Origin of the sequence: Rhizobium sp. NPDC090275 (assembly GCF_044772225.1) — a bacterium.
Lineage (GTDB): Bacteria > Pseudomonadota > Alphaproteobacteria > Rhizobiales > Rhizobiaceae > Rhizobium.
Genome location: NZ_JBIVYL010000003.1, coordinates 442,731 through 496,917, shown reverse-complemented (window position 1 = coordinate 496,917; position 54,187 = coordinate 442,731). Strand labels below are relative to the sequence as shown.

Genomic DNA, 54,187 nt, shown 5'->3' with positions numbered 1-54,187 from the left:
GCGCTCGTCGATGCAGCGCTGCGCGTGATCGGGGATCACGGCTCGCTCAGCGTCACCATGTCCGAAATCGCCAAGCAGGCCGGCGTTTCACCGGCGCTCGCGCACCACTATTTCGGCAGCAAGGAGCAGCTGCTGATCGAGACGATCCGCTCGCTTCTAAAGCAGTTGCGCGACGACGCGGTGACGGCGCTGAAGGCAGCCCCCACGCCGCGCGCGCGGCTTTCGGCGGTGATCAGCGTCAGTTTCCACGCCGACCAGTTCGCGCCGCAGACGATCGCCGCCTGGCTTGCCTTCTACGCCGAGGCGCAGCGCTCGGAAGAGACGCGCCGCTTCCTCGTCATCTATTCGAGGCGCCTGCGCTCCAACCTCGTCGCCAATCTGAAGCCGCTCTGCCCAGCCGATGTCGCGGAACATATCGCCGAAGGCGTGGCCGCGATGATCGACGGGCTCTACATCCGCCAGAGTCTCGGCTCGACGCGTGTTGGCGCCGAGGCGTCGATCGCGCTGACGGAGGATTATGTGACGATACAGCTAAGAGGGACGGCGCGATGACCGCATCGATGCCCTCCCCCACTTTGCCGCAGCCAACCGCTAAAAGGATAGACCCATGAGAGCCCAGCCTACAGCATCGCACTTCATCGATGGCGAGTATGTCGAGGACGATGCCGGCACCGTGATCGAAAGCCTTTATCCGGCAACCGGCGAGATCATCGCGCGGCTTTACGCCGCCACGCCCGCCATCGTCGAAAAGGCGATCGCCGCTGCCAAGCGCGCGCAGCCGGAATGGGCGGCGATGAGCCCGACGGCGCGCGGCCGTATCCTGAAGCGGGCCGCCGACATCATGCGCGAGCGCAACCGCGAACTCTCCGAGCTCGAAACGCTCGACACCGGCAAACCGATCCAGGAAACCATCGTCGCCGACCCGACCTCGGGCGCCGACAGCTTCGAGTTCTTCGGCGGCGTGATCGCGGCGGCCCTCAACGGCTCCTACATCCCGCTCGGCGGCGATTTCGCCTATACCAAGCGCGTGCCGCTCGGCGTTTGCGTCGGCATCGGGGCCTGGAACTATCCGCAGCAGATCGCCTGCTGGAAGGCAGCACCGGCGCTTGCCGCAGGTAACGCCATGATCTTCAAGCCCTCGGAAAACACGCCGCTCGGCGCACTGAAGATCGCCGAGATCCTGATCGAGGCGGGCCTGCCCAAGGGGCTCTTCAACGTCATCCAGGGCGACCGCGACACCGGCCCGCTACTGGTCAACCATCCCGATGTCGCCAAGGTCTCGCTGACCGGTTCGGTGCCGACGGGCCGCAAGGTGGCGGCGGCGGCTGCCGGCAATCTCAAGCATGTGACGATGGAGCTCGGCGGGAAATCGCCGCTGATCGTCTTCGACGACGCCGATATCGACAGCGCGGTGGGCGGCGCCATGCTCGGCAATTTCTATTCGACCGGCCAGGTCTGCTCCAACGGCACCCGCGTCTTCGTGCAGAAGGATATCAAGAGCGAGTTCCTGAAGCGGCTGAAGGCGCGCACCGAGGCGATGGTAATCGGCGACCCCATGAACGAGGCGACGCAGATCGGCCCGATGGTCTCCTGGGCGCAGCGCGAGAAGGTTCTCGAATACATCGAGAAGGGCAAGGCCGAGGGCGCGACGCTTGTGGTCGGCGGCGGCATTCCGAACAACGTCTCGGGTGAAGGCTACTACGTGCAGCCGACGGTGTTTTCGGACGTGACCGACGAGATGACGATCGCCCGCGAGGAGATCTTCGGCCCCGTCATGTGCGTGCTCGATTTCGAGGACGAGGCGGAAGTCATCGCGCGCGGCAACGCTACCGAATTCGGCCTGGCGGCGGGTGTTTTCACCTCAGACATGAGCCGCGCTCACCGGGTGGTCGACCTTCTCGAAGCGGGTACGCTGTGGATCAACACCTACAACCTCTGCCCGGTCGAAATCCCCTTCGGCGGCTCCAAGCAATCCGGCTTCGGCCGCGAGAACTCGATTGCCGCGCTGGAGCACTATTCCGAGCTGAAGACGGTTTATGTCGGCATGGGGCCGGTTCAGGCGCCTTATTGATATGAACTCAGCCGACAACGAGATCGTCGAGATCGACATTCAGGGCCGACGCGATGCGCTTCAGCACATCGACGGAGCCCGTCTTCTTGCCGGTCTCGATTTCGGAGAGATAAGGCTGCGAAATCCCGGCGGCGATAGCAAGCTCGGAAATCGTCATGCCACGGTAGTTGCGAAAACTGCGGATGCGGCTGTCGCTTTCCGTGAGTTCCTTGACGAATTCGTAGGGCCAGGTTTCCTCACCGGCGGCAACGCGCGCCATTATGGCGTCGGCCTGCAATCCATCGACCAAGTCCTCATAGTCTTCTTCAGTCAGAAGGACGTAGTTCTTCCCGTCGATCGTCAGCTTCTGGATATCGCCCATCGCGTCCTATTCCTTGTAGATACTGCCGCGCGGTCCGGCATTGACGACCATGACAACCCTGCCCTGATCGTCGATGATGACGCGGTCCCTACCAACGCGGATGCGATAGTAGTCCCTGCCCTGCAACTTCTTTATGTCGACAGGCTGGCCGAGGGCATAGGCGTCGAGCGTTGCATAGATCGCAGCTCGGCGCTTTGGTTGCATAAGGCTCAAACTCTTTTGAGCCTCGCGGGTGATGACAATCTGCTTCATCGCAATATAGCTCTCAGCGATAAATTCGACCAGCATAAAAATAGCATTCCGCAATACACCCATTAGTAGCAAAATTCCAGAGATATGGGAATGACCATGCAGGCAGATTTCGTCATCATCGGTTCCGGCTCGGCGGGCTCGGCGCTTGCCTATCGTCTGTCGGAAGACGGCAAGAACAGCGTTATCGTCATCGAGGCGGGCGGGTCGGATTTCGGGCCGTTTATCCAGATGCCGGCCGCTCTTGCCTGGCCGATGAGCATGAAGCGCTACAATTGGGGTTATCTCTCCGAACCCGAACCGAACCTCAACAACCGGCGCATCACCGCGCCGCGCGGCAAGGTGATCGGCGGGTCGTCGTCGATCAACGGCATGGTCTATGTGCGCGGGCATGCGGAAGATTACAACCGCTGGGAGGCACTCGGCGCCAATGGCTGGGCCTATGCCGACGTGCTCCCCTATTTCAAGCGAATGGAACACAGCCACGGCGGCGAAGAGGGATGGCGCGGCACCGACGGGCCGCTGCATGTGCAGCGCGGCGGCTTCCGCAATCCGCTGTTCCACGCCTTCATCGAGGCCGGCAAGCAGGCGGGCTTCGAGGCGACGGACGATTATAACGGTTCGAAGCAGGAAGGCTTTGGGCTGATGGAGCAGACGATCTTTCAGGGTCGCCGCTGGTCGGCCGCGTCGGCCTATCTGAAACCGGCGCTGAAGCGGGCGAATGTCGATCTCGTCTATGGCCTTGCGCGCAAGGTCGTGATCGAAAACGGCCGGGCTGTTGGCGTCGAGATCGAACGCGGCGGCAAGGTCGAGGTCGTCAAGGCCAACCGCGAGGTGGTCGTCTCGGCCTCGTCGTTTAACTCGCCGAAGCTGCTGATGCTCTCGGGTATCGGTCCGGCGGCGCATCTGAAGGAGATGGGGATCGAGGTGAAGGCGGACCGGCCGGGTGTCGGCGCCAACCTGCAGGACCACATGGAATTCTATTTCCAGCAGGTCTCGACCAAGCCGGTATCGCTTTATTCGTGGCTTCCCTGGTTCTGGCAGGGCGTTGCCGGAGCGCAGTGGATGTTCACCAAGTCGGGTCTCGGCACTTCCAACCAGTTCGAGGCCTGCGCCTTCCTGCGCTCGGCACCGGGTGTGAAGCAGCCGGATATCCAGTATCACTTCCTGCCTGTTGCGATCAGCTATGACGGCAAGGCGGCCGCCAAGAGCCACGGCTTCCAGGTGCATGTCGGCTATAACCTGTCGAAATCGCGGGGGAACGTGACGCTCGCCTCGCCCTACCCGAAGGCAGATCCCTTGATCCGCTTCAACTATATGAGCCACCCCGAGGATTGGGAGAAGTTCCGCCACTGCGTGCGGCTCACCCGCGAGATCTTCGGCCAGCAGGCTTTCGACCAATATCGCGGCTCCGAGATCCAGCCGGGCGAGAGCGTTCAGACCGACGACGAGATCGACGCCTTCCTGCGCGAGCACCTGGAAAGCGCCTATCACCCCTGCGGCACCTGCAAGATGGGCGCCAAGGATGATCCGATGGCGGTGGTCGATGCGGAAACGCGGGTGATTGGCGTCGATGGCTTGCGCGTCGCGGACTCATCGATCTTCCCGCATGTGACCTATGGCAACCTCAACGGCCCGTCGATCATGACTGGCGAGAAGGCCGCCGACCACATCCTCGGCAAGCAGCCGCTGCCGCGCTCCAACCAGGAGCCGTGGATCAATCCGCGCTGGGAAGTGAGTGACCGGTAGGGGTTAGATCACATAAGGCAGCCGCACCCCGGGTGCGTCTGCCGGAAAGTCCTTGCTGTTGCGCGTGATGAGCAGCATGGCATTCGTATCGGCGGTCGCCCATATTATCGCGTCGGGGAGCTTGATGCGGTATTTCTGCCTGATCGCGACAGCTCTTTCCGCGATGGATGTCTCAAGCGGGATCACTTGAAATCCGGCTAGGAAGCGTCGAGTGGCGTCGGCAACGTCATGACGGGCGCCGGCTAACACCTCCATCCAAGTGATAATGCTGATCGCTGCGCTGTCGTAGCGATCAATCTCTTGGGCAGCCTGCGGAACGGCGTTCAGGTGATCGATGAGGATATTGGTGTCGAACAGCGGCTTCACCATTCGCCCCTGATCTCCTCCTGATAGGCAAGACCATCGACCTGACGGTTACCCCATAGCCCAAAAGCCTCTTTCCGATCACGGGGCGCGTCTTGCTCAAGCAACCCGCTGACCGCTTTGCGAATGAGGGAGGCACGCGAGACGTTCTTGGCGGCGGCGATCGCATCAAGAGCTCGAAGGTCATCTTCACCAACATCGACAAGGATTCTCATTGGATCCACCAATAGCGATACTTTATAGATATCATCTATGTATATCATATATCTCCCAATTGCAATCTCCCGCATATTCGCCAGGGCTTGCAAACGCGGGCGACGGGGCAGATAAGACCGGTGCCCCCTATCCTGTCCCCACGCCCCAAGTGACCGACATGCCCCCTCTCTACCGCAAATCCAAGCTGCTCCGCCGTTCGCGCGTGTTTCGGGGCTCGTTCTCGCTCTGGCGTCCGCGTCTGGTGTTCTGGTGCGGCGCGCTGGCGATCGGGTTGATCAGCGTCGCCTTCGCGGAGCTCGCCGACATGGCGCAGAAGGCGTTTTCGGCGGTGACGACGTCGGGGCGCTGGTCCTTTCTCTTGCCGCTGATCAGCACGCCAGCCGGCTTTGTGCTGTCGGCCTATCTGGCGGCGAAGCTGTTTCCGAATTCGCAGGGGAGCGGGATTCCGCAGGCGATCGCGGCGCGCCACCTGCATGACGAGGCCGACCGCACGCGACTGCTGTCGCTCCGGATCGCCGGCGGCAAGATTCTGCTGACTGTCCTCGGCCTCTTCTCCGGCGCATCGATCGGCCGCGAGGGGCCGACGGTGCAGGTGGGCGCGTCGATCATGCTGGCCGTCGCCCGCTTCGGCGGCATGGCGCAGGCGCGCGGGCTGATCCTGGCGGGCTCGGCAGCCGGCATAGCTGCCGCCTTCAACACGCCGCTTGCCGGTATCGTCTTTGCCATCGAGGAAATGAGCCGCACCTACGAGTCGCGGTCGAACGGGCTGGTGCTGACCGCCGTCATCCTCTCCGGTCTCGCCGCGCTCGGGCTGTCGGGCAGCTACAACTATTTCGGCTCCACCTCGGTCGCGCCGATGCATATGGCCGATTGGGGCCTCGTCATCATCTGTGGCGTCGGTGGCGGGGCGCTTGGGGCCGGCTTCAGCGGCCTTGCGCTGCATGTCGGTCAACGCGTGCGCCGCTGGGCGCAGCCGCAGCCCTTGAAGCGCATGCTCTTTCTCGCCGGCGGCTGCGGGCTGGCGATCGCGGTCATCGGCATCGCGTCGGGCGGCAACACGTTCGGCACCGGCTACGAGCAGGCGCGCAGTGCGGTCGAGGGCCATGCGCTGCCGCTGTTCTTCTTCGTGGAGAAGCTGCTCGCCAGCTTCCTGTCGATGATTTCAGGGATCCCCGGCGGCATCTTCGCGCCGTCGCTTGCGGTCGGCGCGGGTTTCGGCAGCACGGTGGGATCGCTGATCGGCAGCAGCATTGCGCTGGCCGCGATCCTTGGGATGGCCGGCTATTTCGCCGGCGTCGTGCAGGCGCCGATGACCGCTTTCGTGATCATTCTGGAAATGACCGGCGACCATGAGGCGGTGATCCCGATCATGGCTGTGTCGATGATCGGCTATGTGACGTCGCGCTTCCTGTCGCGCGAGCCGCTCTATCATGGCCTGTCGCGCGTGTTCATCGCAGCCACGATCCGGGCGCGGCGCGCGGCGGAGAAGGCGTCACATCAGGAAGAGCCGGCCCACTAAGGCCGGCGTTGCGCGTTAGGCCAGCATCCGCGTCACTTCGGCCCCGCGCGGTGCCACTGCGTCGGCGATGGTGGTTGAGAACAGCACCTTGCGGGTAGCGTCGGCCACCTTGGCGAAGACGTGGCGGATTTCGCAGTTCTGCTCGCCGTCGCAATCGTCGCACTTGCGGTAGGCGGTGATCGACAGGCAGGGGAGCGGAGCGATCGGGCCGTCGATGATGCGCAGTACTTCACCGAAAGTGATCATGTCGGCCGGCTTCAGGAGCAGATAGCCGCCCTGCTTGCCGCGTCGACTGACGACGATGCCCTGGTGCTTGAGGTCGAGAAGGATCTGCTCGAGGAACTTCTTCGGGATCTTCTGCTGCGCCGCGATATCGGAGATCATCACAGGTTCGCCGTCATCGGCCTCGGCCAGTACCGTCAGCGCACGGAGCGCGTATTTCGCCTTCTGCGTAATCATCTCAAACCATCGATACACACGCGGCAGGGCGCCATCAGCACCCCGCAGCAATTTTCCATCTTGCCTTATGGCATAGCCGGGATGAACGGAGTTTGAACAACAGCGAGAAAACCCTTGCGTGGCAAGGCTTTCGAGCGCGCGCTTCCGGACCAATTCAGCACCGTCGAATGTACGTCAAAATGCACAATGGCGATCATCAAAACACATTTCTGGTTGACAAACGGCGTGTTAGACTACTAAATCAATAGACATTAAGGCTCACGGGCGCTGTTGCGCGCCTGCGCGGCGCCTTTTCTGCGTTGCAGCGGCCGGGGAGAGATATTTGCTCCTTTCCAGCCCGCTTTCGAAACGCCTGTTTCTGTCCTCTCCATCCCCAAGCTGCGATACTCCTGTCAACATCTAGGACAGGATTCCCATGACTGTTGCTCATACAATCGAAGAAGCGGAAACGCTGAACACGAAGCTTGCAAGCCTATCTCTGGCTGAACGCCTGTCGTTCGTCGCCGGCCTGGGTGGGCGAGTGGTGTTCACGACGTCGCTTGGTATCGAAGACCAAGTCATCACCGCCGAGATCGGCAATCATCGACTGCCGATCGACGTAGTGACGCTGCAGACCGGCCGCCTCTTTGCCGAGACGCTCAACCTGATCGACGAGACGGAAAAGCAGTACGACATCCACATCAGCCGCTACGAGCCCGAACAGGCCGATATCGACGCCTATGCGGCGCAATACGGCCTCAACGGCTTCTACGAGAGCGTCGAAGCCCGGCATGCCTGTTGTGGCGTGCGCAAGCTGAAGCCGCTTGCGCGCGCGCTCAATGGGGCAACCATCTGGATCACCGGCCTGCGCCGCGGCCAATCGGCCAATCGCTCCGAAACGCCGTTCGCCGAATATGACGCCGATCGCCATCTCCTGAAGGTCAATCCGCTGGCCGATTGGGACATCGACGTCATCAAGGCTTATGTCGCCGACAACAGCGTGCCGATCAACCCGCTGCATGCGCGCGGCTACCCGTCGATCGGCTGCGAGCCGTGTACCCGCGCCATCAAGCCCGGCGAGCCCGAGCGCGCCGGCCGCTGGTGGTGGGAACAGGACCAGACGCGCGAATGCGGCCTGCATGTGGCTGAAGAAGCGTCCGCCATTTCCATCCAACAGTAACCCCCCGGCATCGGGATCAGAGCGCGGCAGCCGCCGGCGCTCCCCGATGCATAGTCTCATTGCATTCCAGGTCATGTGCCTGCGAATGATCGAAGTCTGGAGTAAGACATGCCCGATAGCCGTCCGGATACGGAACTCAGCAATCCGCAGAGCACCAAGCCGCCGCTCGACCCTCATCTGAAGGCGCTCGAAAACGAATCCATCCATATCTTTCGCGAAGTGGCGGCCGAGTTCGAGCGTCCCGTGATGCTCTACTCGATCGGCAAGGATAGCTCGGTGCTGCTGCATCTGGCGCGCAAGGCCTTCTATCCCGGCCGCGTCCCCTTCCCGCTGCTGCACGTCAACACCGGCTGGAAGTTCGCGGAGATGATCACCTTCCGCGACAGAATAGTGAAGGAATATGATCTCGACCTGATCGAGCATATCAATCCGCGCGGCGCTGCCGAAAACATCACGCCGTTCACCTATGGATCGGCCCGCTACACCGACATCATGAAGACGGAAGCGCTGCGCAATGCGCTCGACGCCGGCAAGTTCGATGCGGCCTTCGGCGGCGCGCGGCGCGACGAGGAGGCCAGCCGCGCCAAGGAGCGCATCTACTCCTTCCGTACCCCCGACCACCGCTGGGACCCGCGCAACCAGCGCCCCGAACTCTGGAACATCTATAACGGCCAGATCCGCAGCGGCGAGAGCGTGCGCGCCTTCCCGCTGTCGAACTGGACCGAGGTCGATATCTGGCGCTACATCCAGGCCGAGAACATTCCGATCGTGCCGCTCTACTTCGCCGCCAAGCGCCCCTTCGTCGAACGCGACGGCATGATGATCGATGCGACCGATCCGCGCCTGGAACTGCTGCCCGGCGAGACGAAGCAGGAAGACTTCATCCGCTTCCGCACGCTCGGCTGCTTCCCGCTGACGGGTGCGATCAAGTCCACCGCAACGACGATGGACGACATTATCGCCGAACTTGAAATTGCCACTGTCTCCGAACGCCAGGGCCGCGCCATCGACCGCGACCAGTCCGGCTCCATGGAGAAAAAGAAGCGTGAAGGATATTTCTGAGATGACTGCAGCAGCAACAGCAAGCGCTATCGCCGCCCCCGCCGCCGAGCCCGCCCAGGCCGTGCGCGACACGCGACCGTTGCGCCTCATCACCTGCGGCAGCGTCGATGACGGAAAGTCCACGCTGATCGGCCGACTGCTCTGGGACACCAAGGCCGTCAAGGAAGACCAGGCAGCGACGCTGCGACGCGATTCCACCGGCAAGCAGAACGATCTCGGCCTGCCCGATTTCGCGCTGCTTCTCGACGGCCTGCAGGCCGAGCGCGAACAGGGCATCACCATCGATGTCGCCTATCGCTATTTCGCGACCGACAAGCGCTCCTTTATCGTTGCCGACACGCCCGGCCACGAGCAGTACACCCGCAACATGGCGACCGGCGCCTCCACCGCTGATCTCGCCATCCTCTTGGTCGATGCCCGCGCCGGCATTCTTGAGCAGACGCGCCGTCACGCGACGATCGCCTCGCTGCTCGGGATCAAGCAGTTCGTGCTCGCGGTCAACAAGATCGACCTCACCAACTACGACCGCGCCGGTTTCGAGAAGATCGTCCACGAGTTCCGCGAATTCGCGCTCTCGCTCGGCGTCAAGCAGATCACCGCGATCCCGATGTCGGCGCTGAAGGGCGAGAACGTCGTCTATTCCGGCGAGGCTTCGATGCCGTGGTATGCCGGCCCGACGCTGGTGGAAACGCTGGAGCTTGCCACCGTGCGCTCGTCGCAGACGGTCGGCTTCCGTCTCTCCGTGCAGCGCGTGTCGCGCCCGGGCGAAAGCTTCCGCGGCTATCAGGGCACGGTTGCGGGCGGCTCGGTGAAGCCGGGTGACAGCGTCATGATCCTGCCGTCGGGCATGGTCGCCAACGTCACCAAGATCGTCACCTTCGACCTGGTGCGCAATGCGGCGGTCGCGGGCGATGCGATCACGCTGGTACTCGACCGCCAGGTGGATGTGGCGCGTGGCGACATGATCGTTTCGATCGACAGCCAGCCGCAGGTGGGCCTGTCCTTCGACGCGCAGATCGTGGCCTTGCAGCCCGAGGGCATCGAGGCCGGCAAGCGCTACTGGCTGAAGAGCGGCAGCCGCCGCCAGCGCGTTCAGGTTCAGCCCGTCGCGCAGCTGCAGCTGAAGACCGGCACCTGGACCTCGGCCGAGACGCTCTACATGAACGCCATCGGCAAGGTGCATCTGACCTTCGACGAAGCGGCGATCTTCGACCCCTATGAGCAGAACCGCTCCTCGGGCGCCTTCATCCTGATCGATCCGGAGACCAACAATACGGTTGCCGGCGGCATGGTGACGGGCAAGCGCTCGGAGCTCAGCGGCCTTCACAGCGGCGACGGCCGCGTGATCCTTTCCCTGCCGGCCGACCTCGCCGACCAGATCATGGCCAGCGAGCTGTTTTCCAGCCGCCGCGACGAAGCGGAAGTGCGCCGGATGACGGCGGCGGAGGCCGCCAACCTCTGGACCAACGCCGGCGGCGACATCTGACACGACGACATGAGACGGGGCCGATCGGCCCCGTTTTCTTTTGGGGAGGCAAGGGCATGCGTGGCATCGCAACACCGGTAAGGCCTGTCTCGTCACACAGCATCGTCGTGCCTGTCACGGCGGGGCACGCCATGTCATCACGCGATTGGAGCCGGCTACTGGTCCTCGGCGCTCTATGGGGCGGTTCGTTCTTCATCGGGCGGATCGCCGTTTCCGAGATCTCGCCGCTGGCTCTCGTCTTCTACCGGGTATCGATCGCGGCCCTGGCGCTGCATCTCTGGCTGAAGCTTCGCGGCCTGTCCTTCGCACCGGTGCTGGCGCACCCGGCCGGCTTCCTCGGCCTGGCGCTGCTGAACAACGTGATCCCGTTTTCGCTTATATTCGCCGGGCAGACCGAAATCGGCGCCGGGCTCGCCTCGATCTTCTACGCAACGACGCCGCTTTGGACGATCTTCGTCGCCACGATGCTTGCGAAGGACGAGAGGCTGTCGGTCACGGCACTCGCGGGCATCACGCTCGGCATCGCAGGTGCTGCGGTGCTGATCGGCCCCGGCCTGATCTCCAATCTCGACGGCCCGCTATGGGCCAAGCTCGCCGTCATCGGCGCTTCCATCTCCTATGCGTTCGGCGTCGTGCTTGCGAGGCGCTTCCGCAGCATCGGCGCCGAGGTGATCGCCACCGGCCAGTTGACGGTCTCAAGCCTGCTGATGCTGCCCGTTGTCGCCATCTTCTGCGCGCCTGATAACATCATCCCCGTGAGCGGCTCGACATGGGTGGCAATCGCGATCCTCGGTCTCCTGTGCACGGCGCTTGCCTTCATCCTCTATTTCGGCCTCATCGCCTCGGCCGGCGCGACCAATGCCTCGCTGGTGACGCTGCTGGTGCCGGTGAGCGCCACGCTCTTGGGCGCGCTCTTTCTCGGCGAGCGGCTGCGGATGTTCGAGCTTGCGGGAATGACGCTGATCATGAGCAGCCTGGTCGTGATCGATGGCCGGGTGTTGCGGCGGCTCGTCGGTGGCGGGGAGATTCGGCGGATGACGGCGGCGCAGGCTGTGCGGCGCTGGCCTTATGCGGCGAGCGATATTTGACGACAGACGCTAGCGCGTCGCGCGTTCCATCACGATATCCCTCTGCACGTCATCGCCCACCGTGAAGGTCGTGCTGCCGACCGGCGTAAAGCCGACCTTGTTGTAGAAGGCGATGGCGCGGGCGTTTTTCTCGTAGACCGTCAATTGCAGGCGCTCCACGCCGCGCGCCGCACATTCCGAGACGACAGCGTCGAGCAGGCGGTTGGCGAGGCCCTGGCCGCGCCAGGCGGCGTCGATGTAGATGCGGCTGAGCAGGCTGGCATCGGCAGTGGATGGCGAGACGACGAGGTAGGCGTAGCCGGCAAGCGTGTCGCCGTCCGTCGCCAGGAAGACGGCGGCTCCGGGATCGGCGATCTCGGCGGCCTGGATATCCGGCCGGAAGGACTTTTCGACATAGGCTTCGAGATCGGCGGCCGGCGTATCCTCGCCATAGGTCGCGCGGAACAGGCGGGCGGCGAAATGGCTGAGTGCCGCCGCATCCGCCGCTTGGGCCCGCCTGATCTCGATCGATGCCGTCATCGACGCTGCCTCCGCTTAGAACAACGGCATGTGCCGGTTGACGTCCTTGTAGAGCAGATAGCGGAAGCGGCCGGGGCCGCCGGCGTAGCAGGCCTGCGGGCAGAAGGCGCGCAGCCACATGTAATCGCCGGCCTCGACCTCGACCCAATCCTTGTTGAGCCGATAGACCGCCCTGCCCTCGAGCACGTAAAGACCGTGCTCCATCACATGGGTTTCCATGAAGGGAATGACGCCGCCGGGCTCGAGGGTGACGATGGTCACATGCATGTCGTAGCGCAGGTCGGACGGGTCGATGAAGCGGGTGGTCGCCCAGACGTCGTCGGTATCGGGCATCGACTGCGGCGGGTTCTGGTCCTCATGGGTGAAGAGCGCGGGTGGCGGCTCCAAGCCTTCGACGGGCTGGAAGGCCTTGCGGATCCAGTGGAACTTGGCTGTAGCAGCGCCCTTGTTCCAGAGCGTCCACTTCGAGCCGGCCGGCAGGAAGGCGAAGGAGCCGGGACGCAGCACATGCGTGGCGCCCTCGTGATCGACGGTCACCTCGCCATCCACGACGAAGAGCACGCTTTCGGCGCGCTTTTCCGGCTCCGGCCGGTCGCTGCCGCCGCCCGGCTGCACTTCCATGATGTATTGCGAGAAGGTCTCGGAGAAGCCGGTCATCGGGCGCGAGATCACCCAGGCGCGCGTGCCCTGCCAATGGGGAAGATAGCTGGTGACGATATCGGTCATCACGCTGCGCGGGATGACGGCATAGGCCGTCGTGAACACAGCCTTGCTCGACAAAAGATCGGTCTGCGGCGGCAGGCCGCCCATGCTGGAATAGTAATCTCTGCTCATCGGTCCGCTTCTCATGACACTCTATGACAGCAAGCTTTAAGCGCGCCGTCCGGGCGAGGCAATATCCGGATTGGCGGAAGAGTTTTTCCGCGACATGCGGGCGACGGAATTGACCCCAACACCTTGCCTTTGGTTCATGGCGGCACGGCAAGGCGGCTGCACATCCACTTCCTCGAAATGGTGACCGGGACGGGCGCCAGCTCGCTGCCCACACCACTTCAGCGCGATTTTCGGCTCAAAACCATTGATCGCAACAATCGGAAAACAATCAGAGATTGCTAAAAATCAGCTTTTAGCGGTAGTGCCAGTCTGCGAAGGGCGTAATTTCAAAACTGCTTTTCTCAAGATATCAGTTTGAGCAGGGCGTTTTTTGTGGGCGTCGGCAGCGGGGATGCCGACGAATGATGCTTCTTTTCATATGCAAACGACGCCTTCCCATGATGCGCTGCCACTCCGGCAGAGCGTGGCCGGCTTCATTCCGGCCCTGGCATTGCGTGCACGACGCAGAGTACATCGAGGAAGATACGGCCCGTGAAGAAAATCATAGGAACTGTCGTCTTTTGCCTGCTCATCGCAGCCGCCGCTGCCGGTGTGTCTGCCGTAACGAAACGTGCACCGGAGGTGACGTCGACCTACCCCCTGCCCGGCTCGGTCAATATTGCCGGCGTGCGCATCCAGATCGCCTTCAGCAGACCCATCGACCCGTCGGTAATGGTGCTCGACGTAAGGGCCCAAAGACCCGACGGCTCGAAGATGGATGTCGCAGGCGCGGTCGAGGTCAACGCGCAGCGCACCGCCGTGATCTTCCGCAGCTATCGGCCGCTGCCCGAGGGCGACATTCATGTCAGCAGTTCCCTGCACGGGCGCCCCGCCCTTGACTGGACGTTCTCAGTTCTGAAAAAGACGCCGCTCGATCAGGGCCGCGGCGGGCCGATCCTGCTTGCGCTTGGCGAGGATGCACCGTTCGGGCCGTATCTTTCGGAGATGCTGCGCGCCGAGGGCTTTACGAATTTCCGCACGATCGGAGGTTCAGCGCTGCAATCCGCAAATCTTGCCGCCACACTTGCCGAGCATCGGCTCGTCATTGTCGCGGGGCGGATGCCGGACACGTCGTCATCGGCGGTTGGGAGCTGGGTTGATGGCGGCGGCCATCTGATCACGATCCGGCCCACCGGCGCCCTGGCTGAACTCGCGGGACTGCGCGCGGAGGGCGCGCCGTTTTCCGAAGGAGAACTGTCGATCGATGCCAGCCGGGCGCCCGGACGGGGTATTGTTGCTGATCTCAGGTTCCACGGTGTTGCCCAGCCGTATATCGCCGAGGGCGACACCGGAACGCTCGCCACGCTTTCGAGCCATACTGACAAGAACCCGATGCCGGCCCTCACGCTTCGAAGCGTCGGCAACGCGGGAGGAGAGGTCGCCGCGTTTACCTTCGACCTGCCGCAATCGGTGGTGCTGACCCGGCAGGGCAACCCGCAATGGGCGGGACAGGACCGCGACGGGCTTGCGCCGATACGGCCGAACGATCTCTTCTATGGCCAGGCCGCCAACGACCCGCAGCCAGATTTCGTCGATATCGCGCGCGTGCACATCCCGCAGGCCGACGAGCAGATGCGGCTGCTGACCAACCTGATCGAGCACATGCAGCGCGACGGCGCGCCGATACCGCGGTTCTGGTATTTCCCGAAGCACTACAAGGCGGTGCTGGTCATGGCCGCCGACGACCATGGCACGGAACGCGGGACGCGAGACTCCTTCGAGCATATGCTCTCGCTGGACGCCAAGAATTGCGACGTATCGAAATGGGAGTGCGCACGCGCAACCTCCTGGCTCTACGCCGATTCGGGGCTGAGCGCGCATGCGGCCAAGGATTATGCGGCGGCCGGCTTCGATCTCGGCTCGCATGCCAGCACCTATTGCCAGAACTGGTCGACCGCGTCGCTCGACCTCGCCTTCGCAAACGACATCCTGCGCTTCCGCTCCGCCTATCCCGATGTGCCGGTGCAAGAGGCGAGCCGGCTGCATTGCATCGTGTGGAGCGATTACAGCTCGCAGCCGAAGATCGGCCGGGACTGGGGCATTCGCTTCGACATGAACTATTACTACTGGCCGACGGCCTGGGTGAACGGCCGCGCCGGCTTCATGACGGGTTCGGGCATTCCGATGCGGTTCAGTACCGAAAAGGGAGAGCTGATCAATGTCTACCAGCAGGAAACGCATCTGGTGGATGAGGTGTTCAACGACCAACGCGCGGCCGTCGAGGGTCTTTTCCAGCGGGCGCTCGGCCCTGAGCAATTCTTCGGCGCGTTCGGCACGCACTACGACTTCCACAACGATTTCGATAAATTCCTGATGGGGCTGGCGCAAAAATACGATGTCCCCATGGTCTCCGCACGGCAGATGCTGGACTGGTTGGACGGCCGCTCGCGCACCGACGTTCTCAACCAGCAATGGGACGGCGAACACCTCGCCTTCACGATCGTCGGCGACCAGCGAACACATGGCATGCTCACCGCGATGCTTCCATCATCAACGGACGGCGGGCGGCTTCTGGCGCTGACGCGCGATGGCGCGCCGGTGCCGATCGAAACGGTTGTCGTCAAAGGCGTGGAATACACCCTCTTCCCCGGGACGGACGGGACCTATCGCGCAAGCTACGGTAACAAGGTTGCCGACAATCAGACGCCGGATCGCCAGCCTGCGCAGGTCACGCCGTAAGAGCAAGAGCCAAAGAGGCTGATGTGAGCAGACAGCGAAACGGTCCGCTGTCGGTCCGTTGCGACAGAGCGATGTATTCTGAAAAAGTCGGGATCGGGTGGAAAATCCTGCAATACCGGGATTTTCAGCTGGTCGGAGTGAGAGGATTCGAACCTCCGACCCCCACGTCCCGAACGTGGTGCGCTACCAGACTGCGCTACACTCCGTGACCAGCGGCGCCTCTATAGACCGGCCCAACGGCTTGCGCAAGCACCAAAATCCAAAGCGGGTTGCATTTTTATGACGGCGGCGGCGGCAAGCGCGCCCGGGCTTGCGCGAGAGCAAAAAGCCACACCCACCGCAAATTTTGCAATCGCGAAAAAGAGCTGATTTTCTTTTGCCGGGTTCCGCGCTAAAGCGCTGTCAGGACAGGCTGAAACGCTGCAGGGGCAGTGATTCCCGCCGCCGCATGCGCGACAAATCCAGGGACGACACCATGAAACTCCGCACTTTCGCAGCCGCAGCGCTGGCCATCACCTTGGCAGGCTGCACGACCATCCCAACGGCCGCCGATCCGATCTCCAGCCGCTGGGTCGGCCAGTCCGCCGGCAAGTTCTTCGCAGCCTTTGGCCCGCCGCTCACCGATGCCGACAATGGCAGCGGCAACGTCTACACCTGGAAGGGCGGCTACAAGACCGTGACCGTTCCGGCGAAATACGCCGATGGCACTGAGGGCAAGCGCGGCAAGCAGATTTCGCCCGCCCGCAAGCAGTACCTGCGCTGCCAGGTTACCATTACCACCAGCTCGGACTACACGATCCGCAGCATCAAGGTCGCCGGCGACATCCCCGGCGTGAACGGTCCCTCCTACTGCGCCGAATTCCTGGCGCCTGCCCAGCCGGCCGCGCAGTAAGGCGCAGCGAGGGCGAGAGATACGAAAGGCGGGACGCAGGTTCCGCCTTTTTTGTTTTTGGTGGACAAGTGTCACCACGGCAAAGCGTACGTGCTCGAAGCGCAATCGCGTTCAGGGATTTATTGGATGAAAAGGATCTCAGTGGCTGGGGCGCCAGGATTCGAACCTGGGAATGCCGGTACCAAAAACCGGTGCCTTACCGCTTGGCGACGCCCCACCAGAGACTGGCAGCGAGAAACGCTTGCCAATTGCGTCGCCTGATTAGCAAAGGTCCGTGAACGTCACAATCATTAAGTTTCGGGGCGAGCATATTTCTGTGCGCTCTTTCCGAGCGCGTGCTAGGTCTCTTCTCAGACCCTACCGCTTCGGAGTGACAATGAGCCAGTATCGTGCCCGCCCGCCTGCCCTTGCCACGCTCCTCCTCGACGACGCCGTCGTCAAGATCACCCGTTGGGACTTCGAGCCCGGCGCCGATACCGGCGTGCATACGCATGGGATGGGCTATGTCGTGGTGCCGATGACGGACTGCCAGTTTCTGATCGAGGAAAACGGCGACAGCCGGCGCGTGGATATCGCAGCCGGTGCTGCCTATCGGCGCGATGCGGGCACCGAACACAATGTCGTCAATGCCGGCGACAAGCCGATGTCCTTCATCGAGATCGAGTACAAGTAGGTCGTTACCGGATACGACCGGGTGGACGACCGCAGGAACGACATGGCCAATCCAGACTTCAATCGCGCCTTCGAGCCCGCCTATGGCCAGGCCGTGCCGGTAGCACCCGGCGTTCAGCGGATCACGGTCAACAATCCGAGCGCGTTCACCTTTCACGGCACCAACAGCTATATCGTCGGCGACCGCTCCGTCGCGGTGATCGATCCCGGTCCTGAGGACGATGCGCATTTTTCGGCGCTGATGGCAGCGCTTAAGGGGCGCGAGGTCACGCATATCCTCGTCTCGCATACGCATCGCGATCACTCGCCGCTCTCGCGCCGGCTCAAGGGGGCGACGGGGGCTATCGTCGTCGCCGAGGGGCCGCACCGGGCGGCGCGGCCGCTGCATGCGGGGGAGACCAATCCCTTCGCCGAGAGCTCCGACATGGCCTTTCGTCCCGATATCGCGCTCGCCGATGGCGAGGCAATCGAGGGTGATGGCTGGCGGCTGACGGGCGTGCATACGCCTGGGCACGCGGCCAATCACATGGCATTCGCGCTTGATGAGACCGGCATCCTGTTTTCAGCCGATCACCTCATGGCGTGGGCAACCTCGATCGTCGCGCCGCCGGATGGCTCGATGGCCGATTACATGGCCTCGCTCGACAAGTTGATCGCACGGCGCGACCGGCTGCTTCTGCCCGGCCATGGCGGCCCGGTGCGCAAGCCGATCTCCTTCATGCGGGCGCTGAAGACGCACAGGCGGATGCGCGAGCGCGCGGTGCTGGGGCGGATCAGGGCCGGCGATACCAATATCCCCGACATGGTGAAAGTCATCTACCGCGACACCGATCCGCGGCTGCACGGTGCGGCGGCGCTTTCCGTGCTGGCGCATATCGAGGATCTGATCGAGCGCGGCGAAATCGAGACCGATGGCCCGCCAGCGCTTTTGGGGTCGTATCGTATGGCGCGATAGGCCTACGGAAGGCGGCTCGATTAGCTGCCGGCGATGCCGAGCAGTTCCGCGTCCAGCGCCTTCAGGTAATCCTCGGCGATATCGGCGCTGAAGCCGAGGTCGGAGGGGCCGTAGCGGGAGGCGACGCGGACGTCGACGAAGGTGGTCTCGGCCTCTTCGCGCAACCGGATGATGACGTCGAAGCGCAGGCCGAGAACCAGCGTGCGCGTCTCGCCCTGCAGCGTCACGCCATTGGCGCGGCGGATCAACTGGGCGACGTCGTCGTCATAGGGGCGCGGCGTTGGGACGGGCACGACGTCGGGGGCCTCGTCGGGAACGGCGGTGTTGTCGGCGACTTGCGGCTGGGCTTGGGGCTGGGCCTTGCCTGCCGGTTTGTCCTCGGGGTCGCGGGTCGGCACGCTGTCGCCTTCGGCGCGCGTGATGCGGATGCCGTTCAGCTTGGCGACCTTCTTGACGGCTTCCAGCACGCGGTCGATGGCGCCGTCGTAGCGGCGGCCGGTGAGTTCCGGATAGGCTTCCAGCTGCTTTTCGCGATCCTCCGGCGTCACCGGAACCCGCTTCAGCCAGATCTGGTCGGCGCTTGGGGTCTTCAGCCAGTCAGGCACGGAGACGGGATCGGTGGAGACGTCGTAGATGACCGGCATGCTGAGATAGCGCTCGACCGCCAGCCCGCCGATGAAAAGCGGCAATGCCGCGAAGATCAGCGCCTTCAGCGCATCATGCCCGCCTTCCGCGCCCGTCAGCCACAGGCTGCGCAGGCCGGCTGCGGCGAGCACTGCCGCCAGGATGCTGAAGCCGGTGGCGACGATGAGGATGAGGACGAGATAGGGCGTGGCGAGGCCGGCGAAGCGGTGACCGATCAGCGCCGCCAGGCACAAGACCAGCGCAAAGGCCGCGAACCGCCTGGAAAAGCGGGCGGCACTGGAAATGGGGCGGTCGAAACGGATTGCCATCAAACTTACCGGTTAGTCGCAAGCGGCGCGTCCCGCATGAACGCGCAAATCGCCCAAGCACTTGTTTAGTGCAAGATTCGCCTAAATTGAAACTGTTGTCTTACGCGAGCGTGTCCAATCCACGATGAACCCACGTTTTAGACCACCAAAGCGGGCATGGCCTACTTGAGCATTTTCTGATATTGAGTTGTTTTCCCGCAGTTGCAGCATGTTCATCGGTCACGGACGAACAGGAGAAGAGCAATGATCGCATCCGAGCTTGCAGTGGAAAGCCCCATGCCGACGCTTGCCGGGGCTGATGCGAGCGATCCGCTTCTGCCGATGGAGCTTCTGGAGCTTGAGCTTTCGCTCGAAAGCTATGATGGCGACAGCGACTTTTGCGATGCGGTGCGCACGGCAGCGGGCAAGAGCGGCGGCGAATTCCTGTTCGATCTGCCTGCCGAAGGGCTGATCGACGATTGCAAGCGGATCGCGGTGCTGCGTATCCCGTCCGCTTCCACCGACATGCGGATCGTGCTTGCGGTGCTCGACCAAAACGGCACCGATATCCGCATGGAGAGCCCGGCGCCGGAGACCGCCCATATCGCGCAGTTCGCCGATGCCTTTATCGAGGTGCTGGAGCGGTTCTAGTCCCGTTCAGTCACGGCCGGATGCGGCTTCCGCCAGCGTGCGGAAGGCGAACTTGCGGCCGCATTCGCATTTGATCACACTGGTTTCCTGAAAATTGGTCTGGCGCTGGACGAAAAGCCCGCGCGGCAGCTGGTCGATGTTGAAGCCCGGATGCTTGCGCTTCGGATCGTCCGTCTCGGAGGCTTCGGCAAAGCCGCTATTGCCGCATTGCGGGCAGGTCAGCTTTTTCGAGAATCGATCACGCAGTGCCATCAGTCGCTTCCATTTCCGTGAGGCGTCTTCTTATAGCGGTTCTCATCCGGGCGAAAGCCGGAACCAAAGCTTGGGGGCATCGTTTTCCCTTGAAAGGAGACAATCATGCCCAATCGCGACCCGATCCCCGTGCCCACGCCAGAGACCCCGCGCGGCCCGACACCGACACCCGGCATTCCGGACCGCGTGCAGGAAAAGCCGCCGCTGACGCCGGCCCAGGATCCCGGCGACAGCAAGAACCCGAACGACCCGACGCTTGATCCGGCGCTTTTGCCGATCGGCGATCCCGCCGGCGCCGCGTGACAAGTTTTCCGGCTGACGGAGTTTTTAGTTGACGGGTGGTCGGGCTTGGCGTCTGCTATTTCCAGCAAGATCAATCCGTTGAAGATTAAACCATGCGTATTCTCCCGCTGACGCTCACCATCGCCGCCATTGCGATCGGCCTTTCGGCCTGCCAGACGATGACGCCGGAAGAGCGGCGCGCGGCCGATGAGCGGCAGTGCCTGGGCTATGGCTTCAAGCGTGGCACAGAAGGCTTCGCCACCTGCCTGCAGCGCATCGACCTCAACCGGCAGGCGCAGGCGCGGGCAGACAGCGCTTACGTGATGTCGGACATGTCATGGCGCATGGGCGGCCCCTATTACGGCGGCCCATACTACCGTTACCGGTAGCCTTTACCCGACAGACCGCTCCTTGATCGCAGCCTGCGCCGCCGCCAATCTGGCGATCGGCACGCGGAAGGGCGAGCAGGAGACGTAGTCGAGACCGATACCCTCGCAGAAATGGATCGAGGCCGGATCGCCGCCGTGTTCGCCGCAAATGCCGAGCTTCATGTCGGCGCGGGTGCGCCGGCCGCGCTCGGTGGCGATGCGGATGAGTTCACCGACACCGTCGAAATCCAGCGAGATGAAGGGGTCATGCTCTATGATGCCCTTGCGCTGATAGGTCGGAATGAAGGCCGAGGCGTCGTCGCGCGAAATTCCGAAGGTGGTCTGCGTCAGGTCGTTGGTGCCGAAGGAGAAGAACTCGGCGGCTTCGGCGATGATGTGGGCGCGCAGTGCCGCGCGCGGCAGCTCGATCATCGTGCCGACGAGATAATCGATCTGCATCTCGGCTTCCGTCATCACATCGCGGGCGATGGCGTCGATGCGATCCTTGACGTAATCGAGCTCGGAGCGCAGGCCGACCAGCGGCACCATGATCTCCGGCACGACGGCGGCGCCCGTCTCGCGGGCCGCATGGACGGCGGCCTCGAAGATGGCGCGTGCCTGCATCTCGACGATCTCGGGATAGGAAATCGCCAGGCGGCAGCCGCGATGGCCGAGCATCGGGTTGAACTCGTGCAGCGCATCGACGCGCTGGCGAAGTGCCGTTGCCTCCATGTTCATGGCGGCCGCGACATCGGCGATTTCCTCGTCGGTCTTCGGCAGGAATTCGTGCAATGGCGGATCGAGCAATCTGATCGTCACCGGCAGGCCGTGCATGACGTTGAAAAGGCTCTCGAAATCCTCCCGCTGCATGGGGAGCAACCTGTCGAGCGCCGTGCGTCGGCCCGCCTCATCTTCGGCCAGGATCATCTCGCGCATGACGTGGATGCGCTCGCCCTCGAAAAACATGTGCTCGGTGCGGCAAAGGCCGATGCCCTCGGCGCCGAAGGAGCGAGCGGCCCGCGCGTCGGCCGGCGTATCGGCATTGGTGCGCACCGTCATGCGGCGGACGCGATCGGCCCATTCCATGATGCGGCCGAAATCGCCCGAGAGCGCCGGCTGCACCATCGGCACCTCGCCCTTCAAGACCTGCCCGGCCGATCCGTCGATGGTGATGATATCGCCCTTCTTCAGCGTCACGCCCATGCCGATCAGCCGCTCGTTGCGCAGATCGATGCGCATGGTGCCGGCGCCGACGACGCAGGGGATGCCCATGCCGCGGGCAACGACGGCCGCGTGGCTGGTCATGCCGCCGCGGGTCGTGAGGATGCCTTCGGCGGCATGCATGCCGTGGATGTCCTCGGGGCTGGTCTCGACGCGCAGAAGAATGACCTTGCGCCCCTCCTCTTCCGCCATGACCGCCTCTTCGGCGGTAAAGACGATCTCGCCTGATGCCGCACCCGGCGATGCCGGAAGGCCGGTGCCGATCACCTCGCGCGCAACGCGGGGATCGATGGTCGGATGCAGCAGCTGATCGAGCGAGGACGGCTCGATGCGCAGCACCGCCTGTTCCTCGGTGATCATCTTCTCATCCACCATATCGACGGCGATCTTCATTGCCGCGCGGGTCGAGCGCTTGCCTGACCGCGTCTGCAGCATCCAGAGCGTGCCGCGCTCGATGGTGAACTCGATATCCTGCATGTCGAGATAATGCGCCTCGAGGCGATCACAGATCGCCACGAACTCCCTAAAAGCCTCCGGCATCAACTTTTCCATCGACGGCCGGTCGGAGCCGGAGGAGATGCGGGCTTCCTCGGTGATGCTCTGCGGCGTGCGGATGCCGGCGACGACATCCTCGCCCTGGGCATTGACCAGAAACTCGCCGTAGAGCGACTTTTCGCCGGTCGACGGGTTGCGGGTGAAGGCGACGCCGGTGGCCGACGAATTGCCGAGATTGCCGAAGACCATGGCCTGGATATTGACGGCGGTGCCCCAGCCTTCGGGAATATTGTGGAGATGGCGATAGGTGACGGCGCGGGCACTCATCCAGCTCGAAAACACCGCACCGACAGCGCCCCAGAGCTGCACCTGCGGATCCTGCGGGAACTCCTCGCCGAGTTCCTCTTCCAGCACTGCCTTGTAGAGATGAACGACGTGTTGCCACTCGCTCGCGGTCATCTCGGTATCGTATTCGTAGCCGTGGCGGGCCTTCTCGTCTTCCAGGATTTCCTCGAAGACCTCGTTGTCGAGGCCCATGACGACATCGGCGTACATCTGGATGAAGCGGCGGTAGCTATCCCAGGCGAAGCGCGCGTCGCCGGCATCGTGGCCGAGCGCCTGAACGGTCTCGTCGTTGAGCCCGAGGTTGAGCACCGTGTCCATCATGCCCGGCATCGACACGCGCGCGCCGGAGCGAACCGACAGGAGCAACGGGCTGGCGCCCGCGCCGAAGCGGCGGCCGGTGACGGCCTCGATGCTTGCGATGCCCGACAGAACCTGCGCGCGCACCTCTTCCGATATGCGGCGACCATCGCGATAATAGGCGGAACAGGCGTCGGCGGTGATGGTCAAGCCGGGGGGAACGGGCAGGCCGAGGCTGCACATCTCGGCGAGATTGGCCCCCTTGCCGCCCAGCATCTCATGGTCGAGCGCTCGCCCCTCCGCCGCGCCGTTACCGAATGTATAGACCCACTTGGTCATGCTCTCCCCAACACCAAAATCGGGATCAGCTTAATCCATTGGTGTTAAAATGAAAATCGCACAAATACGGCCAAAATGTTGCAGTGCACAACATCCGCGTATTCAAGCCGTTTGAATTTTCAGGAAGAGTAATAAAGCTTTGCGGGACCGCAACAAAGTCCCGCAAAGCCTTATTTCCGTCCGGCCAGGAAAACCGGACGGGGGGTTCAGCATGCCGATACAACGTGGAGGAAGCCTCAACACATGCGCACGGCAATCTGTACGCAAAACCGGTGGCGCGATCCCTGCGGACCGCACATACAGTTTCTTCTAATGCAAGATGGGTAAAAAGGCATCACCTTATTGGGTGAGAAGCCCATTCAGGGCTGACTTTTTTTGGGTGTTTCGCCTTGACCTCAGGCGATCTCGCGCAATTGTTCGGCGGTTTGCAGGTCGACGGAGACCAGCTGCGACACGCCCTGTTCCGCCATCGTCACGCCGAAGAGGCGGTTCATGCGGGCCATGGTGATCGGGTTGTGGGTGATGATGACGAAGCGCGTCTCGGTGGAGGCCGCCATCTCGTCCATCAGGTTGCAGTAGCGCTCGACGTTGTGATCGTCGAGCGGCGCGTCCACTTCGTCGAGCACGCAGATCGGCGCCGGGTTGGTCAGGAACACCGCGAAGATCAGCGCCATCGCCGTCAGCGCCTGCTCGCCGCCAGAGAGCAGCGTCATCGTCTGCGGCTTCTTGCCCGGCGGGCGCGCGAGGATTTCGAGGCCGGCTTCCAGCGGATCGTCGGATTCGATCAGCTGCAGCTCGGCCGTGCCGCCGCCGAACAGATGGGTGAAGAGGCGCTGGAACTGGGTGTTGACCACATCGAAGGCGGCGATCAGGCGTTCGCGGCCCTCGCGGTTCAGGCTCTGGATGGCGCCGCGCAGCTTGCGGATCGCGTCGATGACGTCGTCACGCTCTTTGATCAGCGCCGCCAGCCGGTCGCTCAGTTCCTTCTGTTCTTCCTCGGCGCGCAGGTTGACGGCGCCCAGCCGCTCGCGCTCCATCTTCAGCCGCTCAAGCTCGCGCTCGACCTCACGCAGGTCAGGTATCGCCTGCATGGCATCGAGACCGGCAAGCCGGAAGGCTTCGTGCGGGGCAACGTTCAGCGCCTCGCGGATGCGCGCCTCGCCCTCCACGCGCTTTTCGCGGGCCGAGACCAGACGCTCCTCGGCGCGGCCACGGCGTTCGCGGCTTTCGGCAAGCTCGGAGAGCGCAATCGCCGCCTTGTGATCGACATCGCGTTGCATCAGCTCGGCCTCTGCCAACAGATCGGCGGCGGCGCGGCGTGCGTCGTCAGCCTTCTGCAGCTCGTTAAGCAGGCCACGGCGCTTGTCGTCGAATTCGTCCGGCGCCATTTCGAGATCGGCGGCTTCCTCGCGCGCCTCTTCCTCGCGGTCGCGCAGCGTCGCGATGTGGTCCTCGGCGCTTGCCGCGCGCTGGCGCCAGGTCTCGCGCTCTTGGCCGATCGCGATGATGCGCCGCTGGCGGGCGTCGTTCTCGCGGTTCAGGCTCTCGTGGCGGGCACGCGCTTCGGCAAGGGCACCGCGATCGGTCGCCACATCGGCCTGCTGCAGCCGCAGGCGCTCGTCAAGTGCGGAGAGATCCGGCGCGTCGTCGAGCTCAATACGGGCGTTTTCTTCCTGGATGGCGATGTCTTCGAGCTGGCTCTGCAGCTGGCTGACGGCTTCGGCAATGACATCGCGGCGGCGGATGAGATCGCCGGAGGCGCGCTCGGCGGCCGCCAAGGCCTCGCGGGCTTCCGCCAGCTGGCGTGACGACATGCGCGCGGTATCGCGGGCCTCGGCCAGGCGATGCTCCTCACCCGAGATGGCTTCAGCCGCGATCGCCAGCTGCTCTTCGGCTTCAGTCAGCACATCGCGGGCGATCGATGCTTCGCTCTCGAGTTCGGAGAGACGGTTCTTCTGGGCCAGACGGAGTGCTGCCGCACTCGGCGCATCGGCACCGGTGACGTGGCCATCCCAACGGTAGACCGCGCCATCGCGGGTGACGAGGCGCTGGCCGGGCTTCAGGCTCGCCATCAGGCCAAGCGCATCGGCGTCGGGGACGAGGCCGATCTGCTTGAGGCGGCGGGCAAGGGCGGCGGGGGCGCGAACGTGAGTGATCAGCGGCGTAACGCCTGACGGCAGCGCCGGATCGGCCGCGCCATCGCCGTTTTCCGACCAGTGGGCCGGTGCCTTCGGGTCGAGCGGGGATTCGAGATCGTCGCCAAGGGCAGCGCCCACGGCGGTCTCGAAACCGCGATCGACCTTGAGATCATCGGCGACAGGCGCGAATTCGCCGGCGGTGGCGCCGGATGCCAACATGCGGGAAATGGTGCGCGCCTCGGTCTCGATGGCGTTCAGTTGGGCGCGGGCCTGATCGACCGGCGCACGCGACATCGCCTCCGTCTGGCGGGCAGCGGCCAGCGCCTGCTCGACCGCCTGGATGGCGGCTTCGGCCTTGGCGACAGCGCTTTCGCCGGCTTCGACTACCATGCGCTTCTCGTCGGGATCGGGCAGCGTCGCGATGCGCTCGCCGATACCGGACAGCTCGCGATTGGCCTCGTCCATCTGGCGCTCAAGGCGCATCTTGCGATCGGAGAGGTCGCGGATGGCACGTTCGAGCTGGTTGCGTCCGGCGGCAGCCTCGGCGCGTTCCGATGTCAGGCCGGCGAAGATACGCTCGCTGTCGGCAAGCTTGGCGGCGGCTTCCTCGAAGGCATCGCGGGTCTCTTCCGCGTAACGGCCGGAATCGGCGAGGATCTCATTGATCTCGGTTTCCTCGGCATCGAGGCGTTGGAGGATTTCGGCGTTGTCTGCGACGAGCCGTTCCTCGCGCCTGATGTCCTCGGCGAGCTGAGCCAGGCGGCGGGTGAGTTCGTCGCGACGGCGCAGGATGCGGTTGGCGTCTTCTTCCAGCTGGGTCTTGGCGATCTGAAGGCGCTGCAGGGCGGCTGCGGCGCGGGCCTCGCCTTCGCGCAGTTCCGGGAGCTTGAGGCTCGATATGCCTTGAGACTTGGCGGCTTCCATCTGCATCTGCGCCTTTTCGGCGACGATGGAGGTGGCCTGGTTGAGCGCGCTGTCGGCCTCGGCTTCCGCCTCCTTGGCCTGCACCCAGCGGATATGCAGGAGCATGGCCTCGCGGGCGCGGATATCGGCGGAGAGCGATTTGAAGCGATTGGCCTGGCGAGCCTGGCGCTTCAGGCTCTCGATCTGGCTTTCGAGCTGCGATGTCACGTCGTCGAGACGTTCGAGATTGCTTTCGGCGGCGCGCAGACGAAGCTCGGCCTCGTGGCGGCGCGAATGCAGGCCGGAAATGCCGGCGGCTTCTTCCAGCAACTGGCGGCGGGCCTGCGGCTTGGCCGAGATCAGCTCGCCGATACGCCCCTGCCCGACCATCGACGGCGAGCGGGCGCCGGTGGAGGCGTCGGCGAAGAGCAGCTGCACATCCTTGGCGCGGCTTTCCTTGCCGTTGATGCGGTAGACCGAGCCCTGCTCGCGCTCGATGCGGCGGGTGACCTGGATCTCGTCGCTATCGTTGAAGCCGGCAGGTGCGGTGCGGTCGGCATTGTCGAGATAGAGTGCGACCTCGGCGGTGTTGCGGGCGGGGCGATTGCCGGAACCGGAGAAGATCACGTCGTCCATGCCCGACGCGCGCATGTTCTTGTACGAGTTCTCGCCCATCACCCAGCGAAGGGCCTCGACAAGATTGGACTTGCCGCAGCCATTCGGCCCGACGACACCGGTCAGGCCGCGCTCGATGACGAATTCAGCGGGTTCGACGAAGGATTTGAAGCCGACGAGGCGGAGCTTGTTGAACTTCATGTGGTGGGCCTCGGAGCGCGGAGCCCCCTCATCCGCCTGCCGGCACCTTCTCCCCGCTGGGGAGAAGAGACTCGGAGTTGGCCACTCGCTCTACCTCCCCTTCTCCCCAACGGGGAGAAGGTGGCCCGAAGGGTCGGATGAGGGGGCCGCAAGCGCAAACCATGCGTCAACGAAAAAACGGGCGCACGGCTTCCGCCGTCGCCCGTCTTATAGGAACGGCTCAGCTTAAAGCAGGCTGTCAATAAGGGCCGACATGATGTCAACCGACATGTCTCCAGAGTAGCGCTTCCCGTTGATGAGGAAAGTCGGCGTGGCGTTGACGCCGAAATCCTTGGAACCCCGTTCCCGCGTCGCGTTCACTTCATCCAGCAGCTTCTGGTTCGTCAAGCACTTCGTGAAGCTTTCCTCACTAAATCCAGCGAGTTTGGACATCTGGAGAAGTGCGGTGCGGCCATCTTCGGCGGCGGCCCAGGTCTGCTGCTGCTTGAAGAGCATCGAGACCATCGGGAAATATTGCTCCGGCGTGCTCAGATCTTCGGGCTTGGACGGGTTGCAGCGGGCGAGCATGAAGGCGGCAGCAGCGCGCGGGTCGAAGGGGAATTCGCGGATGATGAAGCGAGCCTTGCCGGTGTCGACATACTTCTTCTTGATCTCGTCGAAGGTGGTGGTGTGGAAGTGCGCGCAATGCGGGCAAGTCATCGACATGTATTCGACGATGGTGACCTTGGCGTCGTCCTTGCCCAGTGCCATTTCCGGCAGAGCGCCCGGCTTCAGCACAGCTTCCATATCGACATCGCCGTCGGACTTCGGAATTTCCACAGCCGCATTGGCGCTGCTGAAGACCGCCAGTCCGGCGGTCGCGGCAGCTACGCCGCCCAGGAGCTGGCGCTTGGTCAGTTGCATTTCGGACATCTGCATAATTTCCTCATAAATGAGAGTAGCGGCTGGAAGTGCGATATAACGGCTGATCGCCGCTAACAAGGCACGCATGAACGAGTTTCTTCAAACAATTGTGACCTTGATGGGACGAAGGGGCCGGAGTGGCAAGCAACTCTTGATTTTATTTGGCGCGGAAGGCGGCGTTTAGTCCTTGCCTTCGCGTCTCATGCGCTCAGCATGGCGACGCTCGATGCGATCGAAAACAACGTCGGCATCGATATCAGGGCTCGGGTCGTCGATTGCTTCCCGAATTTTTCTACGCATCACCTCATCTGAAAGAGGCGTAGTCTCGCCTGTTGTGCCAATTGACCGCTTGTTTGACATTCTTATCTCCTCGCCACACTGGCGCCCGAGCGGCTATCGCCCCTTCTTCCCCAACACCGCCGTACCCAGCCTTTTCACCGCCTCGCGCAGCTTCTCACTGTCGATGCCCTCCATCATCCCCTCCAGCCGGCGGGCCGCCTCGCCTTTCAGCGGTGGCGGGGTGCGGGAGCGTTTGAAGGCTTGGGAGACCGGCTTCTGGACGATGCGGATCTGGTGGACGGCGGAGAAGCCGAAGAAGCTGTTGATGCGCTGGATGAGTTCGCCCTGCGCATGCGTCAGAAACAATGCGCGGGCGCCTTCGCAGGCGATGGTCAAAACGCCGGGGCGGAAGCTGCCGTCATCGCCGCCGCGCGCCCAGGCGATCTTTTCCGGGCGGGTGCAATCGGCGAAATCCTCGCCGGCGATCTCGTCCCAGGAGCCGAGCAGCGCCGTGTTGATGCCGGCGCGCTTGGCAAGCACGGGGTCGATCAGGCCGTTGGCCAGTTCAGAGATCTGTTTTTCACCTTTGCGTGGATAACTCATGGAAACCTTTGGATGCCGCCGCTATCGGGCGCCGCCGCCTTGATCGGGCGGCAATGCTTCGCCAAGTATAGGGCACTTCCCCTCCGCACGGCAAATGATGACCTTAAAGACCACCACCGCGCCCTTAGCAAAGCCCCTGCTCGACTGGTACGATCGCCATCACCGCGACCTGCCCTGGCGCGTTTCGCCGCCGATGGCGAGCCGCGGGATCAAGGCCGATCCCTATCATGTATGGCTTTCCGAGGTCATGCTACAGCAGACCACCGTACCTGCCGTCAAAGCCTATTTCCTGAAATTCCTCGCGCGCTGGCCGACAGTTGATGATCTTGCCGCAGCACCCAGCGAGGACGTGATGGCGGCATGGGCGGGGCTTGGCTATTACGCGCGGGCCCGCAACCTGAAGAAATGTGCCGAGGCGGTGGCGTACGAACACGGCGGCGTGTTTCCGGATACCGAGGAAGGGCTGAAGGCGCTGCCGGGGATCGGCGATTATACGGCGGCGGCGGTGGCGGCGATCGCGTTCAACCGGCAGGCATCCGTCATGGACGGCAATATCGAGCGGGTTATCTCGCGGCTTTACGCGATCTCGACGCCACTGCCTGCTGCCAAACCGTTGATGAAGCAGAAGGTGGCGCTGCTGACGCCGGCGGACCGGCCGGGCGATTTCGCCCAGGCGATGATGGACCTCGGCGCCACGATCTGTACGCCGAAGCGGCCCGCCTGCGCGCTCTGTCCCTTCAACGGATCGTGCGAGGCCCTGGCGCTTCACGATCCCGAGCATTTCCCGGTCAAAGCCGCCAAGAAGGCCAAGCCCGTTCGCGTCGGCGCCGTCTTCGTGGCGGTGACTGATGATGGCGAGGTGCTGTTGCGGCGCAGGATCGAGAGCGGGTTGCTCGGCGGGATGACCGAGGTGCCGACGACCGGCTGGACGGCGCGCATCGATGGCGAGACCTCGGCGGACGCCGCCCCCTTCCCGGCCGACTGGCAGCCATCGGGCACCGTCACCCATGTCTTCACCCATTTCGAGCTCAGGCTATCGATCTGGCGCGTGGCGATCCCCGGCAGGGTCGAAGGGGATGACGGATGGTGGGAGCCGGTTACAAATCTTGACGCCCAGGCATTGCCCACAGTCATGAAAAAAGCGATCACATCGGCTATTCCACGCGCGTTTCAACAGTCCAAGGACGGATAAATGCCTATTGATCATATCGTTTTCGATATCGGAAAAGTTCTTATCCACTACGACCCGAACATTCCCTTCAGCCGCATCATTCCGGATGCGACCGAGCGGCAGTGGTTCTTCGACAATGTCTGCACCCACGACTGGAACATCGAGCAGGACCGCGGCCGCACATGGGCGGATGCCGAGGCGCTTTTGATCGAGACGCACCCCGATCGCGAGGAACACATCCGCGCCTTCCGCAAGCACTGGCACGAGATGGTATCGCATTCCTACGACGATAGCGTGGCGATCATGGAAGGGCTGATCGCCGAGGGCCGCGACGTGACGATGCTGACCAACTTCGCCTCCGACACGTTCCGCGAGGCTCAAGCGCGCTTCCCCTTCCTCACCAAGCCGCGCGGCGTCACCGTCTCGGGCGATATCGGCCTGATCAAGCCTGATATCGCGATCTACGAAGCACACACCGAGAGCTTCGGCCTCAATCCGGCGACGACGATCTTCATCGACGATTCGGCGCCGAACATCGAAGGCGCCAAGAAGGCGGGATGGGATGCGGTGCTCTTTACCGGCGCCGAGCAGCTACGCGCCGATCTTGCAGAACGTGGCGTGAGGGTCTGACCATGGCATTCGATCCAGTCAAGGAAATCACCCTGTTTCACGACGCGATCAACAGGCTCGACTATCAAATGATCGAGGACTATTTCGCCGAGGACGCGACCTATGTCTCGAACGGCGTCGGCAGCCTTGCGGGCCGCGACGCGATCATGACGGCGTTTCGCAAATATTTCGACGACTACCCGGACCAGACGGCCTTCAACACGCTTGTCGAGCGCGTCAGCCCCTATGCCGGACGCGCCGTATGGTCGGTGCGCGCCACCCACAGCAAGACCGGCAAGCCGCTGGTGCGCGAGGGCGAGGAGACGATCACCTTCAACGAAGAGGGACGCGTGACGCGGGTGGACGTGAAGGACTATCAGGACTTCTAAGCCGGAGAAGCTGCCGAGCCTCCCTCCCGGCGCGAAGAGAAACCGCAAATCTCTCATCGCCTTAGGAACAATCAGCGCCGTTGACGGTTTTGTGAGGACCCGCGCATGACGCGGTTTCGAGCAAACGATAAGTCAGCCGTGCTGACGGGAGGTTATGATGGGTAGAGGTATCCTGCTGTGGTTTCTGGGCGTTCCGATCCCGCTGATCCTGATCATCCTGCTGTTCTGGCACTAGGGGGTCGGCGATGTCCTTTACCTCCTCCACCGTGGTGACCGACGCACCACTGGAATCATCGGCTCCCGCCGTCAGCTGGGGGCCGATCATCGCCGGCACGCTGGCCGCGACCGCGATATCGTTGATCTTCATCCTGATCGGTTCCGGCCTTGGCCTGACCATGGTATCGCCCTGGTCGCATGACAACGCCTCGCTGACCACGATCGGCGCGACTGCCGCGATCTGGCTGATCGTCGTGCAATGGGTTTCGGCCGCACTCGGCGGTTATCTGACCGGCCGGTTGCGGACCAAATGGGTCGGCGTCCACACCTACGAGGTCTTCTTCCGCGACACCGCGCATGGCTTCCTCTCCTGGGCGCTAGCGACCGTTGTCGTTGCCGGATTGCTGGGATCGGCACTGTCGTCGGTGATCAGCACCGGTACGCAGGCCACCGCAACAGCGGTGGGAGCAGTCGGCGCCGCAGGTGCCGGGGCAGCTGTCAGCGCCAGCGATGGCACGAGCGGCTTCTCGCCGGCCTATTTCACCGACGCCTTGCTGCGCCCCACCAATACGGCGCCGGCAGCGGGCAACCAGAGTGATGAGGCGGTCAATGCCCAGGTGACGCGCGTGCTGGTGAACGGCATTGTCGACGGCAAGCTTTCGGCCGATGATCAGGCCTTTGTCGAGCAGGTGGTTGCTGCCCGCACCGGCCTTTCCGCGACCGATGCCAAGGCACGGGTCGATGCCGTCATGAAGCGGATCGACGACGCCAAGCTTGCTGCCAAGGAGGCTGCGGATAATGCCCGAAAGACGGCTTCGGCGGTTGCCCTGTTCGGCGCGCTGTCGCTGTTCGTCGGCGCCTTCATCGCCAGTGTCGCCGCCGCAATCGGCGGACGCCAGCGCGACGAGGACGAAGAGCGGATGGCCTTGCTGCGCCGCTAAGTGGTGAAGCGTAGGAACTGAAAAGACGCTCGGAGCGATCCGGGCGTCTCTTGTTTTCTTGGAAGTCCGGAACTGAAGACGCCCGGGGTATGATCCCGGGCGCCTTTTGCCGTCTTCCGCAACTGGAGGTACAAAAACCGGTCGACGGCAGTCTCGATCGGGCCTTTCGCGGATCAGCCCGCGTTTGCCAGATCACTGCGGATGACGGCCCTGAGATCGTCGATCGGGCGCAGGGATTGCCCATCGTCGAAGTGCCAGAATGTCCATCCGTTGCATGCGTCGAAACCCTGGACCTTTGCGCCCATTCTATGGATCGAACCCGCCTCGCCGCCTGCTGTAACCGTGCCGTCGGCGCGCACGATCGCGCTATAGCGGCGCTTGGCGTCGGTCAGCACCTGGCCGGGCTTGATGAGGCCGCTTTCGACCAGCGTGTTGAAGGCCACGCGGACCTCCTGCTTCTTGCCGGTCATAACAGTCAGTTCCGCCTTGCCGAGCGGCTCGACCGCTTCGATTCGGGCGGAGGCCGCGTCGATATAATCCTGCTCGCGCTCGATGCCGACGAAGTGGCGGCCGAGGCGCTTGGCGACGGCGCCCGTCGTGCCCGAGCCGAAGAACGGATCGAGAATGATGTCGCCTGGCTTGGACGAGGCCATGATGACGCGGGCAAGCAGCGCTTCCGGCTTCTGCGTCGGATGCACCTTCTTGCCGTCCTCGCCCTTCAGGCGCTCGTGTCCGTTGCAGATCGGGAACAGCCAGTCGGAGCGCATCTGGACGTCGTCGTTGGAGGCCTTCAGCGCATCGTAGTTGAAGGTGTAGCCCTTGGCCTTGGCGTTCGGGCTCGCCCAGATCATCGTCTCATGCGCGTTCTGGAAACGACGGCCCTTGAAGTTCGGCATCGGGTTTGTCTTGCGCCAGACGATGTCGTTCAAGATCCAGAAATTCAGATCCTGCAGCGTCGCGCCGACGCGGAAGATGTTGTGATAGGAACCGATGACCCAGAGCGTGCCGGTCGGCTTCAGCACGCGGCGGCAGGCGAGCAGCCAGGCGCGGGTGAAGGCATCATAGGCTTCGAAGGAGGCGAACTGGTCCCACTCGTCGTCGACCGCATCGACCAGCGACTGATCGGGACGATGCAGATTGCCGCCGAGCTGCAGGTTATAGGGCGGATCGGCGAAAATGACGTCTACGGAATGGGTCGGGAGGGCTTCAAGAGCGGCAACGCAATCGCCCTTGATGATCGTGTCGATCCAGGAATCCGGCTTTGCGGAGGCCTTGAGATCGGCAAGCGGAAATACAGACGCCATCTTTTAACTCGCTCATACACATTACGCTCTTTACTGTCTGTTATGGTTACTCATCTTGGTTACCAAAGCCTGAACCGGGGTACGATTTCGGGAAAAAATTCAGGCCAATGGCAAAGTACATCCGGATACGCTAGGCTTGCGGCATGAGGAAAAGCGAAGCGCTCGAACGTCTGAAGAGCAATGCCGAGGCGGTGCGTGCGCTGGGCGCGACCTCGCTTTGCCTGTTCGGCTCGGTTGCCCGCGACGAGGCGAAACAGGCAAGCGATATCGACCTTTTCATCGATTACGACCCCAAGAGCCGCTTCAACGCCTTCGACCTTATCGGCATCAAGCTGATGCTCGAGGAAAAGCTCGGAAGCCCTGTCGACATCACCACCCGCGACAGTCTGCATCCGCGCTTGAGAGAGCGGATCGAATCCTCGGCGATGCAGGTTTTCGCTACCCGCTGAGCCTGTTTGCAAAAAGGTAGCTCGCCTTTGTCTTAGATATAAGCTCTCCTCCGCTCGTCACGCTGAGACGCGTGAGTCGAGCGTTCAGGGAGGCAGAGTTGCAAATAGCTACGGCCCAGACCTTCGTGTCATCCGACATTGCAGCCAATGTCGCCTCAATACGAGACCTGATCGGGCAAGCCGCTTCGGCCGGAGCACGATTGATCAATTTTTGCGAAGGCGCTCTTTCCGGATACGGCAAGATGCAGATCATGAGCCCCGAGGACTGGTCGACATTCGATTGGGAGGCGCAGCGAGCTGCTCTCCGCTCCATCGCCGAAATCTGCGGCGAACTTAGCATATTCGCGGTAGTGGGTGGGGCACACCGCTTCTCCGACAGCCGCCCGCCCCACAACAGTCTCTACGTGTTTTCCGACGCCGGCGCGTTGATCAATCGATACGACAAGCGTTTCCTTTCCAACTCGGAACTCCAAGGCTGGTATACGCCCGGCACAGCACCGGTCGTTTTTGATGTCGATGGCTATCGCTTCGGTTGCGCGATCTGCATAGAATCACAGTTTCAGGAGGTGTTCAGCGAATATGAGCGTCTCGGCGTGGACGCGGTTCTGTTTTCATCCTACGGCGTCCCGCCGCGTTTCCAGACAGTCCTCAGAGCGCACGCGGATTTGAACTGCATCTGGATTGGCGCCGCCACGCCTGTTCAGAAAGCCCATAAGGGACCGGCGGGCACGATCGGCCCCGATGGAGAGTGGGTAGTACAATGCCCCGCGGCGCCAGAACCCGGTTTTGCCGTGGCGACATTAGACCGGGATGATCCAGCCTACGACATACCGCTCAAGAAGGCACGTCCGTGGCGGGCCAAGGCAAGGCAGGGCGAGATCTATCGCGCGCAAATGAGCGATGACAGCGAGAACGACGACCGCAGCCAGTATTGAGACCGGCTAACCCACCCTATCATGCACCGCCCGGCTATCCGCCGGCGCCTCGGCCCGCTCGATCATCCCGTAATCGCGCACGACATGGCCGATGCGCAGACGGTAATCCGCGAAGATGCCGCCACGGCCGGCGGCCTGGGCGGCGCGGTGGTGTTCGAGGTTGCGCCAGCGTTTGACTGCTTCCTCGTCGCGCCAGAAGGAGAGCGAGAGCAGCTTGCCGCGCATGGTCAGGCTCTCGAAGCGCTCGATCGAGATGAAGCCATCCATCTTCTCGAGCTCGGCGCGCAGTTCGCCGGCGAGGTCGAGATAGGTGTGGCGCTCGCCCATATAGGGCAGGACTTCGAAGATGACGGCGATCATGGCAACACCTTTGCAGCGTGGGGGAGCGAGACGTTCGCCAGGAAGATGCGGTCTTCCTTGAGGATGAAGCGCTCGCGTCTTGCGAATTCGTAGTTCTCGCGGCCGAGTGGATCGGCGGCAAGGCGGGCGCGGTAGGCTTCGTAGGCGGCGAGGCTTTCGATATTGTAGACGCCGTAGGCCGTGGTCGCGGAACCCTCGTGCGGGGCGAAATAGCCGATGAGGTCGGCGCCGTTGCGCGGGATGGCCTGGCCCCAGTTGCGCGCATATTCGGTAAAGGCATCCTTCTTGAACGGGTCGATTTCATAGCGGATGAAGCAGGTGATCATCACTCTTTCTCCTTGGTTGCAGGATGGGGTTGCAGGATGTTTTGCCATGTTGCGGGACGGAGATGCTTCGGCTACGGTCGAAGTATGGAAGATGACATCCTGAGGAGGTGAGCGGTGAAGGAAGGACCTGATATCGCCCAGATCGGCGCGCTGATCGGCGACCCCGCCCGCGCCAACATGCTGGCCGCGCTGACGGGTGGCAAGGCGTTGACCGCGACAGAGCTCGCCGCGGTCGGCGGTATCACGCTGCAGACGGCGAGTGCGCATCTCGCCAAGCTCGAGGCCGGCGGGCTACTCCTTCCCCGCAAACAGGGGCGGCATCGCTATTTTACCCTTGCCGATGAGACGGTGGCGCGGCTGATCGAAAGCATGATGGGCTTTGCAGCGAGCCGCGGACATCTGCGCCACCAGCCGGGCCCGAAGGAGCCGGCGCTGCGCAAGGCGCGGATCTGCTACGACCATCTGGCCGGCGATTACGGGGTGCGAATGCTGGATAGCCTCGTTGCCAGGGGCGCGATCGACGCCGTGGGCGACGGCTTGGCGCTGACCGCGAAGGGCGAGGAGACGTTCCAGTGCATCGGGATTAATGTCGCTGACCTCAAGGCATCGCGGCGGCCGCTCTGCCGCTCCTGCCTCGATTGGAGCGAGCGGCGGGCGCATCTGGCCGGCAGTCTCGGCAAGGCGCTGCTGGTGAATTTCTTCGACAAGGGCTGGGCGCGGCGCACGGCTGGCAGCCGCTCGGTGATCTTTTCGCCTGAGGGCGAGCGGCAGTTCCTGGCGCTGTTTCCGGTGGAGACGCCGGTCGCGGCCTGAAGCGCGACGCGCTTCAGGCTCTTGTTTTTGCGCATGTCTTTGTCCCGAAACCGGGAACCACTTTCGGGAGACATGCGTCAGCTTGGCGCGACCAGCACATCGGTAAAGCCGCGCTCGGCGATATCGTTGCAGAGTTCGCTCCATTCGCACTCTTCGCAAGCCTTGCGGATCGTGCCGAGAGCGAAATTGCGGCGCAGGCGTTTCAGCAGCGCCGCGTCGGGATAGATGCGGGTACCCTTCCAGACCGCCATCCCCAACAGACGGCCGACTGCTTGCGCCGCCGCCCTGTCCCGCGCCACGACGCTTTCGTTGTGGCAATGCGCCGCCGCTCCTGAGAGCAGCGGCGCGCAAATATCGTCGGGGCCGTCGACCAGCTCGATATCCTCCCCCGACGACAGGCGCCGGGCGATGCGGATGTAATTCTCGGTGAAGGCCGGCGTGTAGCCTTCACCGACGAAGGTCAGCATGCAGAGCAGGTGGTGGGCGCGCAGGCGAATGGTCACTTCAGCGGCCGGCGTAAATCCGGATACCCTTCAGCACGGCTGCCGCCAGCGCCGACTTCAGCACCGCGCCCAGGATGAAGGGAGCGACGCCGAGCAGCCAGGCCTTTTCCATGCCCAGCATATTTGCAAGCCACAGGCCGCCGATCGCCAGGCACAGGATATTGGCGGCGAAGTGGGCGGCGAAGCTGCGGATCACGGCGTCGCCGGTCCAGCCGCGCGCTGCGAGCCAGCCGGCAAGGGCCGCGATCACGGGGAAGGATGCGAGATAGCCTGCCGTCGGGCCCGCGAAGGGTGCCAGACCGCCGGCTCCACCGGCCAGAACCGGGAAGCCCATGGCTGCTTCAGCCAGCCAGGCGAGAACCGTCGCGGCGCCGAGACGCCAGCCATAGAGCGCGCCGATCATCGTTACCGCGAAAGTCTGCATGGTGACTGGCACCGGCACCATCGGCACCGAGATCTGCGAGGCGAGCGCCAGGATGAGCGTGCCCGCCAGCATGAAGACGGCCTTGATGGCGGCCGGGCGAGCGGCGAGGCGCAGCGGGTCGAAACGGAAGTCGGACGATTGATCGAACAGGGACATGAACTTTCCTTCTTAAATTATAGATAATTTCTGATTCCCATCTATTTTATGAGAGAGATTTTTCGCGATGGCAAGCGGCCACGATGCGATTGCGCGGCGGACAAAAGGGATCATGCGCACGATCAGCCATGAGAGCAGGCGTAAATGCGCGATTCTCCGGGGAAATCACGTCGAGCAAAAATTATCTATAATTTTGGAAAGTCAGCCGACTATGGCGAAGGCTTCGCCGTTTTCGCCAGCCTTGTTGGTGGATTTCGGCGCGCGGCCGATCCACTGGACGTGGCGTTCGAGAATGCCGGCCGCCTCTTCCGCCCTGCCCTGGCGCAAGGCCACGAGGATGGCGCGGTGGTCGTGGTCGGTGCGCTTCTCCCAGCCCGAACGCCAGGCGGAAAACAGGAAGCGGGCGCTGGCGGCGTGGAGATCGTCGATCGAGGCGAGCAGACGGCTCATGTTGCAGGGCGTCAGGATCAGGCGATGGAAGCGGCGGTTGGCCTCTTCCCAGGCGTGAACGTCAGCCGCGGCATCGCCCTCGCGGGTCGCCTCCTCGGCGGCGTCGAGGATCGCAGGCGTCAGATGCTTGGCGGCGTGGCGCAGCGCCAGTACCTCGAGTGCTGCCCGCATCTCGGCCACCTCGCGGACCTCCTTGATATCGAAGGAAGCGACACGCACGCCGCGGCGCGGCTTGCTGATCGCAAGCCCCTGGGCCTCCAGGCGGCGGAAGGCTTCGCGCACGGGCACGTGGCTCGCGCCGAACTCCTCGGCGATATGATCCTGGCGCAGACGGAAGCCGGCCGGCAGTTCGCCACGAACGATGCGGTCGGCGAGCACGCGGCTGATGCGGCTTGCGATTGTGTCTTCCGGTTCCTTGGCCATATTCATCCATTAGAGGGCGAGCCGTGGCTTGTCGAGATGGCTTGTCGAGGCGGCAAGCGCCTGCATCCGCAGGCATTTCAATTGAGCGCAACCCTAGCCACCCGGCACTCGCAGGCCAGCCATGACGCCCGGCCGGTTGAGATCGGGCGAGGCATCGTGTAAAGCCGCAGCATCCCCCAACAAGGCTTGATAGACATGAATGGCTTCGACCTCATCCTTTTCGACTGCGACGGCGTTCTGGTCGATTCCGAAATCATCGCGGCAGACGTCGAGTCCAAGCTTCTGACGGAGGCCGGCTACCCAATCAGCATCGAGGAGATGGGCGAGCGCTTCTCCGGCATGACCTGGCAGAACATCCTCATGGAAGTGGAGCGCGACGCCAGCATTCCGCTTTCGGCCTCGCTGCTCGACAAGTCCGAGAAGCTGCTCGACATGCGGCTCGCTTCCGACGTGCAGGCGATCGCGGGCGTCGAGGCGGCCATCAAGCGCATCGATCTCAAGCGCTGCATCTGCTCGAACTCGTCGAGCGCGCGGCTCACCATGATGCTCTCCAAGGTCGGGCTCAGCCAGTTCTTCGCGCCGAACATCTTCTCGGCCAAGGACCTCGGCGCCGACCGCGTCAAGCCGAAGCCCGATATCTTCCTGCACGGCGCCAAGCAGATGGGCGCGTCGCCGTCGCGCTGCGTGGTGGTCGAGGATTCCGTGCACGGCGTCCATGCGGCGCGCGCCGCCGGCATGCGGGTGATCGGCTTCACCGGCGCCTCGCACACCTACCCCTCGCACGCCGACCGGTTGACGGATGCGGGTGCCGAGACGGTGATTTCGCGGATGGTGGATCTGCCGGGTGTGGTTGCGGCGCTGGCGGAGTGGGAAGGCGTGGCGTGAGTTTGGATTGATATGTTTGAGGGAATGGAAATGGGCTTAGGCGTTGTGCCGTTAGCCCCCTCATCCGCCTGCCGGCACCTTCTCCCCGTTGGGGAGAAGAGACTCGTGGCGGGCCGCTTGCGCTAACCTCCCCTTCTCCCCAACGGGGAGAAGGTGGCCCGAAGGGTCGGATGAGGGGGCCACACGGCACCACCTCAAACTTTGAAATCGCGACGCAACTGCAACCGCGATCCCCTACCCCAAACCTTAGCTGGACTTCTTCTTGCCCTTGCCCTTGGCAGGCGCGCCCTGGTCGAAGCCGACGTTGACGCGGACCAGTGCGCCGGAGCCGACGGGAAGCTTGATGTCGTCCTTGCGGAACAGCACCTGGGTGGCGCCGGTCGGGTCGATCTGGGCGGGGAAGTTGGTGACTTCCGAATAGAGCGCGTCTTCGCCGTCGAAGACGGAGATGCGGATCGGCAGCGTGACGTTGCCGCCGGTGCCGGCCGGGCCCGCGACGACGCGGACCTGGGCCACGACGGTCATGACGAGGTTCTGGTCGTTCAGCGTGCACTGGCGCGTGTAGTTGCCGATGGAGGCCTGGAAGGAGAGCTTGTCGGGCGCGCCGGTCTTGGCGCCGCCGGCGTAGCGGTAGAGGATCGCGTCGGCGTCCTTCATGTAGATGGTCGGGCAAGCGCCCTGGACGACGCGCGCCGTATTGCCGGAAGCCGTGGTGGCGGTGCCGATCGACGGGTCGTTGGAGGACGGGTTGGCGGGCGACATCGGCATGATCTGGCCGGTGGCGCCAGATGGTGCCGTTTCCGCCGTCTTCGTTTCTCCACCGCCCATCCCGAGCGAGTTGCAGCCGACCAGAACAGCCGCGAAGGACACGGAAGCGATAAGACGAGAGACCTTGCCGAGCACGATTATTCCACCCTCTTCACAAAGTTTTTTGCCAGGCCTGCTGAGTGAAAACAGGGCCTTTCGTGACAGTTTGCGATGGTCTATATCAGCGGCGCAAACAAAAATCGATTGGGTAAGCACTGTTTTGATGCACATTTCGGGATTGCAGCCGGCGAAGGCCGGAGCTGCGGCCAAAGGGCGGCGCGACACAGGTTTTCTCTTCAATCCGGATTTTATTTAGGCCCGGCACATCAAGGATGACGACAGTGGAATATATCTCGACCCGCGGCAAAGCCCCTGCTCTCGGTTTCTGCGATGCATTGTTGGCGGGTCTGGCGCGTGACGGTGGCCTTTATGTGCCGCGCGAATGGCCGCAGTTCTCCAAGAAGGAAATCCGGGCCCTGCGCGGCAAGAGCTACCAGGAGATCGCCTTCACCATCCTGTCGCCGTTCACCAACGGTGAAATCCCGGCCGACACGTTTCGCGCGATGATCGACGAAGCCTACGGCACCTTCCGCCATCCGGCGATCGCGCCTTTGGTGCAGACCGGCCCGAACAGCTTCGTGATGGAGCTCTTCCACGGCACGACGCTCGCCTTCAAGGATGTGGCGATGCAGCTTCTGGCGCGGCTGATGGATTATGCGCTGGAAAAGCGCGGCGAGCGCGCCACCATCGTCGGCGCCACCTCGGGCGACACGGGCGGGGCCGCGATCGACGCATTCGCCGGTCGCGAGCGCACCGACATCTTCATCCTCTTCCCGCATGGCAAGGTTTCGCCGGTTCAGCAGCGGCAGATGACGACGTCGACGGCGTCCAACGTGCATGCGCTCGCCGTCGAGGGTAATTTCGACGATTGCCAGAACCTCGTGAAGGCGATGTTCAACGACGGCGCCTTCCGCGACAAGGTGAAGCTTTCGGGCGTCAACTCGATCAACTGGGCGCGCATCATGGCGCAGATCGTCTATTATTTCACGACGGCGATCACGCTGGGCGCACCGGACCGGAAGGTCTCGTTCACAGTACCGACCGGCAATTTCGGCGATATCTTCGCCGGTTACTGCGCCAAGCGCATGGGCCTGCCGATCGGCAAGCTGGTCGTCGCCACCAACGAAAACGACATCATGGCGCGCACGATCAAGACCGGCCGCTACGAGATGAAGGACGTCAAGGCGACGACCTCGCCCTCGATGGATATCCAGATCTCGTCGAACTTCGAACGGCTGCTGTTCGAGGCCTATGGCCGCGATGCGTCGAAGGTCCGCGCCGCCATGGACAGCCTGAAACAGTCGAACGGTTTCGATATTTCGGCCGATGCCATGTCCTTCATCAAGAAGGATTTCCGCGCCGGCCGCGCCAGCGAAAAGCAGGTGGCCGAGACGATCAAGACCACGCTCGAAAAGACCGGCTACCTGCTCGATCCGCATTCGGCGATCGGCGTTTTTGTCGCCGACAAGCATGAAAAGGCCAATTCGCCGATGGTGACGCTTGCCACCGCGCATCCGGCTAAGTTCCCCGCCGCCGTAAAATCCGCATCCGGTATTGACCCCGCGCTTCCGACGTGGCTTGCTGATTTGATGGACAAGGAGGAGCGCTTTCAGATCGTTAAGCCCGAGCTCAAAGAGGTAGAAACATTTATCGACGAGCATTCCCGGGCCTAATCGGCAGAAGGCGCAGAAAGATAGCCAATGACAGTTGAGTGCACCCGGCTCAAATCCGGGCTGACAGTAGTGACACAGACCATGCCGCATCTCGAAAGTGCAGCACTCGGGGTCTGGATCAAATCAGGTTCGCGCAACGAGACGACAGACGAGCATGGCATTGCCCACCTGCTCGAACACATGGCCTTCAAGGGAACCGCGCGCCGCAGCGCCCGCGAGATCGCCGAACAGATCGAGGATGTCGGTGGCGAAGTGAACGCCGCCACCTCGACCGAAACGACCTCCTACTATGCGCGCGTCCTGAAAGACCATGTGCCGCTCGCCGTCGATATCCTGGCTGACATCCTCACCGAATCCGCTTTCGAAGAGGAAGAGCTGGAGCGTGAGAAGCAGGTCATCCTGCAGGAAATCAACGCAGCCAACGACACGCCCGATGATGTGGTGTTCGATCGGTTTTCCGAAGTCGCCTATCGCGACCAGACGCTCGGCCGCGCCATTCTCGGCACGCCGCAGACGGTGGTGTCGTTCACGCCGCAGCAGATCCGCGGCTATCTCAGCCGCAACTACACGACCGACCGCATGTTCGTGGTCGCAGCCGGCGCCGTGCAGCACGACGAGTTCGTGCGCATGGTCGAGGAGCGATTCGCCTCGCTGCCGACCGCGCCGAGCGCCCCGCCGGTCATGGACCCCGCCAAGTATATCGGCGGCAATATCCGCGAGACGCGCGACCTGATGGACGCCCAGATCCTGCTCGGCTTCGAGGGCAAGGCCTATCACGCGCGCGACTTCTACTGTTCGCAGATCCTCGCCAACATCCTCGGCGGCGGCATGTCGTCCCGCCTGTTCCAGGAAGTGCGCGAAATCCGCGGCCTCTGCTATTCGATCTATGCCTTCCACTGGGGCTTCTCCGACACCGGCATCTTCGGCATTCATGCCGCGACCGGCGGCGAGAACCTGCCGGAACTGGTGCCCGTCATCATCGACGAGTTGCACAAGTCCGCGACCTCGATCGACCAGAAGGAAATCGAGCGTGCCCGCGCCCAGATCCGCGCCCAGCTTCTGATGGGTCAGGAAAGCCCGGCGGCGCGCGCCGGCCAGGTGGCGCGGCAGATGATGCTCTACGGCCGACCGATCTCCAATCCTGAAATGATGGAGCGGCTGGAAGGCATCACCATCGAACGCCTGACCGACCTTGCGGGCCGGCTGTTCTTCGACACCGTGCCGACGCTGTCGGCAATCGGCCCGCTCGAGCATCTGGCGCCGATGGAAGACATCGCCGCGTCGCTCACCTCGCCTGCCCCACAGGGCAAGCAAGCCGTACTTTGAACCTGCATTCGCGTTGCCGGGAGTGATCGATGCCAAAATCGGTGTTTCGGTTCCTGTCTCGGCAGCCGGAAGCAGTTGAAATCGAAGACGCCAATTATGTGCTGCGGCTGCCGCGCTACCAGGATTTCAACCAGTGGCACAAGCTGCGGTCGGCAAGCCGCGGCTTTCTCGAACGCTGGGAGCCGACCTGGCGACGCGACGAGCTGACGGAAGGCTCGTACCGGGCGCGCGTCATTCGCGGCAAGCAGGAATATGCATCCGGACAGGCCGTTCCGCTGCTGCTTTTCCACCGTGAAAACATGACGCTGCTCGGCGGCATCACCATCGGCTATATCAGGCGCGGGGCGGCACAGAGCTGCATGATCGGCTACTGGATGGGCGAAACGCATGCCGGCCAGGGCCATATGTTCGCCGCACTTCAATTGGTTATACCCTACATCTTCGCAGGCCTTGAGTTGCACCGTATCGAAGCAGCCTGTATTCCAGACAATGCTCGGAGCATCCGCCTGCTTGAAAAAGCCGGGTTTCAGCGGGAAGGCTATCTGCGCGGATACTTGAAGATCAACGGTCAGTGGCATGATCACGTGATGTTTTCACTGCTCGCCACCGATACGGATAAAGGCAGGATAACCGACAGCCGATGACCAACAAACGCATGCTGCACCCATCACCATCTGGACGTTTCGTCGCGGTGATCGCAGCGCTTTTCCTGTCGGCTTTGGCGCTGATGGCAGGGGTCGCGCAGGCGGCCGAACCGGTGAAGATTTCCCGCGACGACACCGCGCTCGATCTGACCAAGACCACCGAGATCTACGCCAACCAGGGCGAGGCCTTCCAGGTTTCGACCGCGGCCGGCGCCGACGGCATCCGCCGGCGCATCGAGGTGCGGTCCAGCTCCGGCAACCACCAGGGCGACTGGGCGGTCTTCGCGCTCGCCAACGTATCCGACGAACAGCTGGAGCGCGTGATCGTCGCACCGCATTTCCGTCTGGTGAATTCCAAGCTGTTCTGGCCCGACCTCGGGTCGCAGCGCATCATCGCCATCACGCCGAGCGAAGGCTTCGCGCTCGACCGGCAGCCGAGCGACGATTCCGACGTCTTCCGCATCACGCTCAACCCGGGCTCCGTCATCACCTTCGTCGCCGAGCTTTCGACGCCGGAACTGCCGCAGATCTATCTGTGGGAGCCCGACGCCTACAAGGACACGATCAACGCGTTCACGCTCTATCGCGGCATCGTGCTTGGCATTGCCGGCCTGCTGGCGGTGTTCCTGACCATCCTTTTCGTCGTCAAGGGCACCTCGATGCTACCGGCGACGGCAGCGCTCGCCTGGGCGGTGCTCGGCTACATTTGCGTCGATTTCGGCTTTCTTGGCAAGCTCGTCAGTATCGCTTCGGCGGACCAGCGAATATGGCGCGCCTGCGCGGAAGTGGCGCTGGCATCTAGTTTCGTCATCTTCCTGTTCACCTATCTCAACCTCAACCGGTGGCATACGCATCTCGGCTACGTGACGCTGGCCTGGGTGCTGGGCCTGGCGCTGCTCTTCGGCGTCGCGATCTACGATCCGGCCATCGCCGCCGGTATCGCCCGCCTCTCCTTCGCGCTCACCGCGACGCTGGGCCTGCTGCTCATCATCTATCTCGGCCTCAACCGCTACGACCGCGCCATTCTCTTGGTGCCCGCCTGGGCGTTGATCCTGGTATGGCTGTTCGGCGGCTGGCTGACGATCACCGGCCAGCTCGACAACGACATCATCCAGCCGGCGCTCGGCGGTGGTCTCGTGCTAATCGTGCTTCTGATCGGCTTCACCGTCATGCAGCACGCCTTTGCCGGTGGCACGTTCCAGCAGGGGCTGTTCTCCGATCTCGAACGGCAATCGCTGGCGCTGACCGGCTCCGGCGATATGGTGTGGGATTGGGACGTGGCGCGCGACCGCGTCGTCACCATTCCCGATGTCTCCGTCAAGCTCGGCCTTTCGCCGGGCACGATGCATGGTGCCGCCCGCAACTGGCTGCCGCGCCTGCATCCTGACGATCGCGACCGCTTCCGCGCCACGCTCGACGTGCTGCTCGAACATCGCCGCGGCCGGCTGAACCACGAGTTCCGCATTCGCGCCGAGGACGGGCATTTCCACTGGCTCCTGATCCGCGCCCGGCCGGTGCTCGATTCCAACGGCGAAGTGATCCGTTGCGTCGGCACCGTCATCGACGTGACCGAGCAGAAGAACTCGATCGACCGGCTGCTGCAGGATGCGCTGCACGACAACCTGACCGGCCTTCCCAACCGCCAGCTTTTCCTCGACCGCCTGCAGGGCGTGCTGGCGCTGGCACCGGGTGGCGATACGCTGAGGCCGACCGTGATGGTGATCGATATCGATCGCTATAAGCTGGTCAACGACGCGCTGGGCGTTGCCGCCGGCGATAATATCCTGATCGCGCTGACGCGGCGTCTTCGCCGGCTGCTGAAGCCGCAGGACACGCTGGCGCGTCTCTCCGGCGATCAGTTCGGCCTCATCCTCGTGTCCGAACGCGATCCCGCCAAGATCGCCGACTTCGCCGACGCGATCAGCAAGGCGATCATGGTGCCGATCAACTTCGCCAACCGCGAGATCATCCTGACGGCGTCGATCGGGCTTGCGTCCTTCGTCGACCAGCAGGAAAACGCGACCGGGATGCTCAGCGATTCCGAGCTTGCCATGTACCGGGCGAAGCGCGCCGGCGGCAACCGCGTCGAGCCGTTCCAGCCTGCCTTCCGCGACTTCGGCGCCGACCGACTGCAGCTGGAATCGGATCTCCGTCGTGCGCTGGAGCGCAAGGAGCTGTCGATGGTCTACCAGCCGATCGCCGGCCTGGAAGATGTCGAGATCGCCGGTTTCGAGGCGCTGATGCGCTGGGAGCATCCGAAGCGCGGCAACATCCCGCCGTCGGAATTCATCCCGATCGCCGAGGCTTCCGACATCATCAACATGCTCGGCGTCTTCGCGCTCGAACAGGCGACCAACGATCTGATGGCTTGGGAGAGCCAGACCGGCGAGCTGCCGATCTTCGTGTCGATCAATCTCTCGAGCGCCCAGCTCCTCAACAACGATCTCTATGACGACGTACGCTCGGTCCTCGCCAAGACCCATTGCGATCCGACCCGGCTGAAGCTGGAGCTGACCGAGACGATGGTGATGGAAAACCCGGAGCAGGCGCGCCTGGTGCTGGGCAAGCTGCGCGAGATCGGGCTTGGGCTGGCGCTCGACGATTTCGGCACCGGCTATTCCTCGCTCTCCTACCTCACCCGCTTCCCGTTCGACACGATCAAGCTCGACAAGACCCTGGTCTGCGACACCAGCGACCGGAAATCGACGGTGCTGCGTTCGGTGATCTCCATGGCGCGGGAGCTGGAGATGAAGGTCGTGGCCGAAGGTATCGAGTCCAACGAGGATGCGATCGAACTGGCGAAGATGGGCTGCACCTACGGCCAGAGCTATCTCTTCGGTCCTCCGATGGCGTCGGAATCGGTGCTGCGGCTGTTGAAGGAACGGTTTCCGCTGACCAAGCGCGCCTGAGGTCTCTCAGGCCGCTGAACTTCAAGCGGCAGCTTGCCGGGGTTCGGCGACGCGATCCTGGATCAACCGGTGCAGATATTCGAGCTTTTCGACGACGGCGTTCGACAGCACGAAGGGGTAGGAATCCGGCTGGCCCATGCTGCGCTGGATGGCATTGATCGCCACCGATAGCGGCACCCAGGCGCTGACCAGTTGCTCGGCGCTTGCCGCCCGATAAGGGTTGAAATCCACCTCGGACGCCATTTCCTCATGACCGCGCGGATCGATCGCGATGCCGAAGCCGCGCGCGGTCTCCAGCGTATCGACGATGTGCAGATAGTGCGCGAAGCACTCGGCGAAATCCTCCCAGGGATGGGCCGCCGCGTAAGCGCTGATGAAGCTCTGCTGCCAGCCGAGAGGCGCGCCGTTCTGGTAATGGTTCTGAAGCGCCTGACCATAATCCTGTCGCTCATCGCCGAAGACGGCGCGGAAGCCGTCGAAAGCATCGCGGTCGCGGACCAGGCGGTTCCAGACGAAGTGCCCGATCTCGTGGCGAAAATGGCCGAGAAGCGTTCTATAGGGTTCGTTCATCGAGGCGCGGGCGAGTTCGCGGGTGATGTCGTCGGCCTCGGCGGCGCGGATGGCGATGACGCCCTCGTCGTGGCCCGTCATGGCCGGGATGACATTACCGTCGACCTGCACCTCATCCTCGAGAAAGTCGAATACCAACCCGCCTTGCGGATCCTCGATACGATCGGGTGGCGGCAGGCGCCAGCGCAGCAGCGAATAGAAGAGATGGCGCTGCGCCTGGCTGATGCGGCGCCAGCGATCGATACCCTCCTGCGTATGGGTATTCGGCACCAGGCGATTATAGCGGCAGGCGATGCAAAACGGATTTTCGTCATCCGCATTGACCAGCCAGTTGCAGATATCGAGACCGGCATTGGCGCAGAAGCGTACGGCGCGCTGAGGCTCCGATGTCAGCTGCCACAGCGTCTCGTCGCGCGGCTCGAGCGCGCGCATCGAGAGATCATCGGCTAAGAAGCCGAGGCGATGGTTGCAGCGTACGCATTGCCGGTTGTCGAAGTGCACGACCTGATCGCAGTTATCGCAGGCGAAAAGCCGCATGGAACGCCCCATAGCGTGGAGTTGATACAAAACGACCCGCAGCGCGGATGCGCGACGGGCCATTGCGGGGATGCTTTCGATCACATGCGATCGACGACATCCTTGATCTTGCCTTTGGCATCGCCCTTGGCGGACTGGGCCTTACCCTTGGCTTCCTGGACGGCGCCCTTGGCGCGGGTCGAATTGTCGCCGGTCGCCTTGCCGACAGCCTGCTTCGCCTTGCCGGCGATTTCGTTGGCCTTGCCGGAAATCTTGTCGCTGGTGCTACCCATCTGATGTCTCCTTTTGGTACGGGCCTCGTGCCCGGTGCGAAAAGAGAACGTGGTTCGCAGCTATTCGTTCCGCGAATTTTTGCGTCTTCAGGCGTGACCAGCTTCGGTGGAGAGCATGGCCGCCGAAATGCCCATGCCGGCCAGCGCGCGCTCGTATTTATCATCGAGATGGGGATCGAAGATGAGGGCGTCATTGGCCGGGCAATTCAGCCAGCCGTTGCTGGCGATCTCGGCTTCGAGCTGGCCAGCGCCCCAGCCGGCATAGCCGAGCAGCATGGTGGCGCGCTTCGGGCCCTCGCCCTTGGCGATGGCGCGGATGATGTCGAGCGTCGCCGTCATGCAGATATCGTCGCTGACGGGAATGCTGGAATCGCAGAGATAATCGTCGGAATGCAGAACAAAGCCTCGGCCGCTTTCCACGGGTCCGCCCGTCTGGATCGACAGGTCGCCGGATGGCGGCGGCATGAGGATCGCCTCGTCGCTCTTGATCATGTCGAGATGCATGAGCACGTCGGTGAACGAAAGCTCCTGAGAGCGATTGATGATGAAACCCATGGCGCCGGCGTCGGAATGGGCGCAGACGTAAATCACCGTGCGGGCGAAATTGCTGTCCGATACGCCGGGCATGGCGATCAGGAACTGGCCGTCGAAGAAGCCGCGTTCACGTCTGTTTTTCAGGGTCGACAGGGACATGATACCTCCTGATGCCAGACCGCTCGAGGCGCCGACAAGAGAAACATGGGCCAATGTCCTGTTTCAATCAACTGAAAATGAAAATTAAATCGGATGCGGCTGCTGGCGAAGGGCAGCGGATTTGAATAACCATTGCCGCATGACCTTTGCCCCGCACAACAGACGCCTCGTCCTGATCATCGCCACGGCTCTTGGCCTGTCCTCAGCCACGCTCTCCGCAGCGCAGGCGGGAACCAGCGAATGGGTCGACAATGCCGGCGGGCGGATGCGGCTGGTGGCGATGGCGCCCGACGCGCACGGCAAGATCCGCGCCGGGCTGCAGATCGAACCCAATGCCGGATGGATCACCTATTGGCGCGAGCCGGGCAATAGCGGCATCCCCCCGCAGATCACGATCGCGCCCGAGACGGGCGTGACGCTCGACAAGATCGGCTACCCGATCCCGAAGCACATCAAGGACGACAGGCTCGACGACATCGGCTACGACGCGCCGGTGACGCTGCCGCTCACGCTTTCGGCCGAGAGCGGTGCCACCGAGATCAAGGCGCAGGCCTTCATCGGCATCTGCAAGGATATCTGCGTGCCCTTCCAGGCTGACCTCACCGTCGCGCTTTCGACGGCCGGGCAATCGCAGCCGGAGGAAAAGGCCCTTCTTGACGCCGCCGACGCCAGGCTGCCGGAGGCGCCGTCGTCTAAGTTCAAGGTGAGCAAGCATGCGCTGTCGGCTGACCAGAAGGAACTGACGCTCAGTATCACGCTCCCGGACATCGGCGACACGACGCCCGACGTCGTCATTGCCGGCCCGAGCGGCTATGTCTTCACCAAGCAGCTGATGAGCAAGCGCGATGGCACGTCGCTGACGACGACAGTTGCGATCGGCAAGCTGCCCAAGAATTACGACATATCCGGCAAAAGCTGGAGCGCGCTTGTGATCGACGGAGCGCGCGCCATCGAAAGCCCGCTTGCTTTCAAATAGGCCGATCCTATCATTCACACCTGCCATTGATCTCAACTTAGGCGGCCCTCGGCGGCGCCTGCCAAACAATAACCAGGAGATAGTCATGACCATTGCAATCGGCGACACGCTGCCTTCCGCGACCTTCAAGGAAAAGACGGCTGACGGCCCGGTCGAGACCACGACCGAGGCTCTGTTCAAGGGCAAGCGCGTGGTGCTATTCGCCGTGCCCGGCGCCTTCACGCCGACCTGCTCGCTCAACCACCTGCCCGGCTATCTCGAAAACCGCGACACCATTCTCGGCAAGGGCGTCGACGACATCGCGGTTATCGCCGTCAACGACTGGCACGTCATGGGCGCCTGGGCGCAATCCTCCGGCGGCATGGGCAAGATCCACTTCCTGCCCGACTGGGACGCCTCCTTCACCAAGGCCATCGGCCTCGACGCCGACCTCTCCGGCGGCGGCCTCGGCGTGCGCTCCAAGCGCTACTCGATGCTGGTCGAAGACGGCGTCGTGAAGTCGCTCAACGTCGAGGACAACCCCGGCCAGGCGACGGTTTCGAGCGCTGCGACGATGATCGAGCAGCTTTGAGGTGATGTTGCGGGGTGGGGCCGCGTGGTGGTTTCGCCCGGCGCTTGGCCGCGCTGACGCGCTGGCTTGCGTGGCGGTTGCGGCGGGCTTTGGCTCTCTTGCGTTTTTGCTGCGCCGTTGCGTTCCTGGCGGCGTGTTTAGATCCTCGGCACCTTGGCCGAGGATGACGTCGAGAGTGTGGGAAGCGACGCCGCATCCCCACGACCGTCATACTCGGGCTTGTCCCGAGTATCTGCTGCAGGTGCAACTGGCTCGACGTCTATGGACGCTGGGCGAGGACGGGGCTGCGGGTGCCTAGGCGCCAACACACATCCTCCCGCTTATTCCAGTGGCTCCGGCTCCTCACACCTCCATTGCACCGTTGTATTCCTGGAGGCGTGCTTAGATCCTCGGCACGTTGGCCGAGGATGACGCCGAGAGCGTGGCGATGCGCCCACCCCCATTTCCCATTCCCCTTCCCTATTCTCCACAACCGCTTTCGATCGTCGATATTTTTCGCACTTGGCCGCTTGCGTCTAGGCTAAAATTATCGTTATAACGTTACAAAGTAATGTTATTACATATTGAGTACCCGCAATGACCCTCCTGAACAACCTCGCCGCCGGCCTGATGGGCACCTCGGCAATGAGCCGCGTGATCGGCGCCGTTGTCGTCGCCGCCCTGCTCTGGGTCGCCATCGCATGGGCGGTGTTGCTGCCATGAGTGAAGAGCTGATCCGGCTTTCCAACCTCACCGTCGCCTATAACCGGCACCCGGCCGTGCACCATGTCTCCGGCGCGATCACGGCCGGCAGCCTGACGGCCATTGCCGGGCCGAATGGGGCGGGAAAGTCGACGCTGTTGAAGGCGATCATGGGTGAGCTCAGGCCGAGCGAGGGGTGCGTGGAGCATCGGCTGCAGCGCACCGATTTCGGCTATCTGCCGCAGGCGGCCGATATCAACAGGCGGTTTCCGATCTCGGTGCTCGATACCGTGCTGCTCGGCGCATGGCGGCAGGCGGGGGCGTTTTCGCGGGTGTCGGGTGCGGAGATGGTGAAGGCGCGGGAGGCGATCGCGGCCGTTGGGCTGGAGGGTTTCGAGCGGCGGCAGATCGGGTCGCTGTCATCGGGCCAGCTACAGCGGGTGCTGTTTGCGCGGCTGTTGCTGCAGGACGCCAAAGTGATCCTGCTCGACGAGCCCTTTACCGCGATCGACGCCCGCACCACCCGCGATCTGATCGAGATGATCCTGACCTGGCATGGCGACGGGCGCACCATCGTGGCGGTGCTGCACGACTTCGAGCAGATCCGCGCGCATTTCCCGCAGACGCTGCTTCTCGCCCGCGAGATGATCGACTGGGGCCCGACCGCTTCCGCGATGTCTGCCGAGAACCTGTTGAAAGCAAGGGCGATGGCCGAGCGCTGGGATGAGGACGCAGACGCCTGCGCGCCCGCCGCATGACCATCTACGATCTCTTCTTCGCGCCCTTCGTCGATTACGGCTTCATGCGTCGGGCGCTGGTTGCGTGCTTGTGCCTCGGGCTCGGTTCCGGACCGATCGGCGTGTTCCTGATGCTGCGGCGCATGAGCCTGATGGGAGATGCGATGAGCCATGCGATCCTGCCGGGGGCGGCGATCGGCTATCTCGTCGCCGGATCGCTCTCGCTGACGGCGATGGGGATCGGCGGGCTGGTGGCGGGGCTTGCCGTCGCCCTGCTGTCGGGTGCGGTCAGCCGGGTGACGGTGCTGCAGGAGGATGCGAGCTTTGCCAGCTTCTATCTCGCGTCGCTGGCGCTCGGCGTGCTGATCGTCTCGCTGAGGGGCTCCAACATCGACCTGCTGCATGTGCTGTTCGGCACCATCCTCGCCATCGATCCCCCTGCCCTTTACCAGATCGGCGCGATCACGACGCTGACGCTGATCGTGCTTGCCGCGATCTACCGGCCGCTGATCGCGGAGTGCTTCGATCCGAGTTTCCTGAGGGCGATCGGCGGGCGCGGTCCGGTCTATCACTTCCTGTTCCTGCTGCTCGTCGTGCTCAATCTGGTCGCCAGTTTCCAGGCGCTCGGCACGCTGATGGCGGTGGGGCTGATGATGCTGCCGGCCGCGATCGCGCAGCTCTGGTCACGCAGCCTGCCCTCGATGATGCTGGTGGCTGCCTTGAGTGCCGCGGCGTCCGGCTATTTCGGGCTGATCGCCTCCTACCATCTCGCGCTCGCCTCCGGGCCGACGATCATCATGACGGCGGCGGCGATCTACGGCTTTTCCATCTTTTTCGCACCGTCGGGCCTTGCCCGGCGTCTCTTCCCCCGCGCCCATCTCAAGGGCTAACCAAAGGATCCTTCTATGCCCCATAGAAGATTGCTTCTTGCCGCCTCGCTTCCCGCGTTGATGGCCTTCTCGGCCATGCCGGCCTCGGCCGAAACGCTGAAGGTCGTAGCCTCCTTCACCGTGCTTGCCGATGTCGTCAGCCAAGTCGGCGGCGACCATGTCGAGGTCAAGAGCCTCGTCGGGCCGAACGGCGACCCCCACGAATTCGAGCCGTCGCCCACCGACGCCAAGAACCTGAAGGCGGCGAAGGTCACCTTCGTCAGCGGCGAAGGACTGGAAGGCTGGATGGACCGGCTGATTGCGGCTTCGGGCTACAAGGGAACGCCGGTGACGGTCTCCGAGGGCGTGAAGACGCGCACCATGGAAGAAGACGGCAAGACGGTGACCGACCCGCACGTCTGGAACAGCCCGGTCAGCGTCAAGGTCTGGGTCGCCAATATCGAGAAGGCGCTTTCATCTGCCGATCCAGCCGATACGGCGGCGTTCAAGGCCAATGCCGAGGCGTACACCAAGAAGCTCGACGAGATGGACGCCTATGCCAAGGCGAAGTTCGAAAAGATCCCGGAAGATCATCGCAAGGTGCTGACCAGCCACGACGCCTTCGGCTATTTCGGTCGGGAGTATCATGTGAGCTTCCTGGCGCCGCTCGGCGTTTCCACCGAAAGCGAGGCGTCGGCGGCTGAAGTGGCCAAGCTGATCGAGCAGATCAAGGCCGAGCAGGTGAAGACCTACTTCTTCGAAAACTCCAACGATCCGCGCCTCGTCAAGCAGATCGCCAAGGCAACGGGCGCAGAGCCCGGCGGCGAGCTCTATGTGGAATCGCTGTCGGACGCCAAGGGCCCGGCATCCACCTATGAGAAGATGTTCCGCTACAATGTCGATCAGATCTCCGCCGCGATGCGCAAGGGCAGTTGACGACGGAAACCGAGACGTTCGACCTGCGGGATCAGACCTGCAGGTCGAAGACGATCAGGCCGCCGAGGCCGCCATCCAGCGACGAGACGATGCGCTCGCCGACGGCGACATGCTCGGGATGGACGAGATAGGCGTCGCGCGCCTCCGGGCTTTCGAAGGTGACGGCGAAGCCATCGACGAAGCCGGCATGCAGGCCCTCGGGCGAGACGTTCGGGCCGTATTTGATATCCAGAATACCCGGAATGACCTGCTTCAGCGCGACGATAGATTCAAACAGGGACTGCTTCTCTTCGCCCGTGATGGCCGATTTCAGCCGCATCAGCACTGAGTGCAGGATCATATGGTTGCCTCCCGACATGTTGTTATCCGCAAAGCA

Annotated in this window: 58 protein-coding genes and 2 tRNA genes (1 of these 60 running past the window's edge); 33 read left to right on the top strand and 27 right to left on the bottom strand. The window is 63.2% G+C overall.

Translation table 11 applies throughout. From position 1 onward, the window contains the following. Together betI and betB are read left to right on the top strand one after the other, a co-directional pair. Positions 1-552, top strand: partial view of a transcriptional regulator BetI gene (gene betI, locus ACIQUB_RS10440; protein WP_113235658.1) — the 3' portion only. 36 nt of this gene lie to the left of the window's left edge; 552 of the gene's 588 nt are visible here — the last part of the coding sequence; the start codon falls outside the window, past its left edge; the stop codon is at positions 550-552. A 55-nt stretch (positions 553-607) separates the two neighbouring features. Then, positions 608-2,071, top strand: coding sequence for a betaine-aldehyde dehydrogenase (gene betB / locus ACIQUB_RS10435; RefSeq protein WP_113235657.1), 1,464 nt, complete (start codon positions 608-610; stop codon positions 2,069-2,071). Between the two features lie 7 nt (positions 2,072-2,078). Here betB and ACIQUB_RS10430 read toward each other — a convergent pair whose 3' ends face one another. Then, positions 2,079-2,432, bottom strand: coding sequence for a helix-turn-helix transcriptional regulator (locus ACIQUB_RS10430; RefSeq protein WP_113235656.1), 354 nt, complete (start codon positions 2,430-2,432; stop codon positions 2,079-2,081). 6 nt (positions 2,433-2,438) lie between these two features. Next, positions 2,439-2,747, bottom strand: a complete 309-nt coding sequence (locus ACIQUB_RS10425; RefSeq protein ID WP_402929380.1) for a type II toxin-antitoxin system RelE/ParE family toxin — start codon at positions 2,745-2,747, stop codon at positions 2,439-2,441. Between the two features lie 33 nt (positions 2,748-2,780). On the opposite strand from ACIQUB_RS10425, the gene betA reads away from it, so the two are divergent. Next, on the top strand, positions 2,781-4,430 hold the full coding sequence (betA, locus tag ACIQUB_RS10420) for a choline dehydrogenase (protein WP_113235655.1): 1,650 nt from the start codon (positions 2,781-2,783) through the stop codon (positions 4,428-4,430). 3 nt (positions 4,431-4,433) lie between these two features. Here the strand turns inward: betA and ACIQUB_RS10415 are convergent, their stop codons facing one another. Then, positions 4,434-4,799: a type II toxin-antitoxin system VapC family toxin gene (locus ACIQUB_RS10415; protein ID WP_113235654.1), complete on the bottom strand. Its 366-nt coding sequence runs from the start codon at positions 4,797-4,799 to the stop codon at positions 4,434-4,436. Beyond that, complete coding sequence (locus ACIQUB_RS10410; protein ID WP_402929379.1) at positions 4,793-5,056, bottom strand: ribbon-helix-helix protein, CopG family; 264 nt, start codon at positions 5,054-5,056, stop codon at positions 4,793-4,795. Before ACIQUB_RS10410 ends, ACIQUB_RS10415 begins: the two co-directional genes overlap by 7 nt. A gap of 110 nt (positions 5,057-5,166) precedes the next feature. Between ACIQUB_RS10410 and ACIQUB_RS10405 the strand changes: the two genes are divergently transcribed. Beyond that, on the top strand, positions 5,167-6,528 hold the full coding sequence (locus ACIQUB_RS10405) for a chloride channel protein (protein ID WP_402929378.1): 1,362 nt from the start codon (positions 5,167-5,169) through the stop codon (positions 6,526-6,528). A gap of 15 nt (positions 6,529-6,543) precedes the next feature. Here the strand turns inward: ACIQUB_RS10405 and ACIQUB_RS10400 are convergent, their stop codons facing one another. Further along, entirely contained in the window at positions 6,544-6,987 is a 444-nt protein-coding gene (locus ACIQUB_RS10400; RefSeq protein WP_026283096.1) for an Rrf2 family transcriptional regulator, read from the bottom strand. A 415-nt stretch (positions 6,988-7,402) separates the two neighbouring features. On the opposite strand from ACIQUB_RS10400, the gene ACIQUB_RS10395 reads away from it, so the two are divergent. The 4 genes from ACIQUB_RS10395 to ACIQUB_RS10380 all read left to right on the top strand — a co-directional run bounded on the left by ACIQUB_RS10395 (position 7,403) and on the right by ACIQUB_RS10380 (position 11,782). Then, positions 7,403-8,146, top strand: coding sequence for a phosphoadenylyl-sulfate reductase (locus ACIQUB_RS10395; RefSeq protein WP_112982156.1), 744 nt, complete (start codon positions 7,403-7,405; stop codon positions 8,144-8,146). Positions 8,147-8,254: 108 nt separating this feature from the next. Continuing rightward, positions 8,255-9,208, top strand: coding sequence for a sulfate adenylyltransferase subunit CysD (gene cysD, locus ACIQUB_RS10390; protein ID WP_018899021.1), 954 nt, complete (start codon positions 8,255-8,257; stop codon positions 9,206-9,208). Position 9,209: 1 nt separating this feature from the next. Beyond that, positions 9,210-10,694, top strand: a complete 1,485-nt coding sequence (cysN, locus tag ACIQUB_RS10385) for a sulfate adenylyltransferase subunit CysN (RefSeq protein WP_047507833.1) — start codon at positions 9,210-9,212, stop codon at positions 10,692-10,694. Between the two features lie 56 nt (positions 10,695-10,750). Then, positions 10,751-11,782: a DMT family transporter gene (locus ACIQUB_RS10380; RefSeq protein WP_402929377.1), complete on the top strand. Its 1,032-nt coding sequence runs from the start codon at positions 10,751-10,753 to the stop codon at positions 11,780-11,782. A gap of 9 nt (positions 11,783-11,791) precedes the next feature. Here ACIQUB_RS10380 and ACIQUB_RS10375 read toward each other — a convergent pair whose 3' ends face one another. Both ACIQUB_RS10375 and ACIQUB_RS10370 read right to left on the bottom strand, forming a co-directional pair. Further along, positions 11,792-12,301: a GNAT family N-acetyltransferase gene (locus tag ACIQUB_RS10375; RefSeq protein WP_113235653.1), complete on the bottom strand. Its 510-nt coding sequence runs from the start codon at positions 12,299-12,301 to the stop codon at positions 11,792-11,794. 15 nt (positions 12,302-12,316) lie between these two features. After that, the gene (locus ACIQUB_RS10370) at positions 12,317-13,135 is read right to left on the bottom strand and encodes a bifunctional allantoicase/(S)-ureidoglycine aminohydrolase (protein ID WP_113235652.1); all 819 of its coding nucleotides are present in this window, start codon (positions 13,133-13,135) and stop codon (positions 12,317-12,319) included. Positions 13,136-13,666: 531 nt separating this feature from the next. Between ACIQUB_RS10370 and ACIQUB_RS10365 the strand changes: the two genes are divergently transcribed. Continuing rightward, positions 13,667-15,853 (top strand): Ig-like domain-containing protein, encoded by a 2,187-nt coding sequence (locus ACIQUB_RS10365; protein WP_113235651.1) that lies wholly within the window; start codon positions 13,667-13,669, stop codon positions 15,851-15,853. Between the two features lie 129 nt (positions 15,854-15,982). On the opposite strand, the gene ACIQUB_RS10360 is transcribed toward ACIQUB_RS10365, so the two are convergent. After that, positions 15,983-16,059, bottom strand: a tRNA-Pro gene (locus ACIQUB_RS10360). A gap of 269 nt (positions 16,060-16,328) precedes the next feature. Here ACIQUB_RS10360 and ACIQUB_RS10355 point away from each other — a divergent pair. Beyond that, complete coding sequence (locus ACIQUB_RS10355) at positions 16,329-16,745, top strand: hypothetical protein (RefSeq protein ID WP_113235707.1); 417 nt, start codon at positions 16,329-16,331, stop codon at positions 16,743-16,745. A 142-nt stretch (positions 16,746-16,887) separates the two neighbouring features. Here ACIQUB_RS10355 and ACIQUB_RS10350 read toward each other — a convergent pair. After that, positions 16,888-16,962: transfer RNA gene (locus tag ACIQUB_RS10350), tRNA-Gln, on the bottom strand. 159 nt (positions 16,963-17,121) lie between these two features. On the opposite strand from ACIQUB_RS10350, the gene ACIQUB_RS10345 reads away from it, so the two are divergent. After that, positions 17,122-17,418, top strand: coding sequence for a cupin domain-containing protein (locus tag ACIQUB_RS10345; RefSeq protein WP_018899028.1), 297 nt, complete (start codon positions 17,122-17,124; stop codon positions 17,416-17,418). A gap of 42 nt (positions 17,419-17,460) precedes the next feature. Beyond that, on the top strand, positions 17,461-18,372 hold the full coding sequence (locus ACIQUB_RS10340) for an MBL fold metallo-hydrolase (RefSeq protein ID WP_402929472.1): 912 nt from the start codon (positions 17,461-17,463) through the stop codon (positions 18,370-18,372). A gap of 20 nt (positions 18,373-18,392) precedes the next feature. Here the strand turns inward: ACIQUB_RS10340 and ACIQUB_RS10335 are convergent, their stop codons facing one another. Further along, positions 18,393-19,325, bottom strand: a complete 933-nt coding sequence (locus ACIQUB_RS10335) for a DUF1499 domain-containing protein (RefSeq protein WP_113235649.1) — start codon at positions 19,323-19,325, stop codon at positions 18,393-18,395. A gap of 243 nt (positions 19,326-19,568) precedes the next feature. On the opposite strand from ACIQUB_RS10335, the gene ACIQUB_RS10330 reads away from it, so the two are divergent. Further along, positions 19,569-19,955: a hypothetical protein gene (locus tag ACIQUB_RS10330; RefSeq protein WP_047507852.1), complete on the top strand. Its 387-nt coding sequence runs from the start codon at positions 19,569-19,571 to the stop codon at positions 19,953-19,955. Between the two features lie 6 nt (positions 19,956-19,961). On the opposite strand, the gene ACIQUB_RS10325 is transcribed toward ACIQUB_RS10330, so the two are convergent. Next, positions 19,962-20,207, bottom strand: coding sequence for a hypothetical protein (locus ACIQUB_RS10325; RefSeq protein ID WP_018899034.1), 246 nt, complete (start codon positions 20,205-20,207; stop codon positions 19,962-19,964). Between the two features lie 105 nt (positions 20,208-20,312). On the opposite strand from ACIQUB_RS10325, the gene ACIQUB_RS10320 reads away from it, so the two are divergent. After that, the gene (locus ACIQUB_RS10320; RefSeq protein WP_018899035.1) at positions 20,313-20,510 is read left to right on the top strand and encodes a hypothetical protein; all 198 of its coding nucleotides are present in this window, start codon (positions 20,313-20,315) and stop codon (positions 20,508-20,510) included. A gap of 92 nt (positions 20,511-20,602) precedes the next feature. Next, positions 20,603-20,878 carry a hypothetical protein gene (locus ACIQUB_RS10315; RefSeq protein ID WP_113235648.1) on the top strand — a complete coding sequence of 92 codons (276 nt, stop codon included), beginning with the start codon at positions 20,603-20,605 and terminating at the stop codon, positions 20,876-20,878. Positions 20,879-20,881: 3 nt separating this feature from the next. Here the strand turns inward: ACIQUB_RS10315 and ppdK are convergent, their stop codons facing one another. From ppdK to ACIQUB_RS10290, 5 genes are all read right to left on the bottom strand, one after another. Then, a complete protein-coding gene (ppdK, locus tag ACIQUB_RS10310; RefSeq protein WP_113235647.1) occupies positions 20,882-23,554 on the bottom strand; it encodes a pyruvate, phosphate dikinase in 2,673 nt (890 codons plus the stop codon). A gap of 395 nt (positions 23,555-23,949) precedes the next feature. Beyond that, complete coding sequence (gene smc, locus ACIQUB_RS10305; protein ID WP_113235646.1) at positions 23,950-27,411, bottom strand: chromosome segregation protein SMC; 3,462 nt, start codon at positions 27,409-27,411, stop codon at positions 23,950-23,952. Positions 27,412-27,636: 225 nt separating this feature from the next. Further along, positions 27,637-28,329: a DsbA family protein gene (locus ACIQUB_RS10300; protein ID WP_113235644.1), complete on the bottom strand. Its 693-nt coding sequence runs from the start codon at positions 28,327-28,329 to the stop codon at positions 27,637-27,639. A gap of 165 nt (positions 28,330-28,494) precedes the next feature. After that, positions 28,495-28,674: a hypothetical protein gene (locus ACIQUB_RS10295; protein ID WP_247750107.1), complete on the bottom strand. Its 180-nt coding sequence runs from the start codon at positions 28,672-28,674 to the stop codon at positions 28,495-28,497. A gap of 33 nt (positions 28,675-28,707) precedes the next feature. Next, positions 28,708-29,196, bottom strand: coding sequence for a DUF721 domain-containing protein (locus tag ACIQUB_RS10290; RefSeq protein WP_113235643.1), 489 nt, complete (start codon positions 29,194-29,196; stop codon positions 28,708-28,710). Between the two features lie 94 nt (positions 29,197-29,290). On the opposite strand from ACIQUB_RS10290, the gene mutY reads away from it, so the two are divergent. The 4 genes from mutY (at position 29,291) to ACIQUB_RS10270 (ending at position 32,522) form a co-directional block, all read left to right on the top strand. Then, entirely contained in the window at positions 29,291-30,388 is a 1,098-nt protein-coding gene (gene mutY / locus ACIQUB_RS10285; protein ID WP_113235642.1) for an A/G-specific adenine glycosylase, read from the top strand. After that, positions 30,389-30,997: an HAD family phosphatase gene (locus ACIQUB_RS10280; RefSeq protein ID WP_113235641.1), complete on the top strand. Its 609-nt coding sequence runs from the start codon at positions 30,389-30,391 to the stop codon at positions 30,995-30,997. Positions 30,998-30,999: 2 nt separating this feature from the next. After that, on the top strand, positions 31,000-31,365 hold the full coding sequence (locus ACIQUB_RS10275) for a nuclear transport factor 2 family protein (protein ID WP_113235640.1): 366 nt from the start codon (positions 31,000-31,002) through the stop codon (positions 31,363-31,365). A gap of 245 nt (positions 31,366-31,610) precedes the next feature. Beyond that, entirely contained in the window at positions 31,611-32,522 is a 912-nt protein-coding gene (locus tag ACIQUB_RS10270) for a hypothetical protein (RefSeq protein WP_113235639.1), read from the top strand. A 173-nt stretch (positions 32,523-32,695) separates the two neighbouring features. Here the strand turns inward: ACIQUB_RS10270 and ACIQUB_RS10265 are convergent, their stop codons facing one another. Next, positions 32,696-33,826 (bottom strand): site-specific DNA-methyltransferase, encoded by a 1,131-nt coding sequence (locus ACIQUB_RS10265; protein WP_047507873.1) that lies wholly within the window; start codon positions 33,824-33,826, stop codon positions 32,696-32,698. A 143-nt stretch (positions 33,827-33,969) separates the two neighbouring features. Here ACIQUB_RS10265 and ACIQUB_RS10260 point away from each other — a divergent pair, with 143 nt between their 5' ends. Both ACIQUB_RS10260 and ACIQUB_RS10255 read left to right on the top strand, forming a co-directional pair. Beyond that, positions 33,970-34,275, top strand: a complete 306-nt coding sequence (locus ACIQUB_RS10260; protein ID WP_113235638.1) for a nucleotidyltransferase family protein — start codon at positions 33,970-33,972, stop codon at positions 34,273-34,275. 71 nt (positions 34,276-34,346) lie between these two features. Beyond that, positions 34,347-35,210 carry a carbon-nitrogen hydrolase family protein gene (locus ACIQUB_RS10255; RefSeq protein ID WP_402929376.1) on the top strand — a complete coding sequence of 288 codons (864 nt, stop codon included), beginning with the start codon at positions 34,347-34,349 and terminating at the stop codon, positions 35,208-35,210. A 6-nt stretch (positions 35,211-35,216) separates the two neighbouring features. On the opposite strand, the gene ACIQUB_RS10250 is transcribed toward ACIQUB_RS10255, so the two are convergent. Beyond that, positions 35,217-35,570: an antibiotic biosynthesis monooxygenase gene (locus ACIQUB_RS10250; RefSeq protein WP_113235637.1), complete on the bottom strand. Its 354-nt coding sequence runs from the start codon at positions 35,568-35,570 to the stop codon at positions 35,217-35,219. Continuing rightward, positions 35,567-35,896: an NIPSNAP family protein gene (locus tag ACIQUB_RS10245; RefSeq protein ID WP_402929375.1), complete on the bottom strand. Its 330-nt coding sequence runs from the start codon at positions 35,894-35,896 to the stop codon at positions 35,567-35,569. Before ACIQUB_RS10245 ends, ACIQUB_RS10250 begins: the two co-directional genes overlap by 4 nt. 114 nt (positions 35,897-36,010) lie before the next feature. Between ACIQUB_RS10245 and ACIQUB_RS10240 the strand changes: the two genes are divergently transcribed. Then, complete coding sequence (locus tag ACIQUB_RS10240) at positions 36,011-36,709, top strand: ArsR/SmtB family transcription factor (protein WP_402929374.1); 699 nt, start codon at positions 36,011-36,013, stop codon at positions 36,707-36,709. Between the two features lie 77 nt (positions 36,710-36,786). Here the strand turns inward: ACIQUB_RS10240 and ACIQUB_RS10235 are convergent, their stop codons facing one another. The 3 genes from ACIQUB_RS10235 to ACIQUB_RS10225 all read right to left on the bottom strand — a co-directional run bounded on the left by ACIQUB_RS10235 (position 36,787) and on the right by ACIQUB_RS10225 (position 38,665). Then, on the bottom strand, positions 36,787-37,212 hold the full coding sequence (locus ACIQUB_RS10235) for a DUF1284 domain-containing protein (RefSeq protein WP_113235634.1): 426 nt from the start codon (positions 37,210-37,212) through the stop codon (positions 36,787-36,789). A 1-nt stretch (position 37,213) separates the two neighbouring features. Then, positions 37,214-37,792 carry a biotin transporter BioY gene (locus ACIQUB_RS10230; protein WP_113235633.1) on the bottom strand — a complete coding sequence of 193 codons (579 nt, stop codon included), beginning with the start codon at positions 37,790-37,792 and terminating at the stop codon, positions 37,214-37,216. 201 nt (positions 37,793-37,993) lie between these two features. Beyond that, on the bottom strand, positions 37,994-38,665 hold the full coding sequence (locus ACIQUB_RS10225) for a GntR family transcriptional regulator (RefSeq protein ID WP_113235632.1): 672 nt from the start codon (positions 38,663-38,665) through the stop codon (positions 37,994-37,996). 195 nt (positions 38,666-38,860) lie between these two features. On the opposite strand from ACIQUB_RS10225, the gene ACIQUB_RS10220 reads away from it, so the two are divergent. After that, a complete protein-coding gene (locus tag ACIQUB_RS10220) occupies positions 38,861-39,550 on the top strand; it encodes an HAD family hydrolase (RefSeq protein ID WP_018899055.1) in 690 nt (229 codons plus the stop codon). 246 nt (positions 39,551-39,796) lie between these two features. On the opposite strand, the gene ACIQUB_RS10215 is transcribed toward ACIQUB_RS10220, so the two are convergent. Then, positions 39,797-40,456, bottom strand: coding sequence for a hypothetical protein (locus tag ACIQUB_RS10215; protein WP_402929470.1), 660 nt, complete (start codon positions 40,454-40,456; stop codon positions 39,797-39,799). A 233-nt stretch (positions 40,457-40,689) separates the two neighbouring features. Between ACIQUB_RS10215 and thrC the strand changes: the two genes are divergently transcribed. From thrC to ACIQUB_RS10195, 4 genes are read left to right on the top strand one after another with little or no spacing between them, the layout of a single operon-like run. Beyond that, the gene (gene thrC, locus ACIQUB_RS10210) at positions 40,690-42,090 is read left to right on the top strand and encodes a threonine synthase (RefSeq protein WP_113235630.1); all 1,401 of its coding nucleotides are present in this window, start codon (positions 40,690-40,692) and stop codon (positions 42,088-42,090) included. A 27-nt stretch (positions 42,091-42,117) separates the two neighbouring features. Then, on the top strand, positions 42,118-43,416 hold the full coding sequence (locus tag ACIQUB_RS10205; RefSeq protein WP_113235629.1) for a pitrilysin family protein: 1,299 nt from the start codon (positions 42,118-42,120) through the stop codon (positions 43,414-43,416). Between the two features lie 29 nt (positions 43,417-43,445). Then, complete coding sequence (locus tag ACIQUB_RS10200) at positions 43,446-44,060, top strand: GNAT family N-acetyltransferase (protein WP_113235628.1); 615 nt, start codon at positions 43,446-43,448, stop codon at positions 44,058-44,060. After that, positions 44,057-46,969: an EAL domain-containing protein gene (locus ACIQUB_RS10195; RefSeq protein ID WP_113235627.1), complete on the top strand. Its 2,913-nt coding sequence runs from the start codon at positions 44,057-44,059 to the stop codon at positions 46,967-46,969. Before ACIQUB_RS10200 ends, ACIQUB_RS10195 begins: the two co-directional genes overlap by 4 nt. Positions 46,970-46,990: 21 nt before the next feature. On the opposite strand, the gene ACIQUB_RS10190 is transcribed toward ACIQUB_RS10195, so the two are convergent. The 3 genes from ACIQUB_RS10190 to ACIQUB_RS10180 form a co-directional block, all read right to left on the bottom strand. Next, positions 46,991-48,076 (bottom strand): putative zinc-binding metallopeptidase, encoded by a 1,086-nt coding sequence (locus ACIQUB_RS10190; protein ID WP_113235626.1) that lies wholly within the window; start codon positions 48,074-48,076, stop codon positions 46,991-46,993. 80 nt (positions 48,077-48,156) lie between these two features. Continuing rightward, positions 48,157-48,348, bottom strand: a complete 192-nt coding sequence (locus ACIQUB_RS10185) for a CsbD family protein (protein WP_111561915.1) — start codon at positions 48,346-48,348, stop codon at positions 48,157-48,159. 87 nt (positions 48,349-48,435) lie between these two features. Then, a complete protein-coding gene (locus ACIQUB_RS10180; protein WP_113235625.1) occupies positions 48,436-49,041 on the bottom strand; it encodes a YqgE/AlgH family protein in 606 nt (201 codons plus the stop codon). A gap of 139 nt (positions 49,042-49,180) precedes the next feature. Between ACIQUB_RS10180 and ACIQUB_RS10175 the strand changes: the two genes are divergently transcribed. The 6 genes from ACIQUB_RS10175 to ACIQUB_RS10150 all read left to right on the top strand — a co-directional run bounded on the left by ACIQUB_RS10175 (position 49,181) and on the right by ACIQUB_RS10150 (position 53,811). Then, positions 49,181-50,017 (top strand): protein-disulfide reductase DsbD domain-containing protein, encoded by an 837-nt coding sequence (locus tag ACIQUB_RS10175; protein WP_402929373.1) that lies wholly within the window; start codon positions 49,181-49,183, stop codon positions 50,015-50,017. Between the two features lie 85 nt (positions 50,018-50,102). Next, the gene (locus ACIQUB_RS10170) at positions 50,103-50,588 is read left to right on the top strand and encodes a peroxiredoxin (protein ID WP_018899065.1); all 486 of its coding nucleotides are present in this window, start codon (positions 50,103-50,105) and stop codon (positions 50,586-50,588) included. 576 nt (positions 50,589-51,164) lie between these two features. Then, entirely contained in the window at positions 51,165-51,290 is a 126-nt protein-coding gene (locus ACIQUB_RS10165; protein ID WP_402929372.1) for a hypothetical protein, read from the top strand. Beyond that, entirely contained in the window at positions 51,287-52,027 is a 741-nt protein-coding gene (locus ACIQUB_RS10160) for an ABC transporter ATP-binding protein (protein WP_113235624.1), read from the top strand. The genes ACIQUB_RS10165 and ACIQUB_RS10160 overlap by 4 nt, the downstream gene beginning before the upstream one ends. Continuing rightward, on the top strand, positions 52,024-52,896 hold the full coding sequence (locus tag ACIQUB_RS10155; RefSeq protein WP_113235623.1) for a metal ABC transporter permease: 873 nt from the start codon (positions 52,024-52,026) through the stop codon (positions 52,894-52,896). The genes ACIQUB_RS10160 and ACIQUB_RS10155 overlap by 4 nt, the downstream gene beginning before the upstream one ends. Positions 52,897-52,911: 15 nt before the next feature. Beyond that, entirely contained in the window at positions 52,912-53,811 is a 900-nt protein-coding gene (locus ACIQUB_RS10150; RefSeq protein ID WP_113235622.1) for a metal ABC transporter substrate-binding protein, read from the top strand. A gap of 31 nt (positions 53,812-53,842) precedes the next feature. On the opposite strand, the gene ACIQUB_RS10145 is transcribed toward ACIQUB_RS10150, so the two are convergent. Continuing rightward, complete coding sequence (locus tag ACIQUB_RS10145) at positions 53,843-54,151, bottom strand: Dabb family protein (RefSeq protein ID WP_113008693.1); 309 nt, start codon at positions 54,149-54,151, stop codon at positions 53,843-53,845. Positions 54,152-54,187: the final 36 nt, after the last annotated feature.

What these genes read in the sequence shown, in the direction of transcription:
- ACIQUB_RS10315 (WP_113235648.1), top strand. Translation starts at nt 20,603, where the DNA reads ATGCGTATTCTCCCGCTGACGCTCACCATCGCCGCCATTGCGATCGGC.
- ACIQUB_RS10180 (WP_113235625.1), bottom strand. Translation starts at nt 49,041, where the DNA reads ATGTCCCTGTCGACCCTGAAAAACAGACGTGAACGCGGCTTCTTCGAC.
- ACIQUB_RS10160 (WP_113235624.1), top strand. Translation starts at nt 51,287, where the DNA reads ATGAGTGAAGAGCTGATCCGGCTTTCCAACCTCACCGTCGCCTATAAC.
- ACIQUB_RS10335 (WP_113235649.1), bottom strand. Translation starts at nt 19,325, where the DNA reads ATGGCAATCCGTTTCGACCGCCCCATTTCCAGTGCCGCCCGCTTTTCC.
- mutY (WP_113235642.1), top strand. Translation starts at nt 29,291, where the DNA reads ATGATGACCTTAAAGACCACCACCGCGCCCTTAGCAAAGCCCCTGCTC.
- ACIQUB_RS10290 (WP_113235643.1), bottom strand. Translation starts at nt 29,196, where the DNA reads ATGAGTTATCCACGCAAAGGTGAAAAACAGATCTCTGAACTGGCCAAC.
- ACIQUB_RS10330 (WP_047507852.1), top strand. Translation starts at nt 19,569, where the DNA reads ATGATCGCATCCGAGCTTGCAGTGGAAAGCCCCATGCCGACGCTTGCC.
- ACIQUB_RS10230 (WP_113235633.1), bottom strand. Translation starts at nt 37,792, where the DNA reads ATGTCCCTGTTCGATCAATCGTCCGACTTCCGTTTCGACCCGCTGCGC.
- ACIQUB_RS10410 (WP_402929379.1), bottom strand. Translation starts at nt 5,056, where the DNA reads ATGATATACATAGATGATATCTATAAAGTATCGCTATTGGTGGATCCA.
- smc (WP_113235646.1), bottom strand. Translation starts at nt 27,411, where the DNA reads ATGAAGTTCAACAAGCTCCGCCTCGTCGGCTTCAAATCCTTCGTCGAA.
- ppdK (WP_113235647.1), bottom strand. Translation starts at nt 23,554, where the DNA reads ATGACCAAGTGGGTCTATACATTCGGTAACGGCGCGGCGGAGGGGCGA.
- ACIQUB_RS10280 (WP_113235641.1), top strand. Translation starts at nt 30,389, where the DNA reads ATGCCTATTGATCATATCGTTTTCGATATCGGAAAAGTTCTTATCCAC.
- ACIQUB_RS10405 (WP_402929378.1), top strand. Translation starts at nt 5,167, where the DNA reads ATGCCCCCTCTCTACCGCAAATCCAAGCTGCTCCGCCGTTCGCGCGTG.
- ACIQUB_RS10370 (WP_113235652.1), bottom strand. Translation starts at nt 13,135, where the DNA reads ATGAGCAGAGATTACTATTCCAGCATGGGCGGCCTGCCGCCGCAGACC.
- ACIQUB_RS10375 (WP_113235653.1), bottom strand. Translation starts at nt 12,301, where the DNA reads ATGACGGCATCGATCGAGATCAGGCGGGCCCAAGCGGCGGATGCGGCG.
- ACIQUB_RS10345 (WP_018899028.1), top strand. Translation starts at nt 17,122, where the DNA reads ATGAGCCAGTATCGTGCCCGCCCGCCTGCCCTTGCCACGCTCCTCCTC.
- ACIQUB_RS10300 (WP_113235644.1), bottom strand. Translation starts at nt 28,329, where the DNA reads ATGCAGATGTCCGAAATGCAACTGACCAAGCGCCAGCTCCTGGGCGGC.
- ACIQUB_RS10245 (WP_402929375.1), bottom strand. Translation starts at nt 35,896, where the DNA reads ATGATCACCTGCTTCATCCGCTATGAAATCGACCCGTTCAAGAAGGAT.
- ACIQUB_RS10340 (WP_402929472.1), top strand. Translation starts at nt 17,461, where the DNA reads ATGGCCAATCCAGACTTCAATCGCGCCTTCGAGCCCGCCTATGGCCAG.
- cysN (WP_047507833.1), top strand. Translation starts at nt 9,210, where the DNA reads ATGACTGCAGCAGCAACAGCAAGCGCTATCGCCGCCCCCGCCGCCGAG.
- ACIQUB_RS10165 (WP_402929372.1), top strand. Translation starts at nt 51,165, where the DNA reads ATGACCCTCCTGAACAACCTCGCCGCCGGCCTGATGGGCACCTCGGCA.
- betA (WP_113235655.1), top strand. Translation starts at nt 2,781, where the DNA reads ATGCAGGCAGATTTCGTCATCATCGGTTCCGGCTCGGCGGGCTCGGCG.
- ACIQUB_RS10400 (WP_026283096.1), bottom strand. Translation starts at nt 6,987, where the DNA reads ATGATTACGCAGAAGGCGAAATACGCGCTCCGTGCGCTGACGGTACTG.
- ACIQUB_RS10225 (WP_113235632.1), bottom strand. Translation starts at nt 38,665, where the DNA reads ATGGCCAAGGAACCGGAAGACACAATCGCAAGCCGCATCAGCCGCGTG.
- ACIQUB_RS10220 (WP_018899055.1), top strand. Translation starts at nt 38,861, where the DNA reads ATGAATGGCTTCGACCTCATCCTTTTCGACTGCGACGGCGTTCTGGTC.
- ACIQUB_RS10190 (WP_113235626.1), bottom strand. Translation starts at nt 48,076, where the DNA reads ATGCGGCTTTTCGCCTGCGATAACTGCGATCAGGTCGTGCACTTCGAC.
- ACIQUB_RS10395 (WP_112982156.1), top strand. Translation starts at nt 7,403, where the DNA reads ATGACTGTTGCTCATACAATCGAAGAAGCGGAAACGCTGAACACGAAG.
- ACIQUB_RS10185 (WP_111561915.1), bottom strand. Translation starts at nt 48,348, where the DNA reads ATGGGTAGCACCAGCGACAAGATTTCCGGCAAGGCCAACGAAATCGCC.
- ACIQUB_RS10320 (WP_018899035.1), top strand. Translation starts at nt 20,313, where the DNA reads ATGCCCAATCGCGACCCGATCCCCGTGCCCACGCCAGAGACCCCGCGC.
- cysD (WP_018899021.1), top strand. Translation starts at nt 8,255, where the DNA reads ATGCCCGATAGCCGTCCGGATACGGAACTCAGCAATCCGCAGAGCACC.
- ACIQUB_RS10355 (WP_113235707.1), top strand. Translation starts at nt 16,329, where the DNA reads ATGAAACTCCGCACTTTCGCAGCCGCAGCGCTGGCCATCACCTTGGCA.
- ACIQUB_RS10265 (WP_047507873.1), bottom strand. Translation starts at nt 33,826, where the DNA reads ATGGCGTCTGTATTTCCGCTTGCCGATCTCAAGGCCTCCGCAAAGCCG.
- betB (WP_113235657.1), top strand. Translation starts at nt 608, where the DNA reads ATGAGAGCCCAGCCTACAGCATCGCACTTCATCGATGGCGAGTATGTC.
- ACIQUB_RS10250 (WP_113235637.1), bottom strand. Translation starts at nt 35,570, where the DNA reads ATGATCGCCGTCATCTTCGAAGTCCTGCCCTATATGGGCGAGCGCCAC.
- ACIQUB_RS10205 (WP_113235629.1), top strand. Translation starts at nt 42,118, where the DNA reads ATGACAGTTGAGTGCACCCGGCTCAAATCCGGGCTGACAGTAGTGACA.
- ACIQUB_RS10260 (WP_113235638.1), top strand. Translation starts at nt 33,970, where the DNA reads ATGAGGAAAAGCGAAGCGCTCGAACGTCTGAAGAGCAATGCCGAGGCG.
- ACIQUB_RS10145 (WP_113008693.1), bottom strand. Translation starts at nt 54,151, where the DNA reads ATGATCCTGCACTCAGTGCTGATGCGGCTGAAATCGGCCATCACGGGC.
- ACIQUB_RS10270 (WP_113235639.1), top strand. Translation starts at nt 31,611, where the DNA reads ATGTCCTTTACCTCCTCCACCGTGGTGACCGACGCACCACTGGAATCA.
- ACIQUB_RS10295 (WP_247750107.1), bottom strand. Translation starts at nt 28,674, where the DNA reads ATGTCAAACAAGCGGTCAATTGGCACAACAGGCGAGACTACGCCTCTT.
- ACIQUB_RS10150 (WP_113235622.1), top strand. Translation starts at nt 52,912, where the DNA reads ATGCCCCATAGAAGATTGCTTCTTGCCGCCTCGCTTCCCGCGTTGATG.
- ACIQUB_RS10425 (WP_402929380.1), bottom strand. Translation starts at nt 2,747, where the DNA reads ATGGGTGTATTGCGGAATGCTATTTTTATGCTGGTCGAATTTATCGCT.
- ACIQUB_RS10175 (WP_402929373.1), top strand. Translation starts at nt 49,181, where the DNA reads ATGACCTTTGCCCCGCACAACAGACGCCTCGTCCTGATCATCGCCACG.
- ACIQUB_RS10170 (WP_018899065.1), top strand. Translation starts at nt 50,103, where the DNA reads ATGACCATTGCAATCGGCGACACGCTGCCTTCCGCGACCTTCAAGGAA.
- ACIQUB_RS10275 (WP_113235640.1), top strand. Translation starts at nt 31,000, where the DNA reads ATGGCATTCGATCCAGTCAAGGAAATCACCCTGTTTCACGACGCGATC.
- ACIQUB_RS10430 (WP_113235656.1), bottom strand. Translation starts at nt 2,432, where the DNA reads ATGGGCGATATCCAGAAGCTGACGATCGACGGGAAGAACTACGTCCTT.
- ACIQUB_RS10325 (WP_018899034.1), bottom strand. Translation starts at nt 20,207, where the DNA reads ATGGCACTGCGTGATCGATTCTCGAAAAAGCTGACCTGCCCGCAATGC.
- ACIQUB_RS10380 (WP_402929377.1), top strand. Translation starts at nt 10,751, where the DNA reads ATGCGTGGCATCGCAACACCGGTAAGGCCTGTCTCGTCACACAGCATC.
- ACIQUB_RS10415 (WP_113235654.1), bottom strand. Translation starts at nt 4,799, where the DNA reads ATGGTGAAGCCGCTGTTCGACACCAATATCCTCATCGATCACCTGAAC.
- thrC (WP_113235630.1), top strand. Translation starts at nt 40,690, where the DNA reads ATGACGACAGTGGAATATATCTCGACCCGCGGCAAAGCCCCTGCTCTC.
- ACIQUB_RS10195 (WP_113235627.1), top strand. Translation starts at nt 44,057, where the DNA reads ATGACCAACAAACGCATGCTGCACCCATCACCATCTGGACGTTTCGTC.
- ACIQUB_RS10155 (WP_113235623.1), top strand. Translation starts at nt 52,024, where the DNA reads ATGACCATCTACGATCTCTTCTTCGCGCCCTTCGTCGATTACGGCTTC.
- ACIQUB_RS10200 (WP_113235628.1), top strand. Translation starts at nt 43,446, where the DNA reads ATGCCAAAATCGGTGTTTCGGTTCCTGTCTCGGCAGCCGGAAGCAGTT.